Here is a 57,671-nt window from a genome sequence, read left to right as displayed (position 1 = left end):
TATCAGCAACATAAATATTCCCATTAGGATCTACTGCTATTCCTTCAGGTAAACTAAATTTATTTTTCCATCCATAAGATAAATCTGTGCCATCTGAACCTAGCTTTTTAACCCTATTGGAAAATGTATTCGTAATATACATATTTCCTGCCTTATCAAGTGCAATGTCAGCAGGATAACCCATTTGCCCAAACTGAGCTATATATGTTCCATCTGCAGTAAATTTTTGTATACGATTGTTTACAGAGTCCGCTACATAGACATTCCCCGTATCATCTATCGCGATGCCTCGAGGATATTTAAATTGTCCATTACCAGTGCCCTCGCTCCCCCACTGTTTTATCAATCTGCCACCTGAGTTCAATTTGTAAATGATATGTTCTATTCTACTTGATACATAGATATTACCAGAGGCATCATCCACTGCAATTCCTCCTAGTTGTTTGCCTGGATCACCAGTACAAAAACCTATAAGCTTTGTTCCATCCGCTTTAAATTTTCTTACACAAGTACTACCCGAATCTAAAACATAAATATTTCCATACTTATCTACTTCTATTCCCCCAGATATTCGAAGACCAGAAGTTTGTAATGTTAGTGGTTTAAACTTTCCAAGCTCCGAAGCCTCTACAGAAGATAAGGTTATTAGGAAAAAGTGTATAGCTATATATAGAAGTGCGAAAAATCTCAATTTCTTGAAACTCAACCTCATCATCTCCTGAATTTTATTATTTAAAAATATATAATCTAAATTATTCATCGATGCTCGCAAAACCTAAAGAAAAGCTGACAATGAATAGTTATTTATGATTTATCCTCGTCAGCTTTTCAGAGTAACCCTTCTCGTATTAACTCTATAATGTTCCTCAGAAATAAAATCACTATCTATTTTTTTCTTATATTATTTGAAAGTAATATTAATCTATAAAAATCTTACTCTATTCCGATATAACCGAATGAAGCTATTCTATTGCTTCATGTCCTAAAAGATTTATTGCTGCATTGCTCGATATAAAAAAGCTGCTAATTGTGCTCTTGTCACAAAAGCTTCAGGTCGGAACTTACCATTATCACCTAATGCTATCCCTGCCCGTTCTAGTGCCCCGATATACCCCGCACTCCAATGACTGCTATCTACATCCGTAAATGAACTTGTAGTTTGTGGTTGGAGCTGTAATGTATTCGCTAATATTTTCGCCAATTGGGCACGTGTAAGATGGTCGGCTGGATGAAAGGCTCCATCAATCCCGTCTATAATACCCGCCTGCTGTAAGATCGTAATCTCATGATAATACGGATGATGTGATGCTACATCTGAGAAAGCTATTGATGGACGACTCGCCTCAAATGTAAATGCACGTGTCAAGAGGACCGCTACGTGCTGGCGACTTATCGTCTCATTTGGACGGAAAGTACCATCCTTATAACCTGTAATTATCCCTTGCGTTGCCAATGCCTCAATTATTTCCTGTGCCCAATGGTTTTCAATATCTTGGAAAGTCACGATTGGCGGCAATGGCTGTGGTGTTTTAGGTGGCTGTGAATTTATCGCTTCTTCCTCTGGTAAGGCTGTCCATTTTGCATAGAGCGTTAAACTTTCTTTCACCAACATCCGTTTATCCCACGGTTTCGTTAATTCCTTGTCTTGATACCAACCAGCAAAACGGTAACCTTCTCTTGTCGGTATAGGTAAGTCGCTAACTGTTGTATTATAGGCAATCTCTATGTCCTTTAAAGATAACCCTCCATTTGTCTCGAGGGATATTTGAATGGATCTTGATGGATTAGCGGAATTATTGCCTTCCGATGTGGATGGACCCGTAACATTACCTTCATTTGGTGTAGAAGGGTTCGATGCCCACTGTGCATACAATGTGACATCTGCTTTTCCCATTTGGAAGGTTGCATTTTCAGCATAGGATATTCCTTTTCCATCCGCTTGTGTATTCCAGCCTGTAAATGTATAGCCTGTTCTTACTAGATTGCCACTATTTCCTTGAACTGTTACCGTTTTATTTTCTTCATACTGTGTACTATCCTGTGGTACAGTACCACTTGTTGCGCCATTTGCATGATAGGTTACGGTATACGTTGGCGTATTAGGTTTCGTCCATTGTGCATAAAGAATCACATCCGCTGTACCAATTGGGAAAACGTCATTTGCCTGATATGCCGCTCCTTTTCCATCCGCTTGTGTATTCCAACCTGCAAACGTATAGCCTGTTCTTACTAATTGTCCACTATTTCCTTGAACTGTTACCGTTTTATTTTCTTCATACTGTGTACTATCCTGTGGTACAGTACCACTTGTTGCGCCATTTGCATGATAGGTTACGGTATACGTTGGCGTATTAGGTTTCGTCCATTGTGCATAAAGAATTACATCTGCTGTACCTATTTGGAAAGTTTCATTTGCATTATACGCCGTGCCTTGTCCATCTGCTTGTGTATTCCAGCCTGCAAATAGATAGCCCTTTCTTACTAGATTACCGCTATTCCCATGGACTGTTACCGTTTCATTTTCTTCGTATAGCGCACTATCCTGTGGTACAGTACCACTTGTTGCGCCATTTTCATCATAGGTTACGGTATACGTTGGCGTATTAGGTTTCGTCCAGTGTGCATAAAGAATTACATCCGCTGTACCGATTTGGAAAGTTGCATTTGCATTATACGCCGCGCCTTGTCCATCCGCTTGTGTATTCCAACCTGCAAATAGATAGCCATCTCTTACTAGATTGCCGCTATTTCCTTGGACTGTTACCACTTCATTTTCTTCGTATAACGCACTATCCTGTGGTACTTGACCACTCGTTGCGCCATTTGCGTCATAGGTTACCGTATAATGATTCTTTATCCATTGTGCGTATAGAATCACATCCGTTGTACCGATTTGAAAAGTTTCATCCGCAAAATACGGCTCTCCTTGTCCATCCGCTTGTGTATTCCATCCCGCAAATAGATAGCCATCCTTTACTAGATTACCGATATTCCCTTGGACTGTTACTATTTTATTTTCTTCATACTGGGTACTGTCCTGTGGTACAATACCACTTGTTGCGCCGTTTGCATTATAGGTTACTGTATAGTACGGTGTCGTTTCGTATACACCTAAATCAATGGCTGCGCCTTGAATTCGTCTTTTCCCTGCTAAATCTGTGGCAATACTATGTGCATCTGAATTCCCTGCATCAATTGCTGGTCCGCCAACTTTTAAATGCAGATTTCCGCTAGTTGGGGAGACGAATACATCATCAGGCACATAAGTTGCAGGACCGGTAGGATTTGAAGTTGCATCAAACAATTGACCTTTGTATCCTCTTTCTACCGGCACATCGAGCAAACTCTTTGTTGTCTGCCCCTGATAATCAGTCAGTGCTGCTGTATGACCATTTCCAATAATAATACTATTAATAATTTTGCTATTTGCAGCACCTCCGTAAATAGCTGCTGGACTATTTGAATAGATGGTCGCATTTATCAAGCTAAAATCCGCAAAAATATTATAAAGAGCACTACCCTTATTCGCATTATTTGAAATAAATAGGGCATTAATTAATGATGGATTGCCAGACTCATTAAGTAATCCACCACCTAACTCGCTTTTATTTCCATTAAAAATTACATTTGTGATAAGTGGATTACTTTGCAATCGATTGTATATTCCACCACCCCTACTTATTGCTATATTCCCATGAAATTCGACGTTATTTAATTCCGGAGCACTTCTGTTAGCATTAAACATAGCTCCTCCACTATCCGATTCATTGTTCCTAAATATTACATCTGTGAATTTTGGGCTACTCTCTCTATCATTAACTATTCCCCCTCCAAAATACGCTGCTTTATTTTGCTCAAACATGACATTGGTTAAGATTGACTTATTACCAGGTCCATTATTGTATATCCCACCTCCTTGTTGCGATGCTATATTTTGACTAAATGTCACATCTGTTAAGGTTGAGGCACTATTACCGTAATTTGCTATACCTCCTCCGTGAGCCGCTTCATTGTTCGTAAATTTTGCGTGCTCTATTATAATGTCACATGAATTATTTTGAATGCCCCCACCACTACGTGTTGCTTTATTTTTATTAAAAATCACATTTGATAGCTTCGGAGCACTCTCATTCCAATTGAATATACCTCCTCCTGAGGTCGCTTCATTGTCAGTAAACTCAACATTCATTAAGGTTGGTGAACTTTGCAAATTGTACATCCCACCACCAAAATAGTTTGCCTTATTGCCATAAAAAATAACATTCCTCAAAGTTGGGTTATTTCCTGAATTGTACATACCTCCCCCATGCATATGAGAAGTGAGATAACCATCCGCATGTCCTGCTGTGATTGTGACGCCATCAAGGATTGCAGTTGCATTTAATTTTAAATCATAATTATTTGGATGATAAAAAACATGATATGCCGCTTCTCCACTTGGAAGTGCACCACTTAATATCGTTTTATTGTGCGTGAAATCTCGATTCTCGACTGTCTCCTCGTCACTATCTCCTTTAAAGCCACCGTAAATAGCTACACCGTTTTTCATTTTGAAATGGGCAGTACGAGCGTCCCTCACATCATCTAGTCGTGTCGGTATATATGTTCCTTGTGCTATCCAAATTTGGTCGCCAGTCTTTGCCTTTGATAATGCGCTCTGTAAATCTAGAAAAGCATTCTCCCAACTTGTACCATCTTTTTTACCACCAGCAGCATTTGTATTCACATAAATAATGTTGCTCGCCGCTAATAACGAGCTTTGCTGGACTGTCTGATTATTCATTGCTGCAAGCACAGGTATACTGCCTATTAAGGAATATGCGATTAATAAAAATAGAGAAAAAATAGGTATCACCTGTCTCCATATCTTTCTCATACCATCCCTCTTTTCGTTTAACCTTGTTAGAAATTGTTACTATAGCCCGCATATATTACTCAAAAGTAATATAATGATACATCGTGATGATTTCAGTACTGCAACCGCACACCTTCTGTCCGTGGACTCTACTAACCTCCTTTCTATTTATTTTATCTTCTCTCTGACTATATATAAAATACTGGAATTATATTAACGGAGGGAATTGCTTAAAAAGCCTTGAGCATACATCCCGATACGACATAGCTATAGCCAATTTCATTTCCAATTTTATATTACTGAAAAGTAATATTCAACTATAAAAAGAAAAATATAAATTTTCCTTTTTAACTCCATTTGAGAACACTATTTTTCTCTATTTAGCATTCCTTCTATCAGTAAATCGACAATATCCGTTGCTATTTCTTGTGGTTGTTTTTTCTGTGGTAGTAATTGAATGAATGTTAATCGTTCAATTATGCCTATTAAGCACTCTGCCACTGTTTGCGTATCTAAATCTTTCCGAAAGTAACCTGCATCTACTTCAAAATCCAGATTGTCTTTTATTTGCTTGACCATTTGCGCTTTTATTTCATCTGCCTTTGTTGATAAATAAAACCCAATACGTGTTAAATTAGGGTTTTTAGAAAAAAACACCAGTAATTCTTTTACGTTATATATAATACGCTCTTTTACTGTTGCTTGCTCCAATGCAGGCTGTAAGCGGCTTTTTTTGGCAAAATCAATCATGCGTAAGCGAAATAAATTTTCTAATTCTTCGAAAATAGCATCCTTATTTTTAAAATACAAATAAAAAGTGGGTTGACTTAATGAAGCAGCTTTAACAATCGAACTCACTTTTGTATCATGATATCCATGTTGTGCAAATTCATTTGCTGCGATTTCAAGAAGTAGTGCCCGACTTTCTTCACCACTAGCACCTTTAGGTCTTCCTCTTTCTCCCATTCAAAACACTCCTACATAAAAATTACTACTAGTCCCACATCTACATTTCATTATAATGTATATGTAGTTACAATTTCTAAACGAACAATCAAAAATTTACTGATACTATACATGAAAGTGACCACTTAGGCAAATACTTTTCCATTCATTCAATTACTTTATTTTGCGACCTTTTATCGCACATCAACATTGTGACACACTATTGGCAAAAGTATAACAAATACACCTCGTAAAAATTAGACATGAAATCTATCTTTTACGAGGTTGTCTTTTGTTTGGCTCACCATCTTTTTTTACTATTGAAATTTTAAAATCTGCTCATTACTATTTGCCAGACTTAATCCGCCGTGGTAACAAACTACAGATTCTATGTCTAGATTTATATATTTCTTTAATGATTGGCGAGCAGCCTCTATATTTAAAGTAGTTGGAAGATGAACTCCCTGCAGTACACCGTTTACACTATACATCGAATCCCCTGCAACAAGTGTTTTACTTTGCCTCAAATATAGACTAATGTGACCTGGGGTATGTCCTGGCGTATGGATTACGAGAATTCCCCCACAATATGGCAGCTCTTGACCGTCATGTAACGTCTCATCTACTCTTCCCTTCGGTGGATTCGCTATATGCCCATCTTTCAGAAGTGGAAAATCCCCTTGAATATAAGGTTTATCTAGCTCATGCGCGTATACTTTCATATTACTTCCATCGTTTTGTAATATGTCAGGTAGGTTCCCTATATGATCTATATCCTGATGTGTCAAAATCACAACTTGTATATTGTCAAAAGCCACGCCTATCTTATCTATTGCTACGCGCAAATCTTCCATTTGTCCAGGAAATCCAGTGTCTATTAAAACGGCCATGTCTTGATCCCATAAAAGCGTGGGATAGATCATGGTGCCATTAAATTCAAGCTCCAAAACCTCCACTCCTTTAGAAACTTGCATAACTTTGCCTCCTTGACAATTCGATTTTTTAATAAGATTTTCTTACATTAGAAAATCTTTTGCTTAATAACATGCTGCAAAGTCCCTTTCTGCCAGAGTAACTTCTTCAATGTTTCGTAATTGACTAGAACCGTTCCAACAATAATCGTCAAAGTACCTATGCCAGTTAACCAAGATAGATATTCTTGATAAAAAATAACACCTAATACTACAGCGATTAAGGGAGAAATATACAGCCATGTAGAAGGAAAAATTGGATTTGTCCGTGAAACAAGCCAATAATAAATGCTATGCCCAATCATTGAACCTACAATAATTAAATAAAGAAGGGAGCCCATTGAAGCGAGATTTAACAGATTGTTAAACTGAATGTTCTCGGTAAAAAACGATAAAATAATTAATAGCATCCCGCCGTACATCATTTGCACTGCATTTAAGGCAATTGGTGATGTCGTTTCAAATTTTTGGATAACATGTTTCGTATAAATTGTTCCTATTGCATAAAATAGCTCACCTACTATGATGGCGAGACAACCAACCATCCAGAAGGTACTTATTTCAATTGAAAAACTAGGTATAATCAACAGTGTGACACCAATAACTCCGACAACACAACCGATCAATGATTGACGATTTCCTTGTTGTTTCAATACCAATGTTTGAATAATGATAATCATCATCGGACCCGTAGCAGATAGAACAGCTGCAATTCCTGATGTCACATACTGTTCTGCCCAGTATAATGCGGCAAACGTTCCAAAAGTCAAACATACCCCTGTAAAAAACATCTCTTTCCGCCATAATAACCGGATTGTCGTTTTTTCTCTCCAAACCATAAAACTAAATAGCAGCAAACCAGCAATGAAAAAACGAAGCCCAGCTGATAAAAATGGAGGTACCCCTGCATCAACACCAATTTTAATCGCTAAAAAAGTCGTACCAAAAATCAAACACATAAAAATATAATTAATCATCACCATATCAATCTCCTCCTTTTTTCTATCATAAAAGAAGGAACGTAGAACAGATTGAAAAAGATAGAACAGATTAACATCGTTCGTGGTACAATCTTTTTGAATAGGAGGAATCGAAGTGGACAAAACGATTGAACATAAAGATTATCTTTTTAAGAAAGTATATGATTATGTACTACACCGTATAGAACGCAACGAATGGAAAGAACATGAAAAGATTCCCTCCGTCCGCCAATTAGCTTCTGAAATGAATGTTCATCGATTAACGGTCTTAAAGGCTTATCAATTATTAAAAAAGCATGACAAAGTTTATGTAAAAGATAAAGCAGGCTATTTTGTCCAATCAATCGAAACAAAACATTTTGAAAATCTAAATCAAAGCAATCCGATTGTTTCTGCATACTTACAAAAAAATCATTTATCTGAAATCCATCAGCCAGCTGTTTCCTATCAATTTTCGCAGGCGTTAATTGATCCCAATCTTTTACCTAATCATTATTTTTCAGATTACGTAAAGAAAGTGTTTGATCTTTATCCAAAAGTACTTGCAACTTACTCAACTGTGCAAGGTGATTTAGAACTACGTGAAACACTCACACAGTATTTTATCAACCAGTATAAAACACATATTAGTGCAGATGAGTTGCTCATTACTTCTGGCTCACAGCAAGCGATTCACCTTATAGCCCAAACTTTTATTAAGCCTAGAGACGTCGTTTTATTTGAACGTCCAAGCTATAGTGCTGCGATTGATATTTTTAAAGCACAGGGAGCCCAGATTGTTACGGTGGATATTCATCCAAAAGGGTACGATTTACAACAACTTGAATTATATATTAAGCAATATAAACCGCGATTATTTTATCTCAATCCGACATTTCATAATCCGACTGGCTATACTGTTCCTATTGAGCAGCGCAAAAAATTAGTAGAATTAGCTGAACAATATCGACTGTTATTAATTGAAGATGATGCTTATCACGACATATATTTTGATGAACCCCCTCCACCACCCATTTATACCTATGATAGTGCTGGGACAGTCATTTATATCCGAAGTTTTTGCAAATATATTTCACCTGGTTTAAGAATTGCGACTGTTATTTGTCAATCATCATTAATGAACGCATTGCTAACAACTAAATCGTTAGCGGATAATGGCTCACCACTTCTCAATCAAAAAATTTTTCTCCATTACTTTTCATCTCTAAGATTGCAACAACACTTGGAGAAAATTCGAATTGCTCTTCAAATTCGAAAGGAAATCATGGAGGAAGAGCTAGCCATAACAGATTGGCGATGGACCAGTCCAAAAGGCGGTTTGAATTTATGGGTACAGCTTCCAAATAATTTTCCAACTGAATTATTATTAAGCAAAAGTTTCGAACAAAATATTTCCTTTGTGCCAGGACAAGTTTGTGATCCATTAAAACAATTATCTTCTTGGATTCGTTTAAGCTATTCTTACGCAAATGAAAAACAATTAAAAGAAGGGCTAAAAAGGTTTGTAGCAGTGGCACAATCACTTTCTAAGTGAGCTGCCATACAACAAAAGTGTTAGATTGACTGCAATCAATCTAACACTTTTTTGTTATGTCGTTGATGTCACCAAAGGCTCCGTTACCGACAACTAGTTTTTCATTCTATTTTTTGCAAAAGCAAAATACACGAACATTATTTCTCTGTTTCTTAAAACTTATTCGCATTGGCCCAGCCTCGATACGATAGACAAAGAAAGTTCAAGTTATTTCTCGTATGTCATTTGTCTTTTTCTTCTCATATACCATACAGATTATTTTTCTACTATTACTTGTATGACACGGCGAGTACTTGTTTGAATCGACGTATCATATTGTTCTACTTCCCCCGTAAAGTAATGTTTTAATTTATAACGACGAGCCCATCTTAAGATATTCTCCGCATTATATAAATGAGACATATCTTTTGGTCCCCCCGTATTGTATAAAAGCTGTGCGTATTCATATACCTCAAACATAAATACACCGTTTAGTTTTAAAGAGTTCATAATTTTATCAAGTACTACTAATTGGAAGCTATGAGGAAAATGCCCAAAAACCATTATTGCGCCATCATAGTTTTCTTTAGGCAGTTTGTACTCTATTAATTCTACCCTTTTTGTGTCGATCGTTACGCCATTCATATTTGCCAGTAATTGAACTTTAGCTAGTCCTTGTGAAGTAGAATTATAAACCGTTACCTTATATCCGAGTTTTGCTAAAAATACTGCATTCGCTCCCTCATTTTCTTCATACGCAGCAATTTTGCCATGCTTTGGGAAATAATGTACAGAAGACTTAATAAATCGATTCGCTTCCGTTCCATACACATATAGTGGTGGACTCTCTTGTTCACGCCCCATGCTCATACCCTTCCTCCCATTTATACGTAAAACGATTCCAGTATTTTAAACTGATGTTTTTATTACCATCATTATAAAAAACAATTGAGAAATTCTAATGAATTTTAGTAACAAAAAAGTAAATTTCATTTACAGTCGATATTTTACTCTCAACAATTAGCTTCTATTGCGTGAAATCAAGAGAAATCGGACAAACCATTTCTACGTTATACATACTATTTTGACAAACTAATGAAGTTTAGTTGCTTTGGATTTCACATATTACTCATCTGCGTTTCAAATCTATTTAGTATGATATGCGTTGAATGTCATTAAAAACAGAAAGGAAGAGGAACTATGAATTTTCCATCGGTCGATTATACTTGGTTTGGGAACGGCAGTGTCATTGCTCTTATTGCCATTATTCATGTAATTATTAGCCATGGCGTGGCAATTGGAACCTCTGTTTTAGTTGTATCTACTGAGTATAGAGCCATGAAAAGAAAGAACGAAGCTTTAGATCAAGTAGCAAAAACAATGTTGAAATGGGTATTAATCATTACTACAACTATGGGAGCTATGACTGGAGTAGGGATTTGGTTTTCAACAACCGTCATACAACCGGACTCAATTTCTTCTTTACTACGCATTTTCTTTTGGGCATGGGTTGTGGAATGGGGCGCATTTATTTCTGAAGTGATTATTCTTATTGTCTATTACTATACATGGGATAAATGGAAAGAGGGCGAACGTAAACGAAAGCATATTATGTTGGGTGTCGCACTTAGTATTGCTTCATGGGTAACGATGGTAATCATTACAGGTGTCTTAGCCGCAAAATTAACGCCGGGACGTTGGATTGACACATTTTCATTTTGGAATGCATTTCTCAACCCAACTTACTTCCCTTCACTCGGATTCCGTATGTTTTTAGCAATTATGCTAGCTATCTCGTTAGTATCATTTTTCATTCGTTGGCGCATTAAAGATAAAGCGTTACGAACAGAAGTTTTTCGAGTGTTTGCATTCTGGGGTGCTATCGCCTTACCACTAACTTTTATTACGGGATTATGGTATTTATGGGCCATCCCAACTGAAGCCTATAACATGATTGTTTGGTCGACAGGCATGTCTGAGGTCATTTTCAAAAGTCTCAATATTTTAGGTTTTAGTATCCTTCTTATTTTCTTAGTATGGCTCGTTAAAAGTCCAAAAAACGTTCCGTGGATGCTATCAATTGCTGTCATGTTTTCTTCGATCGGTTTTATTGGGGAATTTGAAGTTGTAAGAGAGAGCGTTAGAAAACCATACATTATTTATAATTATATGTACGCAAACGGAATGTTAGCAAAAGATGAAGAAACACTGAAAAAAGAAGGTTATCTAGCAAATGCAACATGGGCAAAAGAAAAAGAAGTTACTGACAACAATATGGTGGAAGCTGGTCGAGACGTTTTCGTTGGTCAATGTATTACTTGTCATACGATTGATGGATGGCGAGATACACGAGCTTTAGCTACTAGAATGAAAGGTTGGGATAAGGAAGCCATTATGTCCTTTATTCCTAATATGCATTATGCACAAGTAGCGATGCCGCCATTTATGGGGACAGAAGAAGAGATTGAAGCATTAGCCACTTATATTGTAACAGAATTGGAAAATGATAAAGAGGTGACCCAAAAATGAACCATCTAGTTTTTGCATTAATTTCTTCTGATAACCCTTTACCGATTCCTGCACCCATTGGTTTACTAGAAATTTTGATTGTCTTAACATTTATTCTTCATATTATTTTTGTGAATTTTACTATTTCATTGACTGCAGGTGCTGTTGGGCTAGAAATTACGGGGATAATGAAAAAAAATAGTTTATTTGATAAAATGGCACAAATTTGTTCCTTCCATGCTTCAATACATAAAAGTATTGCAGTTGTTTTAGGTGTTGGTCCATTATTAATTGTAAGTGTCTTATATACACAATATTTTTATTCTTCCACAATTTTAATAGGGAAGGCTTGGATGAGTTTATTAATCCTACTCATTGCTGCATTCCTTTTGTTATACATTTATAAGTTCACTTGGGTTAAATTCCAAACAAACAAATTATTGCATTTGAGTATTGGCCTATTAGCCATGTTAATTTTGTTTTTTGTCCCTCTTATTTTTATTGTCAATGTCACTTCCATGTTATATCCGGATCGTTGGGGAGAAGCAAATGGTTTTTTTGAAAGCTTATTTTACTATCCTCAAATTTGGCAACGTTACCTACATTTTATGTTAGCGAGTTTAGCAACAGGTGGCTTTTATATGTTTGTCTATTTTGCTTATTTGAAACGAAAGCAGAAGAAACTAGAGCAACATGAACAAGCATTAAAACTTTTTGGTGCCAAAGTAGGCTTTTGGGTTACAATTACACAGTTAGTAACTGGTTTTTTATTATTATTTTCTTTCAATACGAATATTCGTATGCTTTATTTAGGCGAAGATTTATTGTTAACTTCTTTACTTATTATTTCTATTGTCTTAACAGTCATCCTTTGTATGCTACTCTATGCAGCAGGCTATAAGGATTCTGCTAATTCTTTTCTCGCCTCTATTTTGGTCTTCATATTAGTTATTGGTATTATGGGCTGGATGCGTCATGAATTGAGAGAAGCCTATTTATCACCTTATCTCGATGAACATCCACGAACAGAGGAGCGATTAGAGTCTACGTTGAAATAGAAATATAGACCACAAGGAACACCGTGGGGCTGGGACATAACTAAAAAAATTTAAAGAACAGAGGAAAGGTGTTCATAAATTTTTGCTATATGGAGAATTTAGCTATTCTTGCTTTTGCAATAAAAAAAAATTAGAAGTGTTCACTAGTTGTTGGTAGCGAAGACGGTGACTCCAGCTCAGAACAGCACATAATGTTAGACGCTGGCATTCCGCGCGCAAGCAGAGGGTTGCGGCTTACTGTGCTGTGCGGAAAGCACCGTCGTAGCGGACAACAACGGCATAGCAAAAAAGTGTTAGATTGATTAGGTTCAATCTAATACTTTTTCTCTTATGTCCCAGCCACATTCTATATATAGTGATTACGTTTTAAACACTCGTAACTTACTATTCTTCTTGCAGCAGAAACTCTTCCTCATCTGGTTCCCACGCTTGACCAAATGAATGATCTTTAAATAGTGCTGCAAGTCCTGTAATCTGTTTCTGTTAGGTAAATTTAAAAGGGGAATTGTAATAAAATAAAACAGTAGCCAATGATGTTCCTCCTGGCAACCGTTTAAACTTTAATACACTATTTTCTATTTAAATATACAACAACGAATAAAACAATTAGTGCTAAGAAGTTTGTAACCGGCACCCATTCATTCTGATTCTTCCAAATTACTAAATATCCAAAATATATATTTAATGCAAATATAGGAATGAAAAATAATATAATAAGATAATGTTTTTTCATTATAACACCCCGCCTCATTTCCTTATTATTGAGACGTAATATTATAAATTGTTGCCCAAGTCATATCTACGATAACACCGCTACCTTTATTATTAGCATTTAAACGCTTTGAAAGTAGCCAGAAGTAACCAGACGTCAGTCCAGAAATAGCACCAACAGCAAGCAAAGGAGGGAACCAAACCCCAAGAGCAGTAAGACTCGTTGTCGTTATCGCGCCACCTGCTGCAATTGTACCTGCATCAGAACTCACTTTAGCCGTATCACAACTATTTAACTTTGTTTTATAACCCCACCAGAAATATTCAGGCGAGGTAGTTACACCTCTACACCTTGTAAATCGTATAAATGTATTGTTTTGATTTTCATTATTATTTGATAGTCTCTGGATAGTTAAATCTGATGCTACACTAATCGCATTTAATTTAACCTGCTGATTTAAAAAAATAAAATACTCTTGTTGGCCTTTTATTAATATAGAATCAATTCCAGCTTCACTTGCACCGTTTTCATTAAGGACGAAAAAACCATCTTCGACATGGACAAAAGGCTTTAACGATAGAATATCTTCAAAAGTATAATCTTTAAAGTCCTCTATGCTATCCTTTTCTATTACAGAAGGTCCATAACTTTGAGCCGTTGCTGGATTTACAGTAGGAAGCAAAAAAATTGTTAGTAATGCTAAAATAAATATTTTACGCAATTTCAATTCCTCCATTCATGTAAATAACTATTTTGTAATTATTATAAAATGGAGTACAACATGGGAAAAGTTAAATTAATTGAAAATTCAGCGAAATAAATTTATTCCATAATTAAAAAATATTTACATTAAAAGCATTGTGTATTTTGTAAGAACCTTAACTCGAGTGTTGCTAACTTAACTAACTTGTTACCTTATTATTTTACAACATATAACCAGTCCATAGTTATCTAGATAATAAAACTTGATTCTCTCGTGCTTTTTTAAACGAACTTTTAAATCAAAAATTTTACTATTTATCTCCCCTCTTTTCTCTTCATTTTATAAAGAATAATTTTTTACTAGAATTTTCTTTTTAGATATTTTTATTATTCGGATAACGGTAATAACTGCTTAGAATACTAAATATAAAGTTATAAGAATGACTAGGAAATGATTATGAAAGAGTGACCCCAAACAGTTACATTTGAGGTCACTCTTTTTAGCAGTTATGTCAAAATTTAATCATCATAGTCACTTTGAAGCTTTAGAATAGTACCTGTTATTGCATCTATCTCAATATCGTATTCTATACGACCATTTTGTATTTCGATCTCATAAATAGCAATTCCATCATCATAGTCCAACTCAATCTTTGTAACATTACCTGAAACCTTCTCCTTTGCTATTGCAATTGCCTTGTCTTGAGATATGAATTGAGCTGATGAAGGTTTTGAAGGTATAGTATAGTTTAGATCTGACATTGTATCACTCGTTGTATTGAGTGTATAAACATTTAAAGCAACAGATGAAATATTAGTAATATTAGCGTAATTTAATCTATAAAAAAACGTTACCAATTGCTTTCTAGTCAGCACATTTTCTGAACCAAAATATTTTTGAATATTGATATTTTGATATTCATTATTTTGCCCTGTCGTTATTTTATTTTGTAATAAGTATTGGATAGATTCATTCAAATTATTACTTCCATTGGCTAAATAAGCAATTGCTTGTGCAACAACACCTCTATTCACAGCCATATCTTTCAACTTAGTATCGTTATATCCGTTTAATGGAACCCCATACTTAGCTAAAATATTATAATTTATTTCCATTTCTGAAACGTTACCATTGCTCTTATTATCTAGCTTAAAATAATTCACCAGTATTTTTGCGAACTGTCTTTCTGTCACAATATTATTCGGTCTAAAAGTCCCGTCTTTATAACCATTTATTAAACCAATTTTTCTAGCCCAATAAATAGGCAAATTATTAGGATCGTTGACATCTACATCTATAAAGTAATTATTAACCTCACGTTCTGTAACCCGTATCTGACCTGTATTAGCATCAACATCCATTTCAACTTTTTCTGTATTCGTTAGAACAGTGATTTCGAAATGGGATTCATCATTATCAAAACTCGCTTCAATTACCTGCCCCCCAAATTTCTTAATAGCAATTTCTTTTGCTGTTTCTAGTGTAATGTTTGTCGTAGAAGCAGAAGCCTTCTCTTTTACAATGCCAATTAGACAAAACAAAGTAAAAAATACAACAAGTACTGTTTGAATATTTTTCAAAATAAAGTCCTCCAAATTTAATTTTTCATTGTAACTATGAATTAAAATTTCCAACTTACTGTTGTCATTTTTGGAACTTGATATTAGGTACAAACCATAAAAATTGCGTCAGTTGGCTTAATCATTATGGTAATCTAGAAATATTTTAATATCCCTATCTATTTCAATTTATCTATTAGTCTTGATTTTGCATCAATCTCCATCTCATATTGCAATTAAGTTTTGATTGATATAAAGTAACAACCCCTTTAAGAGATACCCCCTGCACCTATCCACCGGGTCCAAAACTTGGATAATAAGAATAAATAAACCTATTATACTAAGTATAATTCAGAACAGAAGTGAATTGAAGAATTAAATCATTACAATTTTTTAACAGGTATTCCTGAAAATTTTACACACAACTACAAAATAACTTGACTAATTACGCCCTTGATTTGTCATGTCGACTAACTCTTATTATCGTTCATATTTACTTCCAATAGACCAAACTGATTGGTTAATTTCTTCAAAAAAACTTTTTGTGACACCTAATAAAGTCCTCTGATCCTAAAAGCATAAAATACTGTAAAAAGAACCTATTCTATAGTAACAATTATTTACTTCCAGCACTTGCTTGCACTGTATTTTTCAATTACTACCTGCCAACCGTAGTTACCTTTATTGATAGTTTTAAGATGTTTTAATTTACATAATTTTACTTTTCCCGGATATTATTAGAGTTAATAAACATTCTGATTCTCAAAAATAGCCTGCCCAAAAGCAGTGATTATATTAAATCCTTCATATCATCAATTTACAAAACAACTCAATGAAACCATATTTTAATAATTGATAACGTTTACTAAAGTAATAGATAATAAAGTGGATAAAATCTATTACAAAGGAAGAAAGTAATGCAGAATCCATTAAAAAAATATTTGATAATACCAGCTATGCTCACTACTTTATTAGCTACTCCGTTTAGCGCTAATGCCTCAGAGAATGATATACATATGTCCTACTTATATAGCGGAAATACAAGCTCTTTCATAAAAAATATAGATATGACCCAAGGTGCGTTAAATACAGCAACACCTAACTTTTTTAATTTAAATGCTGATGGTAGTTTGCGTGCTACGATTGATAAAAGTTTAGTCGATGCAATGCATAATAGAGGATTAAAAGTTGTGCCATTCATTTCTAATCATTGGGACCGTAAATTGGCACAAATCGCAATGACAAATCGAGAAATATTGTCTACTCAAATCGTCAATTCTGTTGTGAAAAATAATTTAGATGGCGTCGATATTGATATAGAAAATTTAAACTATACAAATAAAGAAGAGTTTACAGATTTCATCCGATTATTACGTGAAAAAATGCCTAATAATAAAACATTATCCATAGCAGTTGCTGCAAATCCATATGGGTGGACAACAGGTTGGCATGGTTCTTATGATTACACGAAACTAAGTGAGTATAGCGATTATTTAATGCTGATGGGGTATGATGAAAGCTATAATGGTGGTTCAGTTGGTCCTGTCGCAAGTTTATCATTTGTTGAAAATTCGATTAAATATTTATTAGATAAAGGAATTCATCCAAATAAAATAGTATTAGGGCTTCCTTTTTATGGACGAATTTGGAAAGATGCTGTGGAAATTGGAGGAGACGGCATTGCTAATAATGCCATCCAATCTATTGTGAATAGCCATAATGGAAAATTTTATTTTGATAATACTTCAAAATCAGCATTTGCCAAATTTACAGTAAAAAGCAGTGACTCCCCTACTTATATCGGTGGCAAAAAGCTAGTACCAGGAAATTACACGATATGGTACGAAAATGATTTATCTTTAAAATATAAGTTAAGACTTGTAGAGAAATATCAGTTAAGAGGAACAGGTAGCTGGGAGTTAACTCAAGCGGATAATGGTATTTGGAAATTTTATTCTTCTTGGGCGAATGGGAAACATAACTTTATAGATACGGAAAATCATTGGGCAGAACAGGATATTATGGCCCTTTATCGAAAAGGCTGGATTAGCGGCAAAAACGAATACACTTATGATCCAAATGGTAATTTAACAAGAGCTCAGGCTACTGCTATCCTTATTAATGCCATCGGTTTAGACACAACAAACGAAACTGTACCTAATTATTTCAAGGATGTGCCAGCAAATCATTGGGCAAAACGTGCTATTGAAATTGCCTATAAGTATCATATTGTGAATGGAACAAATGAAAACATTTTCGATCCAAATGCCAATATCACAAGAGCACAATTAGCAGGTATATTATCGAGAGTATTAAATTATCCATTACCTACGGATGAGTCCAGTTTTTATGATGTTCCAAAAGATTTCTGGGCATATGCGGATATTTTAAAATTAAGTAGTAAAGGGATTATTAAGGGAAGAGAAGATGGAGGATTTTATCCATTTAATCATGTCACGAGAGGTCAAATGGCAGCGATGGTAAACCGCGCAAGTGCAGACTTAGAAAAGTATGCAGTAAAAAAATAAATTCTTTCACAATAGTTAATAATAACTCAACTAGTTTAAATAAAATAGCTAATCAACAAAAATGAGGCAGTTATAAAACGAATTGTACATCGATGGTTTCTTACATCATAACTTGTTTATAATGTCGCACATATAATAAAAATGTACATTACTAAATTCAATTTTAATAGTGTACATTTTTTATTTTGCTTAATATTTCTACTAAGGTTTACCAAAAGGTGTAACATTTACAATCAGCAAAGTTACCAATATATTGTTTATTTATTTATATAATAATTGGTATACACTTTTCACAACGCCCACAGCAGATTGGAACATGAATTACAAAAAGGAGTGCCCCAAAGCTTACCTACTCTCCAGGACCTCATCTACTTATGATACGGTTCACCGTAGTATCACACATTACTCTCTCACAAATGCCACTGGGTTCAACTAATTTAGTTCATTTTTATGTAACAATGATTAATCAAAACATTTGTTTTAAAGCAAGACATTCTATTACAATCCAATGACTAATGGCATTATTATAAATTTGATGGAAATAATTTTTAAAATTTTCTATTTTAACCACAATTATCATTAAATGAACCTGCTGTGTATTTTTATCACATCGACTCCCTCCTTTTATTCCCGAAACTAATCACCATCTAAAATTCCTCTCATATTCTATAATTAGACCTATTTTGAGGGGGAAACTATATGGGGATTGAACTTACTTCTCTCCATTGGATTTATGTTGTTTTTATTGTTTTAATTATTGGCTTTATGGTAAAACGTCGGGATACTACCCTCATTTGTATTCTTGGCATTTTCCTACTTGCGATTATCGCTACGGGTGATCTCACCTCGTCTATAAGTGGGGTTTTTAACAGCTTTATTTACGCGATTACGGAGCTGTTATCGACCATTTTGATTATCTCCATTATTGTTGCAATGAGTCGTGTGTTAATAACTTCTGGTATTAATGAGGTCATGGTTGCACCATTTACAAAAATTATTAAAACACCGACACTCGCCTATTGGACGATTGGTATTTTAATGATGATTATTTCTTGGTTTTTCTGGCCCTCTCCTGCTGTAGCATTATTAGGAGCAGTGCTACTACCTGTAGCGATTCGAGCGGGTTTACCAGCGTTGGGCGTTGCCATGGCAATGAACTTATTTGGTCACGGAATTGCTTTATCTAGTGAAAAAGCACATTATTCTAAATGGTTAAATTCTAATAATAACGCCATATTATAGAATAACGGGAGGTTTATTTGTGTATAGACCAGTAAAAAAATGTGACATACTTCAGTCTAATAAGCCTAAAGCCTTGTATTTAAGAAAGTCTAAAAAGAAAAAAGGGAAAACTGAAGAAGAGACTTTAGAATCAAATATGCAACGATTATTAGAATTTTGTAAAAAAAACAAAATTGATGATTATGTAATTTATAATGATTTCGTTGCTAAATCGACTAAACTAGACCGTATAGAATATAGAAAAATGTTAAATGCTTGCTTACAAGGAGTACACGATACGATTGTGGTTTTAGAAGAATCTCGACTATATAGAACTGTATATGAACAGACAAATGTATATGAGGACTTAAAAGGCACTGACATAGTCATTTTTTCTGATAGAGAAGGCATTATAAACCCTAATGATAGAACTCAATTCTTGGCTAATATTGTGCGTGGTGCAGTTAACGAACACGAATTACATAACTATGCCCACCGTATGAATCAAACGAAACTTCAAACAGCTAAAAATGGCTCCTATGTAAATAAGATTCCATTCGGTTATATAAAAGAAAGAAATAATTTAATACCACACCCAATTGAAAGTAAAGCGTTTAGATTAATTGTCAATAAGATTATTGAGGGTTATACAATTAAAGAAGTGATAATCGAATTAAATTTAAGAGGATATTCTACAAAGCAAGGAAAAAAATTCAAAGCTGCTTCTACAATTACTCGACTCTTTGATAATAAAGTATATTTAGGAGAATCACATTATAATAGTAAAATGTTTGGTGAAAACGTTATTATACGAGATACACACGAACCTTTGATGACTATAGAAGAATATCAAAAAATTAAAAAGAAAATAGCTTCTCGTTCAAGAAATACACAAGGAATGCGTTACACTAAAATAAATACACCTTTAGACAGGTTAATGTATTGTGGTATTTGTGGCCATCGTTTACCAATCCATAAATCATATATAAATAAAGAAGGTGTCATATCTTATCAAATAAGTAATTGTAAAAATTCATATGGAGAGAACTTTGAGTATAAATGTCCTCATAAATCTGTGAGTTTAAATTTTTTATTACCCCATTTCTATAAAGCAATTAATAATTATAAAGAGATTATTGGAGAAGAAATTTTAAATACCTCAATTGATAATAGAAATGATACAAAGCTTTCTATTTTGCAAGAAAAAATACTATTTAATAAGAAGATAAAAGAAAAAGAAGAAGAAATCAAAAATACTGATATGTATTTGATTAAAGGTATACTAAAGGAAACTAAATATGTGAATATAATGCCACAATTAGAAAATGAATTGCAGGAATTAAAAAGTTTACTTGTAGATATTAATAAAAAACTAAAAACAGTGAGTGAGAAAAGTAGTGTTGATTTAAAGAAAAAAGCTTTAGATTTTTTACAAACAGTAGAAAATATTGAAACGGAAGAACAAAACAGACTATTTAGACTGCTATTTGAAAAAGTTGTTTTAATCAATACTGATGATAAATTTTCAATTGAAATAATAGAAAAAGACACCTCCCTTTAAGAGATCGTGTCTTATTTTTTGGATGCATATTTAATTAATGCTTGTGCTACTGCTTTATAATTTGGCTTCTTTGATTTATTGATAGTTATTTTAGGAACTCTTGTTTCTTTGTTGTTTTTCATTTTCATCACTCCTTTTAAATACAACAGAGTTAAATAAGATCCAATTTTTTAGATATCAAATTTCATACAATGTATTTTATGTATCTAAACTTTGTCCTATTACCAAAATCGGCGATACTGTTTGTAAAACAAATCGAAACGCACTATTATATGTAAAAGACCTCGCTTCCTCAAAATATTAGAATTTATATATAAATTTAAAAATCCCAAACCATTTAAGATTACAGCCTCTTAAATGATGTGGGATTTTAATAAATGCTAAAGACTAAAAAACATGATGTTGCATACCTCTATTAATACGATTCGTCATAAAAAGAAGCTTAACGACTTTTTATTTGTTCAGTTGCTTTGAAGTTCCAATCTTCCCCACGATATGAATACGGGTAACTTCCTAGATTATCTTCGATTTTACCCGTATCGATATTGTAGATAAAAGTGCCAATATTGGCATATACCCCATCCGAATAATGCCACTTATTTCTGGTAGGCTCGCCTGATGGGGCCGTAGTATTGCCAAATCTATACATGTAATCGTAAAACCCAACGTAATTCGCTTCTATCAACAGAGCATTTTGAATAGTTTTGTTGAAACCTCTAAATGTGCCTTTGTATACATTACCAATTGTTGAAGTACCGTTTCTGTTTAACATTGTACTTTCATTTCTTGAGTAATATCCGTTATAAGGCTTTGAAGCAAATTGATATTCCCAGCTAAGATTGATTGCTTGTCCGTTTACATAAACATCATAGGTGCCTGCTGTAATAGATGGAGGTGCGGGAGGTGCTTTGACTACAGTAACATTGTATGGTGATTGCGGAGTATATTTACCATCATAGGATTCTACTCTTATGTAGTAACTCTTATTCGATTCCAATTCTAACCATCTGGATTCGTTACCGCTACTTAAAAAACTACCCATACTGCCCAAATTTTCGTTATAAATGTAAAAAGCATATTGAGCGTCGGACGGTACATTATTTAAACTAACATAATGTTTGCCTGCACTTGATGGCTTAAATAAGTACCAATCAGAGTCAAACATAAAGTCAATATTTGCATTTATGTCCATTTTACCAGTGAAAAGTGATAAGTTGTCATTTGGGCTGTCGTTTTTCTCATACTGGTCATAAGTATTATTCACATTTGTTAAAAAAGTATAATTATTACTATTCGTTGTGCCATTTGGCTCTATACGGAAGAAATAATAACCCGCTTCCGCCATATAACCGATTGATTCGGACAATTGCCCTTCATTTATAGAATAATCTACCAATGAAAGTACCCCTGTAGATTGATTTAGACTATAAACATATACATCAGAATCTTGGTTTGTAGCCTGTGATAAGTAAAAATTAATCTTAGAAGTAGTTGGCGCATAAACATAGTACCAATTTGGTACTCCGTCCCCGATAATGTTATCGTTTAAAGGTTGGTCATAGTATGTTTCATCTAAGAATATAGCTTTATCAGGAGAATTGTTGCCAACAGCACGACTCATGCCTGTAGTATCGTTGTTTTTAATCTCGGTTTCACCACTAAAAGTAGTTATCCCCTTAACAGCGTTAATGTTTTCTAAAAAAGACTTTGACAGAACATAATCATTTGGATCTGTATGGCGACTCATTGTTAATTTTGTAACAGGAGCAACTTTAGTTGCTTCTATTGATAATTCGTTGTCTAATGCCATTACATCTTCCTCTTGAAAATTACTATCAACAACATTACTTAAATCAATACCAGTACTATCTATGTCATTTTCTAAAGTTTGATTGGTGTCGTTCGAAAGAGTAACTTCTTTGTCGCCTGCATGCTCGCTTCCTTCTGCATTAGATAATAGAGTATCATTTGAAGCATATGATACTGAACCAACGCTAAACAGCATGGTAACAGTTAGGCAAGAGATTAAAGATCGTCTCATTTTCATTGATATTCCTTCTTTCTGATATAATTTTTACTCCAAATACAAAAACAAATATGCGCTATAATATTTCCTAAAAGTATCCTACAATTATTAGTTCACCTACCTTTCTGTTATCATGAAATACTAGTACCATATAATTTATATTTATCCAAAATTGGCATGATACCTTTTATAATTACTATTATAATACCAAATTATACATATTTTGTATATAAAATAAAAGTTTGGTATTTTATCGCACCCTTATTTTTTTATTACTAAAGAAGGATAGATTTCTTTAAACCTAAGTTGAACACATACCCTTTAAGATGGGCTTTGTTACAGAAGAGTTTTAATTTTATATGACATTCTTTAATATGTATTAATCGTTGATGTTGATTGTAGACTAGATGTTTGCTATTAATGTTCTAAGTGACAAAGTCCCTTACTTATAAAGCTTGGAAAGAAACGTTTTCTAGTGATATTGTGATTCAAGGCGCTCCAAAATTGACTGCAGATGCAGCAGGTATTCCAGTAGGGGATGTTGTTTCAGCCAGTATTCCGCTTGTTATGACGATGGGTCTTGTGACGACGATAGCTGCTTTTATCTTATTAAAACGTGATATGAAGCGAGGCACTCTTCAGTTAACAACTTCATCTGTAACGAATGATGGTATAGAACAAGTGACAGATGAACATTTGCTTACCCGTGGACAAAAACGATTTTTTGCGATGCTTATTCCATTCACCTTTTTGCTCGATGTTATTGCGATGTCGGTATTAAAACTGCAAGGCGGTGACGCTACTGCTCTAATTGGTGGGACAGCTGTCTTTATATTGTTTGTGCTCTGTCTTGTTGCACATAAAAAACAAGGATTTGAGAAATCAACAGATTATTTAATTCAAGGATTCCAATTTGGATTTAAAGTATTTGGACCCGTTATCCCCATAGCAGCTTTCTTCTATCTTGGTGACTCCGGATTCACCAAAATTATCGGTGACTACCTCCCTTCCGCTTCTCATGGCATTGTCAATGATCTTGGTGTCGGCTTAGCCGCCGTTGTACCATTAACGAAAGAAATTGCGGTCGTGACCCTTGCGATCGTAGGTGCCATTACAGGTTTAGACGGCTCGGGATTCTCTGGCATTTCGCTAGCTGGGTCAATAGGTAGCTTATTTGGCAATGCGATTGGAGGAGGTACAGCAACCCTAACCGCACTCGGACAGATCACTGGAATTTGGGTTGGTGGCGGTACACTGCCACCAATGGAAGACATATAAAAAATGGGCTTCTAATACAAGGTATCAATTTAAAGCAAAACGGAAAGAATTCGAAAAAAATAAAAAAACGGCTTGAAATGATCAAGCCGAAAATAAAAAGAGAGAGTTAAATTATTCGTAAATTTATTATGCTAATTTGTATATTTATTATAGTAATTTGTCTTTTAAAGCATCCGTTAAAGTTTGGGAAAAGTTTATACCTTGTTTCATACCTAAATCATTTAAATAGCTAGGAATAGTTAACGTTTTTTTAACTGGTGTTAAATCTAAAGCTTTCTTATGTGCTTCTATATCAATATCTACAAGTGTTACAATATCATTTTCTTTTGGTGTAAAAGAAACAGTATTCGGTTTATTTATTGGTTCATCAGCAAAAGCTATAGCATTACCTATATAATCCCTTGCATACTCAATAGCTTCAGCAATAGTTTCCCCTTGGGTAATCCCGTCAATATCAGGAATTGTCACTAAGTGAAAACCGTCTGCTGATAGGGGTGAAATAACCACAGGATAAACTACAACATTTTTCATTTTCTACCTTCTTTCGTTTCTATTTTATTGGGCTTGAAAGCCAACCCTTTTACAGGTTGTGCTTTCTAATGAGCCCTTTTGCTAAACCTTCATCAACTTCTCTATGTCTAGGGATTTGTTCTTTCTTGCCTGTTGGTGACACCCATATATCATGTTTACCACCATGGGTCAAAAATTCCCACCCTTTAGCCGAGAAGCGTTTCTCTAACTCTCTCTTTTTCATTTTTTAACCCCTTTCCGCTATACGTGTATTATACGTATCAAAAAGGAAGGAGTCAATGAATTTATACGTATTGTTTACGTATAACTAAAATTTTATGCAGGCGATTATTTTTTATGTTCATCGCCATTTCACTATATGTAGCCGTTGTTATTGCTACGATTATGCTCATTTTTTTTGGATTTTGAAGGACGAGCAGAAACGCAACACCATGTTCATTAATCGCTTTGCATAGTTCAAATATTTTTGTGTTTATATTAATTACACAATTTAATGAACAATACCCTTTTATTATTCAAACAATCTGTTTCATGCTATTTAAAAATATGTATCCATTAAAGTATTCTCTATTGAAAACCAAACAAATTTTTTTGTTACAATTTTGTATTTTATATTTTCAGTTTTATGTTTTTTATTTAAAATATAGAATAATCAGAATATTAGAGGAGGCTTTATACAAATGAGGAAATTATTTTTTATGCTGACTTGTTTGGTTCTCTTATTCTTTTTCACGGCAAATATTGGCTTACCTGCATCCACTGTTTCTGCAGCTGAACAGAAAAACGATTTTGCCATTACCATTTTAAATGAAAGTACCATGCGTTTAGATTTGTTAAATGAAGACGCAAAAATTGAAAATGATGAAGCTGGGAATATAATGGTTACAAAAGGTGATTATACAGAAATACTGCCAACTCAAGCGATAGATAGTCATGGTAATGAGGTGCATTTAATTTATAAATCAGTTGCTAATGGACTGATTATAGAATTACATAACGATGAACAATCGGTTCATACGACTAGATTGGCTCGTTCTAAATGGAAATGTACACTAGGTGTTCTTGGCGGGTATTATCTTGGTGCATTAAGTGGCTTAGGGGTAGGAGCTGGTGTCGGATCCGTTCTTCCTGTTATCGGAAATGCGGTAGGTGCTGCTGGAGGAGCTATTATAGGTGCAGCAGGCGGAGCAATGTCAGGTGCAGCGTCCTCTTGTTTTGATTAGTATATAGGAGGAAATTGTATGCTGGATTTAGATAAAGTTTTTTGTTTACCCATGATATTGGCCTATTATGTCTGCTTGATTTTGTGGATTTTATTGCTTTTAGCATTAGAATCAAGTTTACTTTGGGCTTTATTAAATCCGTTAAATTTTTGTTTAATTTTTAACATAGTGTTTGGTATTACTTATCAAATTAAAACGAAAAAAAAAAGAATAAGCTAACAATAAAGCCCAGGCTCAACAATCGAGTACCTGGGCTTTAAAACGATACAAATATGCATTTTCTACTATGTCAGCACGTTAATAAATCGGTTTTAAAATTCCAATAGGAAGCCACGTACATTGTTCATCTTTTGCTTCCAAGTCTTCTTTTACACATAGGTAAGCATTAATGGAATCACTTACTGAATAAACTATGCTTCCTTTTGGCATCGCTTTTTCCGTTTTGGAACCTTCTAATGGATAGGTTTTCGCTTCTGAGTCTTCCGTTACTTCATAACGAACACCGGCTTTTTTAAATTTTGTATCAAGAACTTTCATATCTGAACCAGGATAATGCTTTTCGCACTTTAAACCATTTCCAGTGTCCTCACAATATCGTAACATTTGATCACCATTCATATCTGATATGGAAGTATCACGCCATTCCGTAAAGATTTTACCATATTCGCCACTGTTACGATTGATATTGATATACGTTACATTTGCATAGAAAGATGCGCGAATTTTCATCGGTATTTCTTTAAAAACTACTAGATTGGTTGCTTGTACTCGATATGGCCCCATTTGATAAAAGGTTTTGCCATCATATTTTTCAATTTCATACGTTCTAAAATAATTATTGCGTTTCACCACTAACGAATCAAATGTACCGTCTTCATTTTTCTTATAAATCTTAATGTCTTTGGTAAACGTCATTTTCCCCGTTTGATCTTTATATACTTCTGCGCCATCATATCTAATAGCCTCTGATTTTGTTGGATTCACAATCGCAAATACCATCGCTGCTAATAACACAAAAAATAATTTTTTCATTATGCTCCTCCTACTCTGCTTTATATTACTTACTTTATCTACTAATATCGTAATATTTTATCAATAGAAATATAGGTTGTCAAAAATCTAACAAAAATAGTATTTTTTATCATCATAATTTCAATTGTGTTACTCCAACTTTTAGAATAAATTTTCACCTCCACATCTACAGTAATTAATATTTCTCTTATACTAATTATTGTTTAAAAGAGAATTTATTATATAGAAACTATTATTATTTTAATTGGATATTTCCATGATTTTAAAACTTTAATAATATTCTGTAGCCAATTTAAACTCTTTATCTGCAATTAAATTTGCAATAGTACTAGCTATAGCTATATAACCATAACTAGAAGTTATACCGTTAGAGATACATTTATTTTGAGCTGTTGTAAATTCTACTGTTGGTCTCATTAAATGCCATCCACAAACTACAGCTCTAGTACCGATTTGAGGTTTTTCAGAAATATCGATTTGATTGTAGTGACCCCTTCATAATCATCGTACTTACTTAATACATTTTCAAAAACCCCTCTATATATACCCTAAGAAATAACCTTTTTCGTTAGTAACTACACCTTTCTCATAAATTAACTCTAAGGAATCTTCCATTAATGCAATTTCTTCTTCTAAGTTCTAGCTTTCATCGTATTCTCTTGCATTAGTATTTTCAGTAAATACCCCTAGAATAGAAAACATAGCGATTGCTACTAATAATTTTAAATAATTCATCTTTGGTTTTAATTGTTATATTATCTATATAAGGGAATATAACATCATTTTATTTTTTGTTTTTCAAAGGATAATTAAATAAGAAAAATAACGCAGAAATAATTATTGCAATAAAAATTATTAACAAATTTAAATTTGTTTGTAGCTTCATAATAAGTAATAATGATACAAAGAAAAAAACAGACGCCCAAAGCACTCTATTTTTTATTATATTTTTTTTACTACTCAACTAAAATCACCTCATTTTAATATAATATTTACTTAATTAATTATTCACCAATATATGTATATTAACAACTTGAATTAGTTCTTAATACTATATTCTTATAAATAAATGTTATTATTACTTCTAAGCTGATTCTCATTTGGTTTACTAAAAAAGCCACACTTTGTTAAATGTGACTTCTTTTTTTCTTATATTCGATAATATCGACATTGCTTCTTCTTCCCCCCACATCGGATTCTTCTCCTTTACAAACAATACCGGTTGATTTCATCTTAAATCCCTCCTAAGTTGTGACTATCCAATCATGCTAAAATGCTTTAACCCTTTCCCATAATTCTAGTGACTGCGCTATTTCGCGCAATCGTCCTTATAAACCGTAATACCACCAACAGTTAGATCCTTTAATGTTACCTTCCTTCCATATTCCCGTGAAAGAATACTTTCAATGATCGGTAACAATTTGCGAACCTTTTCTTCCGTCATCTTTACGCTCCTCATATCCAACACTCCTTTTTTATCAGAATATGTCGAATGGGCTTGTCACTTTCGTTAAGACAAATTGTAATTTAGATTAATAGGTATGCGTTCCTTTCATTTTCTTTATCAATTCAGCTTGTTTCTCATCATCTGACATTGCTCGCCATTTTAAGTTGGTTGTGTTCATAGAAATATCCTTTTGATTCTTACTAGAAGCCTCTAACAGCTTCAGCATTAGTTATGAATTTTAAATACATAGAATTTTATGAATATGTTTAATGTGTTCCTGAGCCCTTGGACCATCTTTACGCCCTCGATCTACCGACCATTTTCGCAAGCTCTTTTTGACCCATTTTATATTTAAATAATTCTGATCTAATTTGTGCCAATTCTTCAACATCGCTGTACCTCCTTTAAAACGTATTGCACTGCATCAATGAAATGGCTGCATTGATTTTTGGTACCCTAAATGAATTTAAGGTCCCCATTTATGGACCTTTCTGTTAAAATGATTGTAGAAAGGAAGGTGACTGAAAATTAAAACAACAGAAAAAGAGCAAATGTCTGTTGGTTTAACACAGTTTATCGATTTCACCGTTAGGCAAACCATGCTGGCAAAGATGAACAAAATTAATGAAATTAAAAATCAAGGCGAGTATCATCCAGTAAAAGATCATTGGAAGCAGTTGCGAGAGCGTATTAAATGGTGCTATAGCAAAATCAATCTCTTGATCATTTAGATACCTTACTAACTGAAGTTCACGAACGAAAAATCAATTCCTATACCGAAGCAATAAAGGCATTTAAAAAATTTACACGGAACAAGAAAATTGAATGGTTTGATCCACCTAAATCCCTGTGGACATCTACTAATGGCTTAGTAGTCCGTTCATCTCCCGAAATCGGTTTAGTGATAGACGGCGTACCCCATTTAATAAAATTATTTTTTAAAGGAAATACAGAAAAAATTAATGAACGCAACATTCAACCAATCCTAACGTTAATGTTAGAAGCACAATCGAAAGACCCTTATCCACCAAACATTGTATTTGCTGTATTAAACGTGAAAACAGCTAAATTACATGTAGCCACGCAAGTAAACCCTAAAATTCTTCAAGCACTTCAACTCGAAGCACAAACATTTGAAAATATCTGGATAAACTAATTAATTTAAACCTTCAATCATTCTTCTGTTATGTACATTGACTCAAATCCCACTTTCATTATGACAACCTTCCATTAAAATAAACCATTCTTGTTTCTGTATCATGCTACTTATTGTCCCACATCGTTTTAGAATAATTGTGACATTAACCGAAGTATAGTCTTAAACATAGGATGCTCGTAATAAATTATGTTATATAAAGGCTCTTTCGTTGCAGGCATTTTAGTATCTGTGTAAAAGTCAGTTATAAAATTGTTATTCGTTCTTAGAAATAATAACGCTAAGAGTGGGAGTGACATACTTATGAAATGCGTTATCTACGTTCGCGTTAGCACCGACGAACAGGCGAAGCATGGGTTTTCGATTGCTGCACAAATTGAAAAATTAGAGGCTTATTGTGTTTCACAAGGTTGGGACATTGTTGAGGCGCCTTACGTCGATGATGGCTATTCTGCTAAAGATTTAAATCGCCCCCATTTTCAAGCAATGTTGCAGCGCATTCAGCAAGGGGGCATTGATGTTTTACTTGTCTATAAGCTGGATCGTTTAACTCGCTCTGTGCCTGATTTACATACGATATTGGCTGAATTAGACCAATATGAATGTAAATTTAAATCGGCTACGGAAGTGTACGACACGACTAATGCAATGGGACGTTTGTTTATTACGTTGGTAGCGGCGATTGCGCAATGGGAGCGGGAAAATACCGCTGAACGGGTGCGTTTAGGCATGGAAAAGAAAGTGAAGTTGGGCTACTGGAAAGGTGGCACCCCTCCCTATGGCTATCAAGTAGTAAATGGTGCATTAATGATGGATGAAGAAGAGGCTCAAATTGTTAGGGATATATTTACATTAGCAAAAACATTGGGGTTTTACACAATTGCCAAGCAATTAACCAGTAAAGGCGTCCCTACTCGAAAAGGCGGGCAATGGCATGTCGATAGTGTGCGGGATATTGCCAATAATCCGACATACGCAGGTTATTTAATGTTTAGCTTAAATCCAAAAGACATAAAAAAACCACCGCGTGAACGGGTGTTATTTGAAGGTAATCATAAGCGTATTATCGATCGCGATGAGTTTTGGGCACTACAAGATTTGTTAGATAAGCGTAGAACATTAGGTGGAAAGCGCGAAACGAGTAATTACTACTTTTCTTCACTTTTAAAGTGTGCACGTTGTGGGCATTCGATGGCTGGTCATAAAGCAGGCAAGAAAAAAACATATCGATGTTCTGGTAAGAAAGCTGGTAAAGCTTGTACTAGTCATATGATTTTAGAAAGTAATTTAGTGCAAGCCATTTTTGCACAATGGGATGACTTGGTCGGTGGCCATTTTACAAGTAATGAAGGTGATGCTAGCTTTCCAGCGGCACAATTGACTGCATTACAACAGGAATTAGCTGTTGTGCAAAAGCTTTTACACAAGAAAAAAACGATGTTTGAACATGATATTATTGGTATTGATGAGTTAATTCGAGACAGCGAAAAATTGCGTAACAAAGAAAAAGAAATTCAAGCAAGTTTAAAAAAGATACAGCTGCTGGACGATCGACATCATGAGGAAATTCGGGCCATTATTCGCAATATTGATACCCTATGGATCAATGCCGATGATTACGAACGCAAACAATTAATGACCACCATCTTCGAACAAATAGTCGTGGATACAAAGGATGATTATAGGAGCAGTAAACAAGCTAGAGAAATAACCATTGTTACAGCTAAATAATATGTCTTTTATTGGTGGCGGTACACTTATTCCATGGGCACTCATTCCAGCAGCTGCGATTTGCAATGTAAGTCCATTTGAGCTTGCAAGGCGCAATTTATTACCTGTAGCGATAGGTCTTATTGTAACGACCATTGTCGCAATGTTTTTACTATAAATCTTATAGAAAAGGCCATCTACTATTATCGATTGTCGATTACTAGCAGATGGCTGAATTATTTTTTATGGTTACGATTATTCTGATTGTGGAAGATAATCTTGATTGTTTATTGTTAGTTTAGAAGCGAAGAATAGAATTTCTTTATTTAAAGCAAAATAAGGTTCTAGAATGTTGTAAAACGCTTCCCATTTTTCGTCAGCCTTTTCATTATCAAGTTTCATGGCTTCTTCATACAATTTTTTTAATTGCTCTTTATCTTCTTTACTAACTTCGAAGTCATAATCAGACATGTATTCTTCAAATGTTAACGGCTCGATGAATTGACTAAGAAGATCATGGAATTGATTCCATGCCGTTTCAGACAACTCAATATTCTCATCATTTTCAGCTTTTTGTGCATCTTCATATAACGTTTTTAACTTCGCCATCGTTTCAGCAGGAATGTCTAATTCCATTCCTTCCATGTATTCTTCAAACGTTTGTGGTGGGTATAATTCATCAAGATATGGTTGAAGGATTGTATACAACTCTTCATATTTTAAATTAGCTTTTTCTTCATCACCACTTTTTTCAAGCTTTACCCACTCTTCATAAATAGCTTGAAGCTGTTTTTTATCATTTTCTTTAATAGCTATATTTCCCTCACTAAACCCAAAGCCTTCTAAATATTGTTCAAAAGTCTCTGGTTCCCAATTTGCTAATATATAAGGTTTTGTAATTTTATACATTTCGTCATAAATTTTTTCCATTTCTTCATATTTCTTTTCAAGCTCTTCTTCTGTTACTTCTTTTTCAACCTCAACTGACGCTTCTTTTTCTAACTTTTTAATTTCGTTAAACAACTTTTCCAATTTTCCTAAATCTTCCTTAGTTACCTCTTTAGGAAGGTCTTTTTTATACACTTCAAATGTATAAAAGTCTGAATAATCGTCTACTACTTTACCTTCTATAGAAATTTCTTGTCCTACTACTAAGTTCATTTTCTCAATTTGTTCAGTAGAAAATTTACTAAAACTAATAAAGTAATTTTTACCATCTATTCCTTTCAAGTTCATGCCATCGCCGAAGACTTCTTTAATAGTGCCGGATATTTTTTGTTCTAATTGAACATTAATATTACTATCCTTTGTTTCTAATGTTGTAGCTCCCGCTTGAAGTGGTGTTAGGATAGCCATCCCTAGTGTAAATGCTGATGCAATCATCCAAGTTTTTTTAAATGGTTTTTTCATACTTTATTTCCCCTTAATTATATAGATTGGTGTTACTAATACTTATACGCTTTTTCTACAGAAAATGTTTCATTAATTAGCAAAAAAAGTTTATTAAATTAGATACTTCAAAATTAACTATAATTCAGTACATTTTATTACAATATACTTTCACGGTTATTATTAGTATTTTAATATAGCGAAACTTTACCAATGTATTATTTAATTATAGCTTTTTATGCTGATGCAATAGGATTTGAATTAATATGAGTGTGAAAACGCACTAGCTAAAGAATCAACCTCGATTAAAATTTTTGCGTAGATACCCTTACTCGATTATTTGCTATGCGTCTCCATACAGTTTATTTAGTAAAGGGAGATTATTATGTTTTGAACAACCTAAATTATTTTTTACTGACCTTCAAAATCTTGTTTCATTATAATTTGCATTGTTAAAAGTGCACTAATAAAAGCAGTGGTTAACAGTATTATTCCATCAGCATGAATGAAATTAAAACCATAAACGATGCTCCCACAAATGACACAACTTACCGTATTTATACCGAATAAAACGCCCCATACCACTTCTTTGAAGCGTTTATATGCTCTACTGCCTGCTAAAAACTTGATGTAAAAGAAACAAATTAAGCCTATACCCAACACTACTATCATTGCGTTAATGAAAGATGCTGTAAAGTTAATAGGTTCCTCCCAAGCCATATCTACAGCAATAACATTTGTCAAATTCACCAAATTGAAAACAACAATGCAGAGTAGAACATACAAGAACAAAATCCATTCGGCTACGTACACAATTGGCACAACCAATTTTTTCACTACAGACGAACTAACCACAAATTATCCCTCCTTAGATTTGTTAATTTTAACATTAGACGGAAAAAGTATACAAAAGTTCTAGTAGTACTAAACCACTAAGTTACAAATATTTCGATAACCTAGCTTCCTTTATATTTGTAAGAATTGAAGGAGTTCTGATTTGTCGGGGCTCCTATTTTGCATTAATTTTTATGATAAGTTTGTTATGTCAAATATGAGTTACATTTCATTTGCCCCAGCTTAATAATGCTTAAAAAAAATTCCGTTAGCATTTTACTGTACATTTGGATAAAAATATAATATATTTTTTGATAATGTTCTCAAAATGATAACATTTGTTTAGTCTTTCTACATATCATTTCTTCAATATAGGAGGCTCGTAGATGCGTAATAAAGCAGAGGTTTTAATGCATCCTGTGAGAATGAAAATTTTACAAGCGCTGATGCATAATACAGACGAAGGCTTAAGTACCTTAGAGATGATTTCTGTTATTAAAGATGTACCGCAAGCTACTTTATATCGCCACATTCAAATATTAATGGATGAAAGCATCATTAAAATTGTGAAGGAGCGAAAAGTACGTTCTGTAACGGAAAAATTTTATGCATTAAATGAAGATGCTGCAAAAATAAGTAAGGAGGATTGGTCAATACTAACGAAAAAGCAAAAACTCAACTATATTTCGTACTATCAATTAGCTCTACTATCTCAGTATCAAAATTATTTAAACTTATGTGAAGAAGATGAACATATCGTAGATTCTGCAACTTTTTCATTACTGGACTTATCCTTAACGAAAGAACAGTTTAACCACTTTCAAAATGATTTGAACGATTTATTAACGAGATACTATAATATGTCCGATTCAAGCCATACAACGGAAACAAAAACAATCGCAGTAAATATTATTCCAAAATCGTAAGTAACAACACAGGATTTAATTTGTAAGGAAATGGAGAAGATTTATGAAAAAAAGCAAGTCACTTGAAAATATACGAAAATTTATCATGATTATTACAGGGGCAATCATCGCAGCGTATGGACTTGAAGCTGTATTAATACCAAACAATGTGATTGATGGTGGCGTTACAGGTCTTAGTATTATGGGTGCCCATTTATTTGAAATTCCATTAGGCGTGCTACTCTTTGTATTAAATATTCCGTTTATCTATATTGGCTACAAACAAGTAGGAAAAACATTTGCATTAATGAGCTGTGCTGGGATTGCTGCGTTATCGATTTCCACAGTTCTATTACATGACGTTAAAACGATTTTAGGACCGAATGATCCTTTATTAATTGTTTTATCTGGTGGTATGTTACTTGGAATTGGGATAGGAATTGTTTTACGTAATGGTGGTGCTTTAGATGGCTCTGAAGTATTAGCCGTACTACTATCACGTAAAATACCGTTTTCAGTCGGAGATATTATATTATTTATCAATGCCTTTATTTTCTTAGGGGCAAGCTTTATTTTCGGATTAGAGAGTGCTTTATATTCCGCTTTAACGTACTATATTGCGAAAAATGTTATTGATATTATTCAAGTTGGTTTAGAAAAATCTAAAGACGTCCGTGTTGTCAGTGCAAAATCTGAGGAAATTGGGGATGCCATTCAAGCTCGTTTAGGGCGTGGCGTTACTTATACACAAGGGCGTGGCGGGTTTTCAAACGAACCAACTGAAATATTAAACTGTGTTATTAACCGTATGGAAGAAAATAAGTTGGTATCCATTATTAAAGACATAGATAGCAGTGCGTTTGTCGTCATTTCTGATGTTTCAGAAGTGCGCGGTGGCAATTTCAAAAAACGCGATATTCACTAATACAAAAAGTAAGCAAGTGCATCTCTTGCTTACTTTTTATTTGTTGTTTTCCCTGTAATCCAGATCCTGGGTGCAACTACAGAAAAGAATGACATCTGGCGTTGGTCTAAAGGCTCTTTCAAGACAATTTCAACTAAAAAAGCTATAATAATAATAATTCTTATACTTGTGACTTTACATTTTGAAGGAGAACTTAATGGACTTATTTATAGCAAGTGATCGCCAATTGCCAATTCGTTATTATGTAAATGAAGCTATTTGGATTCGCCGTGGCTGTTTTTCGCCACCCCAATTAACTTTGCCTTTTTTTGTGGAGGTAGAAATTAAAAATAACGACAATTTGCCAATTATTACACAGTATATCCGAGAATTTCAATGTCAATATAAGTATACAGAGATGCAAATTCTAATAAAGGACAACGTTATATTTACTGAAATGCAAGATATGCTCACTAAACAGCTATTGAGTAATCATCTGATTTCTATCCACCCACTCTTATTAAAGTAGGCATTTTCTTACTGCTTTCATATTATAAAGATTACATAAATAATGGACATAAGCTTCAATCTAAATTTTGTAAGCTCATGGTCATTAAAGAAAAGATGAAAAAGGCTTGATAACCAGTAAATGGATATTTTTGTTTTGATCAACACGATTTTCTTTATGGCTGACTTCAATTGACTCTTCTATATTCGCTCTAGCATTACGTGTTTAGCTAAAACCTTGGTTTACCACCATTCTTGATTCAGTTTGTTGGAAGCACGCCATTAATGTAAAAAGGTTTTCTCACTCCTCCATTTAACAAACTACCATCTCGCTAGAAAGCTTAAAAACATCAAATAATCCTACTTTAAATAGGCATACATTTGCACTTAAAAGAATAGAAACCTAGTAGAGAGTTTAGTTCAAGAAAAATAAAGTGAGGTGTAGAAGTAATGCTAGAAATAAGTGATGCAAAAGAGTTGGTACTCGGAGTTGTGCAGCATGATCCATTGTTTGTCGTACTACAACATACACCATTAGTAGAAACACTTTATGGTGATGCCTATTTAACACATATCCATGAAAAAGAATATTATAGCATTTCAGAAGTTGCAGGTTGGTTTGAAATAACAGATGCTATGCTGCGTTATTATATCAAACCTTTCGATCAGTATATTTTTGATAGCGCCTCTTATCATCAAACCACTAATATTCGCTTAGACCTCCCTGCTATTTTACGACTTCGCATGATTCTACTTTTGAAGGATGAATACCGTGTTAAAGGTCTAAAACTACTGCTAGGTATTGATGACAGTCATCAGCAGATTAAACATCAAATTACTGCCACTACTCTTGATTTTACGGATAATTTAGCCCACAAAGTCGATGTATTAGGTAGTGTCCTTCAGCAAATGATACAAACTGGTTTATTTCATATGGAACCAGATGAAAAGCAAGGGACATTAAACATTACGATTAATCAAGATTTTTTAGCGCAAAATCTACAAGAGCTCTCTTCCGAATCAAGCCGCCAAATAGAGGAAATTCAAAATGAAACAGCCGAATTGAAACATCTAAATGAAAATCTCCAAAAGCAAATGGTAGAGTTACAAGAAGGTAGTGTCAAAGATATCGTCAAAAAAATCCGTGAGCGTCATATTGAAAACGAAATCGTGTCCACTTTACGCACAGAGGCACTACAGCAATACTCTATGGAGAATAAGTCAGGGTTTTTCGCAAAAATTTTTAAATCCTCGCAAATTGAAATGGAAAAAGAACAATTTGTTGTTGGCTATATTTCACAACATTTAGAAGAACGCTTGGAAACAGCACTAAATAAATATTACAGTACCTGATTTTTTTTACGTGCCTGTCACTCAAACAATTCTGAAAATTTCGAGTGACTGGCACTAATCACTAATAAAAAGGTGTGTACGAATGAATACGTTAATGGAAGTTCAAAACATTTCTAAACAATATAAAACAAAGAAAGTTTTAGATAACATTTCATTTTCCATTTATGGAGAGGAAATTGTCGCACTTGTAGGGAAGAATGGTTGTGGTAAAAGTACGCTACTAAAAATTATTGGAGGTATCGTCGATTCAGATAGTGGCGCAGTTACTAGTCATGTACAATCTTTAAAAATTGGGTACGTCCCCGAAATTACTCCTCCACATGTACTCTTTACGCCCGAAGAGTATCTTTTTCATATGGGTAAAATAAGTGGTGTACCTCGTAAGCCATTACAACAAAAAATAAATCAATTACTTGAGCTATTCAATATGCAAGAGGTTCGGTCGACACGAATTACTCATTTTTCAAAAGGCATGAAGCAAAAGATTATGATTATGCAGGCAATGCTTGAAGAAACACATCTTCTAATTTTGGATGAACCTTTATCTGGACTTGATCCTCGTGCCCAAAATGAATTAGAAAACACCCTTTTGTCTTTAAAAGAGAATGGATATAGTATTATATTAACCTGTCACGAAACCAAATTATTAGAAAACCTAGTGGATCGGATTTTATTAATGGAAGGCGGCCAAGTGGTACAACTGGAATCATTTACAGACGCTTCTAACCAAAACAATCTAATAGTGTTTGAGTTACCCAGCGACCAATCACTTGATACAGTACTTTCCTTTATCCAAATCAAACAAATGCGCACATTAAATAATGGCAATCAAGAGCTAACTGTAACGGTAAACAGTGGAGATACAGACAAAACCCTTTTGGCCTTACTTCAACACGAAGCTACCATTAAACAGCTTATGCCTCTAAATTCAAAGAAGGAACAATTTCATAGTCATTTCTAGGAGGCTTATTAAATACATGATAAGTTTATTACACTATCAATTTAGTAATTATATAAGAACTTATAAATACATTCCCCCTTTTTTTCATTTTCATTTTATGTACGGTAGTCAACTATGCATTTGTACCAAATCCAATATTGGACAGTTACTCATTTACTTCGACTCTTCTATTTTTACTAATGGGATGGTTTACAGTAACAATATTTCATGCGGAGGACGAGGGACAAAAAGTCATTACTATACTACATGCTAAAGGGCAAAATGTGTATTTTGTTACGCTTTATTTGATTTGTTTTGTAATTGGCTTTTGTCTAAGCTGTGTGTCAGTGTTGTACCCTATAATAATTGGTGCATTTGGTGAACGACCAAGTTTATGGCATATCATATTGGGTTTCCTAGCTCATTTTAGCCTTTCTATGCTTGCTATTGCACTCTCTGCCATCTTCACAAGGGAACTAGTCAAGAATAAACAAAATTCTTGGTGGGGTGTACTTAGTATCTTAATTATTTCTTTAGCTATCGCCTCTTTAAAAAGCGTTATTTTACAAGTAAAGGGTCTATTATGGCTCTTACCTCCAGTACATCTTTCTTTAGAAATGATGAGTTCAGATGATAGCATCAACGTAATACCAGCCATTTTTTATTGGCAATATATTTGGATTTTTATTTATAGTATTTTAGTAATATGGTTATACTTTTTTATGTTGAATCGAAAAAGGAAAATGTAAGAAGTGCCTGGCACCCAAACAATTGTGAAAATTTCGAGTGCCCGGCACCTAAAGTTTTAATCAAGTAATTCTTTTAACTGGTTAATTTCAGTAATTGTTAGCTCTGTTAATTCTGCGATTGTTTCAATATTGGTTTCTCTCTTCAATAACTTTAACGCAATTTCCTTCTGCACCTTTTTTTCTCCGTGTTTAATGCCTTGTTCTATACCCTGTTCTATACCTTGTTCTATGCCTTGTTCTATTCCTTTCAATAGCCCTTCTTGCTCAGCTATATATTTTGTATCTTCTAGCTTCGCCGCCTCATCAAGGATATATTTCAAACGAGATTGATATGCATAATAATCTTCAGGGGACTGACTTAAATCTTGCCAAACATTCATAGCATTGAATAACTCCTCATCTTTCATGGCAAGCTCCTCCAATTCTAAATAAATTTCTTCATAGACTTTCTGTTTACGTCCATCAACCATTCCCAGTAGCATTAACCATCTATCCAAGACATTTTTAAAAGAATCCAATTGTTTTGCATACCATTGCTGTATAAATCGATTAATATCGATAAAATGTATTTCAAGTACGTCATCCATTTTCAAATTATCTTGATTATCATAAAGTTGAAAAATAGAATGATAATTTTTTGTGTGTTCAAATAACGTAAAATTACAAATATTTATAGTAATTGTCGGTCGTAATTTATGATACCCCATCCCTTTACGCAGTTGCGAAGTATAAATTCTTGACCAATAGTACAGTGTTCGTTTCATCATATCGTATTGATTGGTTAATTGAATTTCAACATTAACAAATAACTCATCTTGTGTTTTCACTAAAATATCCAAGCGAGATTGCTTATCATCTACATGTTCACTACCAAATTCTTGACTTATAAAAGTAACTTCTTTAATAGCATTTCTCCCTGTACGATTTAATAAAGCATTCAGGAATACTATAGTAATAGCCTTATTTTTATCCGTACCAAATAATTGTTTAAAAGCATAATCTACTTTTAAATCTATAAATTTTTCAAGTGGGATTTTACGAAAAGTATTTACACTCATGCGCATCACTCCAATTGATTTACCACAATTATAACATTTTTTTGATTTAGAAAAAAACGAAAAAGGTGCCTGACACTTGAACAATTCTGGTGACAGGCACTCAAACAATTCAGAATATTTCGGGTGTCAGGCACCCTTAACTGGCACCCTTAACTAATGATTAGATTGGATGTTTAAATTGGCTATCTTCTCTTGTTGTTTTAACACGATCCACTTACCGCATAACATTACAATTAGCCCTAGCAATACAATGCTGCCTGCAAAAATGAGTGCTGCCTTGTAGCTGCTAAAAATGACCACAAGTTGTCCAGCTATAATTGGCCCGATAATTTGTCCAAACGCATAGAACGTTGTCAACAATGACACGACTGGACCACTTTGTGTTGGAAATAGCTGTCTAGCATAGGCAGTTGTTAGCGTAACAATACCGACGAATGTTAAACCAAATAAAAATGAAGACAGTAGCACACTCCATACTGTTTGTGAAAATACCGGCAACAAAATCCCTAGCACTTGTAGTATGTAAGCCACAAATAAAATTTTTATTGCAGAAAACTTCTCTAATAGTACTGTCCACACTGGAGCAGATGGAATAGCCGCTACACCAACAATGACCCAACTATAAGAGGAATATGCTTGGAGCGATGGAATGTTGTGAATAATATCCACTAAAAATGTACCTGTTATAATATACCCAAGCCCCTCAAACCCATATGCCGCAATTAGCCAAGGCATAAAACCCCGCGACATTTTTGCATCTGCCGTTTTCGATACTTTCACGCTATCGTGTACTTGTAAATTTCTCCATAATAGAAATGTAATCACTAAAAATAGTGCGGATAAAATGCCTAAGCCAATCCAAGTACCTTGCCAAGCAAAACGTGCTTCAATAAAAGGTACGAATAAACCTGAAATGGCAATACCAAGCCCTATACCACTAAATAAGTAGCCTGACCACTTTGTGAGCGTTTGTTTGGCCAAATAATCCATAATAATACTAGAAGTTAAAACAAAAATAAGTCCCCCTGTAATCCCTGCAATTAATCGTAGAACAAGCCAAACACTATAGAACTCAATTAGCCCCATAAGCACAACAGAAATGACATTTAATACCACACTCAACAGTAAAAAATGTTTCCGCTGTCGGTAAATAAATCCCGCCCATAATGCCCCAATAAAATAACCAATATAATTACTAGATGCTAAAAAGCCTGCAACCTCAAATGAAAAGCCAACATCCTCCCGCATAAACGGCAAAATGGGCGTAAAAGCAAAACGGCTAATCCCCATCGCTACAACTAGTAATAGTACTCCCCCAAATAAAATACCAATGTGTTGACGATTCATCGCATCCTCTCCCCCTTTGTTAATAAAAGGATACTGAATGCTCCTTAATAAAGCAATTAAATTTATAAATTTTACCAATATTCAAAATAATAAAGGGAGGTGGTTTTACACTTTTCTTTTTACAAAAAAGACCCAAGCATTCACACTTGAGTCGTCGATTAGGCGATTTATTTAATAATTAGCTTTTAAACTAATAACAAGTAATACTATAAGCAAAAAAACACCAACACATACTCCCATAACTAGGCTTACTTTCCTACCAAGCATGTCCTTTCAATCCCCTCCTTTTGGGCATTTCCAAAAAATCTTATATAGCACCTATTTATTCCGAATTTCTCGCAATAAACTATGATAATAATTCTCATTTACAGTTTATATAAAGATTATTAATTTGCAAAGCCTCATTTTCCCACTACTTTCTACATCAGGCGAAAAGTAAAATATTCGTTTTTTTTATAGACTTTACAGTTTTATTATCCTATAATATTCCCTGCTGATATCAAAATACGAACATTGAGGTGTAAACTATGTTTAAATATACGCAAATTTTCAAAGGAACTGCTTTTTCAAGTAAGTCTTCCAAAGAAGTACAAATTTTACAAGACTACCTGTTTTGCATTAACGCAGACGGAATAATCGATAAAACGATTGCGCCAGAGCATCCTGACTATCAAACAGTACTACATACATATAAAGGGAAAGAAAATTTCTACCAATTAACTGATGGCCAGTATTTCTTCCCAGGCTTTGTCGATTTGCATGTCCATGCACCACAATGGGCTCAAGCCGGTACTGCTCTAGACATCCCCCTATATGACTGGCTCAACACCTATACCTTCCCTATCGAATCGAAGTTCTCGGACTTAGCATTTGCGAAAGAGGTCTATGAAGATTTAGTAAGTACCCTTCTTGCCAATGGCACAACAACATCGTTGTACTTTGCAACAGTTCATAAGGAAGCAAGCCTATTATTAGCTGAAATCTGTGCTACAAAAGGACAACGTGGTCTTGTTGGGAAAGTTGTCATGGATGACCCTGAACAAAACCCTACATTTTATCGAGATGCAAATACGGCAACAGCATTAGCGGATACAGAAGAGTTTATTTTAGCTGTTAAAGAATTAGCAAAATCTACCAAGCAAGGCGTGTATCCTGTTGTAACACCTCGCTTTATTCCAAGTTGTACAGATAGTGCTTTAAAAGGTTTAGGTGAATTGGCAGCTAAGTATGATACACATATTCAATCTCATTGTAGTGAAAGTGACTGGGAGCATAGGTATGTGCAAGACCGCTTCAACAAAAATGATGCCTACGCTTTACATGATTTTGGTCTATTAGGTGATAAGTCTGTTATGGCACATTGTAATTTCTTAAACGATGAAGATGCCACACTATTTGCTGAAACTGGTACTGCTATCGGCCATTGTCCAATTTCAAATGCTTATTTTGCTAACAGCGTTATTCCCATTGCCCGCTTCCATGCAAAAGGTGTAGATATTGGTTTAGGCTCAGACATTTCAGGTGGTTTCTCACCTAGTCTTTTTGATAATGCAAGACAGGCGGTAATGTCATCTAGAATGTTGGAAGATGGTGTGAATACAGCACTTCCTGCAGACAAACGTGGCGTGCCAAATTCGCGCATTACTATCAACGAAGCATTCTATTTAGCAACAGCTGGCGGTGGTGAAAGTTTAAGTCTTCCAATTGGTCGCTTACAAGAAAACTATACGTGGGATGTTCAAGTAATCGATACAAAAGTAGCATCTGCTAAACTACCAATCTTTGATAACAAAGAAGAACTGATTGATATCTTCCAAAAAATCATGTATCTAGTACGTCCTGAAAATATTCGAGAAGTATGGGTGCAAGGCATTAAAGTGCACGAAAGAACAGAATAATCTAACGCAAACAGTGGTCTCCCCTTCTCTGTAGCAACAGATGAAGGTCACTAAGTCGTTTTATTTATAAACTTAACATTTGAGGTGGGCATCTTAGTGGAAACGCAAAAAAACAATTTAGCAAACAGTAATACCGCACATTTAACCGTTTTACCCGATGACAAAGTACCATTCGGTCAATCCGCTCTTCTAGGTTTACAACATGTAATGGCCATGGACGTCTATGTCGTACCTTTCCTAATCGCGATGTTAATAGGCATGCAATCAGGACAAGCAAGTGCTTTAATACAATCAACATTTATCGCAGCAGGGATTGCGACGATTGTCCAAAGCCATTTCTGCATGAAGCTTCCAATCGCACAAGGACCCTCGTATGTACCATTAGGAGCGATAGTTGGTATCTATGCCGCAAGTGGCAGTGGCGAACTTGGTTGGAGCGCTGTACTGGGTGCAAGCCTGATTGGGGCCATTTTTGTCATCATTTTAGGTTATACAGGTATTTTCAACAAAATCGTTAAAACATTTATTCCCCCAATTGTAGGCGGTACAATTATTTTCGTCGTTGGCTTATCCCTTATGCCCGTTGGTTTAAGTAGTAATATTTTTGAAGGCGCTGGTGCTACGATTAGCCAAAACATATACTTGGCGCTTATTTCAGCTACCGTATTAATTGGCTGCGTAATGCTAGGCTCTATATTCCGTCAAAAAGGTCGAGTATTTCGTATTGCCTCCGTTATTATCGCGTTGCTTATCGGTTGTGTCGCTGCAAATATTATGGGTATTTTAGATTTATCGGCTGTTGGAAAAGCAAATTGGTTTAGCTTACCGCAATTGCCTTTTGTAGATTACGGCTTTACATTTAACTTTTCAGCTATTTTAACAATGGTGATTATCTATATTGTCTTAATGGCTGAAACGACGGGTACATGGTTTGCTGTAAGTAATGTAATTGATAAACCATTGACAGATAGACAAATTAATCGTGGGGTAATTGGTGAGGGTATTGGCTGTTTCATCGCCTCATTACTCGGTTCTACGCCGGTAACTGGCTATTCAACAAATGCAGGGGTTATTTCCATCACAGGTATTGCAAGCCGTCGTATCTTTATTGTTGCAGGTTTTTGGTTTATTTTGTTCGGTTTTTCCGGTAAATTGGCTGCCTTAATCTCTGCCATTCCTTCAGCAGTGATCGGTGGCGTCTTTGTCATCGTCTGTGGCATTATCGCCATTAGCGGGTTACAGGTAATGAAAAATGAACATATTGGCGAAAAAGAAATGTACGTCATTGCTGTTCCTGTTATCTTAACATTAGCGTTAACACTATTACCAAAAGATTTCTTATATGCTTTACCTACAACGGTACAATATTTATTCGGCTCTCCAATAGCAACAGCTGCGCTCGTTGCCATTATGTTAAATAAAGTATTACCAAATGTTAAATAGGTAAGGTTTGGAGACTGTAGATACACTCAAAGAGAGTGTATCTACAGTCTTTTAAGTGAATCCTATAATATAAAGGCAAAAAAGTACAAACTTTATAGGAAGGATAAAGATATTGGCAAAACAACAAAAGTCATTACAAATAGTTACAAATAAAAAAAGCCATAACACCTCAAGCACTTGAGGTATTTTGGCTTTTTATGTTGTCTCTTTTGTCATTTTCTCAAATTCACATAAATCAATCCATTTTTGAATAGACGCTATGACTTCCTGAAATGCTAAGCCATTTGGTGTTAATGCATATTCTACCTTTTTTATCGATGAATCAATGTATTTCTTTTCAATTAATCCTGCATTAACAAGCTCATTTAAACGTTCTGTTAGTAAACGATCAGAAATGCCGGGTATTGTGGCATGAATTTCATGATACCTTTTTGGACCAGGCAACAAAGTATAAATAATCATTCCCATCCAACGTTTCCCTATAAACTCTATTGCCTGATGATAACTACTACATATATGTGAACAGTTTGATTGTGTCATCTCATAACCTCCTGTCTGTAATTCCTTATTCTATTGTAGCACACAAAATATTTTTTATTTGACGAATAAACTTACTAATGGTAAGATTCTAATCATCAACTTACCATTAGTAAGTTTTAAGGAGGACATTATGTCAGCAACTAAAACACAAACCAATCTATATACAATTATGGAAGAGCGTAAATCCGTTCGCGTCTATGATCCAGCTTTTAAAATTCCACAAGTAGAGCTTGAAGCAATTATTCAAGAGGCTACTAGCGCTCCGTCATCTAGTAACTTGCAACCATGGAGATTCCTAGTCATTCAAGACGAAGCTGTAAAAACAGAACTACGTGCTATTGCCAATAACCAAGAACAAGTTGAAACATCTTCAGCTATTATTGCAGTGTTAGGCAATGCCGAAATGTATCAGCAAGTTGAACAAATTTACACGCAAAATGTAGCAGAAGGGCATATGGGTGAAGCACAGAAAGATTTAATGATTACGAATACTCTACGTACTTACCCAGCTGCACCACTTGAAGTCAGAAAAAATATTGCAACATTTGATGCAGGTCTTATCTCAATGCAACTAATGCTGATTGCGAAAGAAAAAGGTTATGATACGGTGACAATGGGCGGATTTGATAAAGAGAAATTTGCACAACGTTTTGAATTACCGGAGAATATTTTCCCTGTTGTTCTTATTGCCATCGGGAAAGCAGCAGCACCTGCTTATGGTTCATCGCGTTTACCATTAAAAGACATTGCTCGTTTTATTTAATTCAGTAATAATCTGTTGGCTAACAGGTAAGAGAAAAAGTGTTAGATTGACTGCATCAATCTAACACTTTTTTGCTCGTTGTATCATTTGTTTATGTATTCTAAGCAAGAGTTGTCCCTTAAAACACTCTTCTTTTTAGTGATGTCCTAGCCTTTTCGTGTTTTCCTATAATCCCTATTTAAGTTGTTGCAAAATTCTCATTTCTTTTTTGCTATACTAGAGAAAGAAAGTAGGGATGACTATGATTTATGATGTAATTATTGTGGGTGCTGGTTCAATGGGAATGGCGGCTGGTTATTATTTAGCGAAGGCAGGAAAAAACGTCCTTATGCTCGATGCTTTTGATCCACCACATGAAGAGGGCAGCCATCATGGCGAAACAAGAATTATTCGTTTTGCTTACGGTGAAGGAGCGAGTTATGTCCCTTTCGTGCTACGCGCTGGACAACTATGGAAAGAGCTTGAAGCGGAAACAAGTGAATCTTTATTTTTACAAACAGGTGTGATGAATGTTGGTCAATCAGATCATACCTTTCTTCAAAATGTTAGAACAAGCGCGAAACTATACGATTTACCTTTAGAACAGTATACAGCCGCCGAAGCGATGGAAAAATGGCCTGGATTAGCATTGCCTGAGGATTTAGTAGTGTGCTATGAACCAACTGCAGGTGTATTGCATGTAGAAGCCTGTATCGCTGCCTATAAAAAGTTAGCATTAGCACAAGGTGCCATTTTACATACAAATGAAAAGGTCCACGCTATTAAGACCGAAGACATTGTACAAATACATACAAAAAATGGGCTATATGAGGCAAGAAACCTCATTGTCACAGCAGGTGCTTGGGCATCGGAATTGCTCCAAACCATGAACCTTTCATATCCTATTACACCAACACGCAAAACATTTGCTTGGTTTGAAGCAGACGAACAGCTTTATCGTGACACTACTTTCCCCGCCTACTGTTTCGAATTTGCTGATTCTGCCTATTATGGTTTTCCAAGCATTCATGGGGCAGGCTTGAAACTAGGTCGCCATGATGGTGGTGAGCCTATCGACCCTAATGAGCCAATGCGTCCATTCGATAATCAGGATGCTGCTGATTTACAACATTTTCTCAATCGCTTTATGCCACAACATGGTGCACTTGCATTCGGCAAAACATGTAAATATTCTGTGACACCTGATGAACACTTTATCATTGATTTTTTACCTAATCATCGCAATATTGTCATTGCTGCAGGATTTTCTGGTCATGGCTTCAAATTTAGTAGCGCAGTTGGCGAAGTATTAACAGAACTTATATTAAATGGTACAAGCAAGCAAGATTTATCACTTTTTCAGCTTAATCGCTTTGCCTAAATCATAACAACCAAGAGAAATATTACGTTCTCTTGGTTGCTTTATTGTTGTATAACATTACATCCAATAGGCTAACGAACGTTTTTTCATGGACGTACGATATTGTTTTGTGGAAATTGGTAACACTTGATTTGTTTTGTAATCCATAATAACGCCATAGCGACGTACAACGTCCATTTGATTGATTTCACCTGTATTGTACATACGCTCCACTTCATAGGGGTCTGTTTCAAGCCATTGTTGACGATTTTTTCGAATATACGCTCGCTCTTTCACGGTAGCTGCCATATCAATTTCAAATGCATCAATATCACGATCAATTTCACGGATAACAACGCCATAATCAAGTTTCGCACGTTCAAGCGAAACATATTCATCGATGACATCCTCTAAAACTGCGTTGACATCACGCTCAAGAGGGTCCCCTAATCCTCCCCCGCCAGCAGATGGACGTGTAAAGGAGTCTCCCTTTTTCAATGCGACATTAGAAAAAATGGTACCCAAAAATTCCTCACCAGCTTGATTTGGGTTTAAAATCGCGCCTTGTGCAATGGATGGTAAGCCGCCCATAATGCCCCACGTAATAGAACGAGAACGGTCACAACAATATGACATCACGGTGTTGTTTATATCTGTTAATAACCCACCTTTTTCAACACCACAACCACCGCGATATTTCCCTGGACCTGCTGAATCTGTAATAATCTCATGTTTTGTCGTTAGTACAGGAGACAAGCGCTCTTGCCCTTCACACGGTTGGACACTTAAGCCGACCCCAAATACAGGTGATGTCGTATTTGCGCCATCGCGATCCACACGCCCACCATGTCCTCCTGCCATCCAGTCATACCACATAAAATACCCATTATTATTTTGTCGTTGATCGTAGCCACCAATTAACAAATACTCTAGGTTAAATGAACAAGCAATTGCACGTTCAGGCATGATGTTTGACCATAACTCAAAACATGCATTCATTATCTTTTCAAAAGAACCTGAGCAATAGCCAGATACCGCAATAGGACTCGGCGCATTGACAACAGTATTTTCGGGCAAATGTATTTTGACAACTCGATAGAAACCTGAATTTAATGGAATTTCCGGAAAGAATGTTTTCGTTCCTGCATAAATACCAGAAAGTGCCGAACCGAATCCAGCATTTAAAAAGCAACTTATAGCAGGGTGTGACCCACTTAAATCATAGAAAATTTCATCTTCACGAATTGTCATTTTCACATGCACTGGTATTAAGCCATCCCCTAGCTCTGGGTCCATATCAATATAATCGACTGTTTCCCATTGTCCTTTTGGTAAGGCTTTAATCTTTGCACTCGTCAAACGTTCTACATAATTTTGTACCTCTTCAAATGCTAGTAAAACCGTATCGATACCATATTTGTTAATCATCTCATTCAATTGTTTTTCGCCAATTTTAGCCGCTTCTACTTGTGAACGTAAATCGCCAATTCGTTCCTCGGGAATACGCATATTCATCACGATAATATTCACAACATCTGCTAAATACTGACCTTTACTATAAATGCGTACAGGGGGTATTCGTAAACCCTCTCCATAATGTTCCTTTGCTGTAATATCAAAAGAACCTGGATTAGAACCACCTACATCTGCCCAATGACCGTTTGTTTGCATCAGGGCAATCAGCTTATCGCCATGGAAAACAGGTAGTATAACCCGAACATCGCTAAAATGCGTGCCCCCCCGATATGGATCATTTACTAAAAATACGTCACCAGGGTGAATATCATTTGCAAAATCCTCTAAAACCGCTTTCGCTGTTAGATGTAAAGTACCGACATGTACCGAAATATCTTGTGTTCCCTGCATAACTGTATTTCCTTGTGCGTCACATAATGCACAACTAAAATCCCGATTATAAATAACAAAAGAATAGCAAGTACGCAGCATTTGTTCAGCCATTTGATCGACTAAATTTACAAAGCCATTTTTCAACACTTCAAATGTTACTGGATCCAGATTTTTAATTTGATTATTTAGGAACAATCCTGTAGTACTCATAGACTTTCCCCCTTATCATGTATTAGTTCACTGTAATAATGATATTTTTATAAGCATCTACTTCAGCCGTAAATCCTGGTGGAATGACCGTCGTCGTATCTAATTGATCCACAATTGCAGGACCTTGTAATTGTGCATGCACTGGAATTTTATCGCGATAATAAACGTTTGTTTCAACATATGCCCCATCAAAATAGACAGGTCGTGTCTCTTTATAAGCATCTTGTAAGGAGCCAGTTGATTCAAATTGTGGGAAATTAGGTTTTGGCACTGTACCTATTGCAGTCACACGTAAACCGTAAATCTCAACAATCTGGTCCTTATCTGAAAATGCAAATTCTCGCTCATGTTCTTGGTGGAATGCTGCTAATACTTCCTCCAAGGAAGTGACGTAATCTGGTACCACAACCGCTAAGGAGCGCCATTGTCCCTTATAGCGAAGATCCATATAATTCATCAAAGTCGATGTTTCTTCAGAAATCCCTTCTTCTTCTAATAATGCTTTCGCCTCTTTCCGTAGTGCCTGATATTGAATATCGAGCTCTTCGACTGATACTTCATTTGCTTTTTTTACAAACGTTTTTGAAATATCGTGGCGTACATCTACAAGTAAGCACCCCATTGCTGCTGCTACGCCCGGATGTGTAGGGATAATGACTTTCGGGATATTTAAATCTTTTGCTAAATGTGCGGCATGAAGTGGCCCTGCACCTCCAAAGGCTACAAGAGCAAAATCACGTGGGTCATAGCCCCTTCGTACAGAAATTAAACGAACGGCATCACTCATATTGGCATTGGCAACTTCAATAATGGCACTCGCAGCTTCTTCAATTGTCTGATTGAAAGCTTGCGCAATTTTTGTTACAGCCTGCTGTGCCTTTCCTTTATCTAATTGCATCATCCCATCTAATAATGTCACACCAAGACGTCCTAAAACGACATTAGCGTCTGAGTTAGTTGGCTCTGTACCACCATGACCATAGCAGGCTGGACCTGGTATAGCACCAGCACTTTGCGGCCCATTTCGTAATGATCCACCTTCATCTTGCCAAGCTAAACTACCACCGCCAGCACCTATCGTTAATATTTCAATACTTGGAAATCCTATTGGATAACCATATTCAATAGACCAATCCTTTGTAATTCGAATTTGTCCTTTGTACATCAGTGAAATATCTGTACTCGTTCCTCCCATATCCAAGCCTATCGCATTTTCAAAACCGCATAACTTTGCTATATGTTTGCTCGCAATTGCTCCCGCAGCAATTCCTGAGCTCGCTAATCTAGCGGCATAGCGAGGCACTGTACTAGACGTCATGACACCTCCGCCAGAATGTAAAACTAAAATTTCCTCCTCATAGCCTCTTTTTTGCATTTCATTACTTAATTTACTAATATAATTGCTCATGATTGGTCCTAGAACAGCATTAATAATCGTTGTACTCATCCGTTCATGCTCGAATATTTCAGGTAGTACTTCACTTGAAGTACATATATAAACATCTGGCAGTTCCTCAAGTAAAATCTTTTTCACTTTTGCTTCGTTTTCTCCATTCACATAAGAATTGATAAAACATATAGCAATGGATTCTGTCCCGCGACGTTTCAATTTCTTTGCTAATACCCGAATTTCTTCCTCATCGATAGCTTGCAATACTGTTCCTTCATAATCTATTCGCTCAGTGACTTCAAAACGATCGCGGCGTTGAATATAGGGCTTTGCCGTATCTTTGTACGTATCCCAAATATCCTCCTTTGTGCCGCGACGAATTTCTGTGACATCGCGAAATCCTTTTGTCGTAATTAGAGCGGTTTTCGGTAGCTTTCGCTCAATTAATGCATTCGTACCAACCGTCGTGCCATGAGAAAAAATTTTAATATCCTGCCCTTTCAACTCTGCCTTCTCAACGCCATTTAAAATTCCCTGTTCAGGGTTTGATGGGGTGGATGAAGTTTTTGTTACAAATATTTCTCCTGTATCTTCATTAAAAACAAACACATCTGTAAACGTTCCACCAACATCTATTGCTAAGCGAGTTTGTGCCATAGAGATACCTTCTTTCGTTTAATAGTGTGAAAATATGCATAACAATCTACTAACCTATAAGAAAAAACAGTCTCCCATATGTAACGGGCTTTAAAGCCCATTACATTCCCTGTGTGCGGATTGTCACCGTTTTAAATGTTGTGAAAAATTCTTTTGCTGCTTGCCCTTGTTCACGTGCGCCAGTACTTGAATTTTTCATGCCGCCAAATGGCGCTTGTGGTTCAGCACCACCTGTCTCGTCGTTCACTTGAACAAGCCCCACTTCGCTACGCTGAATAAAATCAAAAGCTTTTTGAATGTTGTTCGTATAAATAGAAGCACTTAACCCAAATTCAGAGTCGTTGGATAATCGAATTGCTTCTTCATAATCCTTTACCTTAATCACAGCTAGGACTGGTCCAAAAATTTCATCACGCGCAATGCCCATAGCATGTGTTACATTTGTAAAAATCGTCGGGTCAATATAATAACCTTCTGATTTACCTTGCGTCGGTCCACCACCATAGACAAGTTTGGCACCTTCTAATTTTGCTTTTTCAATGGCAGCTAAAATACTCTCATATTGACCTTTTGAGGAAACTGGACCCATTGACGTGCCGACTTTGATTTCCCTCGCTTGTTCAATTAAACATGCTAACACCTCATCATAAACTGCTTCCTCAATATAAACTCGACTAGTTGCTGTACAACGTTGTCCGGTTTGCTTCATTGCTCCTTCAATTGTTAACTTTGCAGCGAGATGAATGTCCGCATCAGCTAATATAATGGCAGCGTTTTTACCGCCTAGTTCAAGCTGAATTTTTTTCTTAGTTGATCCTGCGCTATCTAAAATACTTTGCCCAACACCATTTGAACCGGTAAATGTTATTGCTTTCACTTCTGGTGCTTCAAGCAAAACTTGCCCAACTTTCGAACCGCGTCCTTGTACGACGTTTAACACATTCTTTGGTATACCTGCTTGTTCAAAGAGCTCGCCGATAAGTTTTCCCGTTAAAGCGCTTTCAATAGAAGGTTTCCAAACAACCGTATTGCCGTATACTAATGCGGGCGCAATTTTCCACAAAGGAATAGCTACTGGGAAATTCCATGGTGTAATAGCTGCAACTACACCAAGAGGGACACGCATTGTGTACAACATTTTGCCTTCACTGGCAGACGGCAATACTTCACCTGTCGCCCGCATTCCTTCTTGTGCAAAATAGCGCAAAATAGAAGCGCCACGTTTCACCTCCCCAATCATTTCATTTTTGGTTTTACCCATTTCGTTGGAAGCTGTTTCAGCTACTTTATCAATATTTTGTTCGAGCAAGTCTGCAGTGACACGCAATAGTTCCCCACGCACTACTGACGATGTATTTTTCCAATCTTCAAATGCTTCATTTGCCGCTGTAACGACTTCCTTTGTCTCATCCACTGTCAAAAGCTCTACTTGACCAATACATTGCGATGGTTTTGCAGGATTAAATTGCTCTCGAATTTCCCTAATGATAGTTGTCATAAAACCCCTCCTTGATTAAGTAACTGATTCTTCATATTAGCTCGCATTAAAGCCATACATATTAATCTTTTGCAATAATCGTTTTACGCACAAATTCAAAAGTCTCATCTAGAATACGTAACATTTCGTTTAATTCTGCTTTCGATAAAATAAGTGGTGGTGCAAAAACAACTGTATCTTGCTCGTACGTGACTGTTCGTAAAATTAAGCCTCGTTTCATCGTTTCTTGAACAAATATTGGGCTAATGGCAGTCTCGAAAAGCTCACCAGTTTCACGATTTTTAACTAGCTCAATAGCACCAAGCAAACCAATTGTTCGAACATTTCCGATAAAGCTATATTTTTCTTGAAGCGCTTTAAAACCTGTCAACATCGCTTCTCCCATAGATGCTGCGTTTTCTATCAACATTTCCCGCTCTAGAATGTCAATGTTTTTTAAGCCTACTTGGCAAGCCAATGCATGACCACTATACGTATAACCGTGCATTAAAGTCCCTTTGGAAAGCTGGCAATATGTTTCATGAATTTTTTCGGAAATTACCACACCTCCAAGCTGTGCGTAGCCACTCGATACCCCTTTAGCAAATGACATCATATCTGGTACAACGCCATAATGCTCCATGCCAAACCATTTACCCGTACGACCGAAACCGGTAATTACTTCATCCGCTATAAATAAAATGCCGTACTCATCGCAAAGTTTACGTACTTCTTTAAAATAATCTTCTGGCGGAATATTGACTCCTCCCGCTCCTTGAATCGGCTCGGAAATAAACGCTGCTACTGTTTCTGGACCTAGTGCTTCAATCATTTCTCGAAGATCGCGAACAGATTGATTGTAAACATAATGGAAATCAGGTGCAGGAGAGTTGGTAAAGTTACGAAATGCCTGTATACCCGTCGCATTTGTCGCTCCCATCGCCACCCCATGATAGGATTGTGTACGTGAAATAATTTTTTGACGCGCTGGCTGACCCTTTAATAACCAGTAATGGCGAGCTAGTTTAATCGCCGTATCATTTGATTCTGATCCTCCAGAAGTAAAAAATACTGTATTTAAATCTCCTGGTGTTAAAGAGGCTATTTTCGTTGCTAAACGAATAGCTGGTTCATTACTAAATGAAGCAAAACAAGAGCTAAATGCTAATGTAGCCATTTGTTCTTTTGCAACTTCTGCAATTTCCTCACGACCGTGTCCAACGTTTACGTTCCATAAAGAAGACATGCCATCAATATAACTTTTCCCCTCTAAATCTTTTAAATAGATGCCTTTCCCCTCTGTAAAAATAGCAGCAGGCCCTTGTGTTTGCTGTTGCTCAATCGACGTCGTTGGATGTAGAAAATGCTTTTGATCTAAAGTTTTCAATTCTTCTTTTAGTTGAATTGTCATCAATACCAGCCTCTTTTCATTAAAAGTTTTATACACTTTATTACAAGCAATTTTCATGCCAACTCCATAAAAAAAGAGACATTATTAAAAAAATGCCTCTCTAATTTATTGAATTCGTCCATCATTATTCACTATTGAGCACCTCGAACAACTTGGTAGTTTTCAGAATGTCGATATTTTTTCGCTGCAATAAACATCTTGTTAGAAACACATACGCCTATTCAAATATCACTAGCATTTCATGCTTTTTTGCACTAATTATGCAAATATACAAGCAGTGATGCATAACTGCATCATTATTCTTGATAGGAGATATGCCGTGTCAATTGGAATTTTTGTATTTTCCTTACTAACGTAGATTGATCGCAACCGAGCGCTTTGGCTGCTTGTCTTATACTCGGATGTTCAGATAATGCTTGCTTAATCAATTGCTTTTCAAACATTGCCACTTGCTCTTTTAATGTACCTACTAAAAGTGGAACTGCAAGCTGTTGTTTTACATTTGGCTGTTGCACTGTATTGTCGACTTGTCGAATAACTAGTGGATTGCTATCAAGCTCTTGTTGAACTGTACTTGCCGTAATTTCAGGTTGGGTAGCCAATAAGCAAAGGCGTTCCACCATATTTTTTAATTGCCTGACATTTCCCGGCCATGCATACGCTTCTAACACTTTCATAGCTGTTGACTCAATTGTTCGATGAATGCCATATTTATCACCTATCAACGCTAAAAAATGATTAACTAATGGAATAATATCTTGCCGACGCTGTCTTAATGGTGGAATTTCAATAGGGATAATGTTTAAGCGATAATATAAATCCTCCCGAAAGCTACCTTGCCTAACCATATCCGCTAAGTTTCGATTCGTTGCTGCGATAATTCGTACATCGATTGCAATTGGTCTGCCACTTCCTATGCGCTGTACCTCCGATTCTTGTAGCACTCGCAATAATTTAGCTTGGAGCTGCAAAGGCATTTCTCCAATTTCATCTAAAAACACCGTGCCTCCTGATGCAATTTCAAAGAGTCCGGCTTTTCCACCTTTACTAGCTCCCGTAAATGCCCCTGATTCATAGCCAAAAAGTTCAGATTCAAGTAATGTTTCTGGAATTGCACTACAATTGATTGTTAAGATTTGCTTATGACTTCGTCTGCTATAGGCATGAATAAGTTTTGTAATCTCCTCTTTGCCGACTCCCGATTCACCACCAATTAGCACGGTAGAATCTACTTCCGCTACACGCATCACCCTTTTGACTACTTGCATCATGGCGGAAGATACGGCAATTAAACTACTTTTTCTCGATTCTTGATTATGTAAGGCTTGTAGTTTGTATTTAAAATTTTCATTTTGATCTTCTAATTTTTGTACTTCTTGTTCAAGCAATTTGAGTTGTGTCATATCCCGTGTGATGGCAACAACATATTGTAATTTGCCATCTTCGTCAAAAATAGGCTGACCTGTTACTAAAAAACATCTACCGTTAATGAAAGTTTGCAATATCGTTACCTTTTCTTGCGATTCAATTACTTTCATCGAAATAGAATCACTCATTAACCCTTCAGCAATGACATCTTTTGCATATCTCCCCCGTAAATCGATGCCAACAATTTCAATATCAATATCATTTTGAAATAAAATTTTGCCGTGACGATCACAAATTGTCACCCCATCAGAAATTGAGTTCAACAACTTATGTGACAGGGGGTTCATAAAATCGATATCGTTAAACTGCTTCAATGATCTAGCTGTAAACAGCGTACCTTGAGATGTTTCTACTACATGGACGAAATATTCTTGCACCTCAAATGTTTCTTGTCCTTTACAGTATTTCTCACTTATTTGTTCAAGAAGCTCTTGTTGGATATCACTTTTGACAATCACTTCACCATTTTTCACAATAAAAAAATGTTCTTCCTTATGAAGTTCTGTTACTGACATCTGAACCGCTTCCTTTCCAAATCCATTTTATTATTTTTAGAAGTAATGCAAAAAATCCGCTCCCTATCCACGGAATCTCTAGCAAACAACTACTTGCGTAGTTGTTTGCTAGGCTTGCATTCCCGTAAGCGTGTCGCGAATTTAATCTCATCGTATAGTTCCCTCACACTCGTCTTAGCCTCGTAGTAATATTCTACTCTGAAGCTAACTTATCCTCTAATTGCTCTGCTGGTTTAGTTGAAAGTTTTCGCATGATGACAAATAGCACAATTGACACAATCAATACTAATGTACTTAAGTAAAACTGCGTACGCAACGATTCAATTAACACTTGGCATAAATAGACAATCGTTAAAACACCAATCGTAACATACGATAAGTATGGAAATAACCACATCCTAATCGATAATGGCTCGCCCGAAACTTGATCATAATACCGTCGAAATCGTATTTGTGAAATAGCGATAAAAATATAAACAGCAATCATTAATCCTCCAACACAATTACCTAAAAAATAAAAAATTACTTCTGGGGAAATAAAATAGAGCATGGCACAAATATATGCAACTAAGGTACTTCCAATAATAGCTGGTACTGGTGCACCACGGCGATTTCGTATTTGTGAGAAGATTTTTGGTGCATCTCCTTGACGTGACATTTCAAGTAACATGCGTGAACTTGTATAAAGTGCTGAATTAAGCACCGAAATTAATGAAATAAATATAACGATTTGAATAATTTGAGCTGCAATTGGAAGTCCAGCCATCGTTAAAATATTGGCATAGGGTGCTGCTAAAAACGTTGAATCATTCCACGGGATAATCATGACCATAATAGCTACTGAGCCGACAAAAAATAATCCGAGACGGAATACGACATTGCGAATAGCACGAACAATATTTTTTGCTGGATTTTCAGACTCTGCCGCAGCAATCGCTGCAACTTCAGCACCGCAAATAGAAAATATAACAAAGACAATTGCGGTAAATATTGGAACAACCCCATTTGGTGCAAAGCCACCAAATGCTGTTAAAATCCCTAATCCTTTAGGCTCATAATTAGGCCATATACCGAAAATCATTGCTGTTCCAACTACTAAAAAGATAATGATTGCCGTAACTTTAATAAATGATAGCCAATATTCAAATTCACCGAAAGATTTCACCGAATAAATATTAATAATGGTCATTAACAATGTAATGCCTACACTTCCAACCCAAATCGGTATAAATGGAAACCAGTTATGCAG

General features: G+C 35.4%; 44 protein-coding genes and 2 pseudogenes (2 of these 46 cut by a window edge). 21 read left to right on the top strand and 25 right to left on the bottom strand.

The window, feature by feature from the left end:
- The 5 genes from I5435_RS07075 to I5435_RS07055 all read right to left on the bottom strand — a co-directional run.
- Positions 1-706 carry the start of a cadherin-like beta sandwich domain-containing protein gene (locus I5435_RS07075; RefSeq protein ID WP_337983497.1) on the bottom strand. 2,456 nt of this gene lie to the left of the window's left edge, so the window shows 706 of its 3,162 coding nt (coding positions 1-706); the start codon lies at positions 704-706; the stop codon falls past the left edge of the window.
- Between the two features lie 285 nt (positions 707-991).
- A complete protein-coding gene (locus tag I5435_RS07070; RefSeq protein WP_337983496.1) occupies positions 992-4,876 on the bottom strand; it encodes an InlB B-repeat-containing protein in 3,885 nt (1,294 codons plus the stop codon).
- Between the two features lie 345 nt (positions 4,877-5,221).
- The gene (locus I5435_RS07065; RefSeq protein WP_024362414.1) at positions 5,222-5,821 is read right to left on the bottom strand and encodes a TetR/AcrR family transcriptional regulator; all 600 of its coding nucleotides are present in this window, start codon (positions 5,819-5,821) and stop codon (positions 5,222-5,224) included.
- Positions 5,822-6,117: 296 nt separating this feature from the next.
- The gene (locus tag I5435_RS07060; RefSeq protein WP_024362415.1) at positions 6,118-6,774 is read right to left on the bottom strand and encodes an MBL fold metallo-hydrolase; all 657 of its coding nucleotides are present in this window, start codon (positions 6,772-6,774) and stop codon (positions 6,118-6,120) included.
- Positions 6,775-6,821: 47 nt separating this feature from the next.
- Positions 6,822-7,754, bottom strand: coding sequence for a DMT family transporter (locus I5435_RS07055; RefSeq protein ID WP_024362416.1), 933 nt, complete (start codon positions 7,752-7,754; stop codon positions 6,822-6,824).
- A 112-nt stretch (positions 7,755-7,866) separates the two neighbouring features.
- On the opposite strand from I5435_RS07055, the gene I5435_RS07050 reads away from it, so the two are divergent.
- Positions 7,867-9,285, top strand: a complete 1,419-nt coding sequence (locus I5435_RS07050) for an aminotransferase-like domain-containing protein (protein ID WP_025218987.1) — start codon at positions 7,867-7,869, stop codon at positions 9,283-9,285.
- Positions 9,286-9,540: 255 nt separating this feature from the next.
- Here the strand turns inward: I5435_RS07050 and I5435_RS07045 are convergent, their stop codons facing one another.
- On the bottom strand, positions 9,541-10,134 hold the full coding sequence (locus I5435_RS07045) for a class I SAM-dependent methyltransferase (protein ID WP_025218986.1): 594 nt from the start codon (positions 10,132-10,134) through the stop codon (positions 9,541-9,543).
- 330 nt (positions 10,135-10,464) lie between these two features.
- Here I5435_RS07045 and I5435_RS07040 point away from each other — a divergent pair, with 330 nt between their 5' ends.
- Together I5435_RS07040 and I5435_RS07035 are read left to right on the top strand one after the other, a co-directional pair.
- Entirely contained in the window at positions 10,465-11,793 is a 1,329-nt protein-coding gene (locus tag I5435_RS07040; RefSeq protein WP_025218985.1) for a c-type cytochrome, read from the top strand.
- Positions 11,790-12,830 (top strand): cytochrome ubiquinol oxidase subunit I, encoded by a 1,041-nt coding sequence (locus tag I5435_RS07035; protein WP_024362420.1) that lies wholly within the window; start codon positions 11,790-11,792, stop codon positions 12,828-12,830. The genes I5435_RS07040 and I5435_RS07035 overlap by 4 nt, the downstream gene beginning before the upstream one ends.
- Before the next feature lie 758 nt (positions 12,831-13,588).
- Here the strand turns inward: I5435_RS07035 and I5435_RS07030 are convergent.
- Positions 13,589-14,263: a hypothetical protein gene (locus I5435_RS07030; RefSeq protein WP_337983495.1), complete on the bottom strand. Its 675-nt coding sequence runs from the start codon at positions 14,261-14,263 to the stop codon at positions 13,589-13,591.
- Positions 14,264-14,763: 500 nt separating this feature from the next.
- The gene (locus I5435_RS07025; protein ID WP_337983494.1) at positions 14,764-15,825 is read right to left on the bottom strand and encodes a PepSY domain-containing protein; all 1,062 of its coding nucleotides are present in this window, start codon (positions 15,823-15,825) and stop codon (positions 14,764-14,766) included.
- 896 nt (positions 15,826-16,721) lie between these two features.
- On the opposite strand from I5435_RS07025, the gene I5435_RS07020 reads away from it, so the two are divergent.
- From I5435_RS07020 to I5435_RS07010, 3 genes and pseudogenes are all read left to right on the top strand, one after another.
- Complete coding sequence (locus I5435_RS07020) at positions 16,722-18,332, top strand: glycosyl hydrolase family 18 protein (protein ID WP_337983493.1); 1,611 nt, start codon at positions 16,722-16,724, stop codon at positions 18,330-18,332.
- A 699-nt stretch (positions 18,333-19,031) separates the two neighbouring features.
- Positions 19,032-19,523 (top strand): annotated as a pseudogene (locus I5435_RS07015) (hypothetical protein); the annotation flags it as partial.
- A gap of 70 nt (positions 19,524-19,593) precedes the next feature.
- A complete protein-coding gene (locus tag I5435_RS07010) occupies positions 19,594-21,114 on the top strand; it encodes a recombinase family protein (RefSeq protein ID WP_337983492.1) in 1,521 nt (506 codons plus the stop codon).
- Between the two features lie 442 nt (positions 21,115-21,556).
- On the opposite strand, the gene I5435_RS07005 is transcribed toward I5435_RS07010, so the two are convergent.
- Positions 21,557-23,161, bottom strand: coding sequence for a hypothetical protein (locus I5435_RS07005; RefSeq protein WP_337983491.1), 1,605 nt, complete (start codon positions 23,159-23,161; stop codon positions 21,557-21,559).
- Positions 23,162-23,611: 450 nt separating this feature from the next.
- On the opposite strand from I5435_RS07005, the pseudogene I5435_RS07000 reads away from it, so the two are divergent.
- Positions 23,612-24,418: pseudogene (locus tag I5435_RS07000) on the top strand (hypothetical protein); the annotation flags it as partial.
- A gap of 147 nt (positions 24,419-24,565) precedes the next feature.
- Here I5435_RS07000 and I5435_RS06995 read toward each other — a convergent pair.
- Positions 24,566-24,949 (bottom strand): type II toxin-antitoxin system HicB family antitoxin, encoded by a 384-nt coding sequence (locus I5435_RS06995; RefSeq protein ID WP_108029660.1) that lies wholly within the window; start codon positions 24,947-24,949, stop codon positions 24,566-24,568.
- Positions 24,950-24,998: 49 nt separating this feature from the next.
- The gene (locus tag I5435_RS06990) at positions 24,999-25,172 is read right to left on the bottom strand and encodes a type II toxin-antitoxin system HicA family toxin (protein WP_141705581.1); all 174 of its coding nucleotides are present in this window, start codon (positions 25,170-25,172) and stop codon (positions 24,999-25,001) included.
- Positions 25,173-25,629: 457 nt separating this feature from the next.
- On the opposite strand from I5435_RS06990, the gene I5435_RS06985 reads away from it, so the two are divergent.
- Both I5435_RS06985 and I5435_RS06980 read left to right on the top strand, forming a co-directional pair.
- A complete protein-coding gene (locus I5435_RS06985) occupies positions 25,630-26,172 on the top strand; it encodes a hypothetical protein (RefSeq protein ID WP_337983490.1) in 543 nt (180 codons plus the stop codon).
- Positions 26,173-26,190: 18 nt separating this feature from the next.
- The gene (locus tag I5435_RS06980; protein WP_108029657.1) at positions 26,191-26,391 is read left to right on the top strand and encodes a hypothetical protein; all 201 of its coding nucleotides are present in this window, start codon (positions 26,191-26,193) and stop codon (positions 26,389-26,391) included.
- Between the two features lie 78 nt (positions 26,392-26,469).
- Here I5435_RS06980 and I5435_RS06975 read toward each other — a convergent pair whose 3' ends face one another.
- The 3 genes from I5435_RS06975 to I5435_RS06965 all read right to left on the bottom strand — a co-directional run bounded on the left by I5435_RS06975 (position 26,470) and on the right by I5435_RS06965 (position 28,663).
- A complete protein-coding gene (locus tag I5435_RS06975; RefSeq protein WP_337983489.1) occupies positions 26,470-27,204 on the bottom strand; it encodes a hypothetical protein in 735 nt (244 codons plus the stop codon).
- Between the two features lie 270 nt (positions 27,205-27,474).
- Positions 27,475-27,621 (bottom strand): hypothetical protein, encoded by a 147-nt coding sequence (locus I5435_RS06970; protein WP_158497870.1) that lies wholly within the window; start codon positions 27,619-27,621, stop codon positions 27,475-27,477.
- Positions 27,622-28,513: 892 nt separating this feature from the next.
- Positions 28,514-28,663 (bottom strand): hypothetical protein, encoded by a 150-nt coding sequence (locus I5435_RS06965; RefSeq protein ID WP_158497868.1) that lies wholly within the window; start codon positions 28,661-28,663, stop codon positions 28,514-28,516.
- An 889-nt stretch (positions 28,664-29,552) separates the two neighbouring features.
- Between I5435_RS06965 and I5435_RS06960 the strand changes: the two genes are divergently transcribed.
- From I5435_RS06960 to I5435_RS06950, 3 genes are all read left to right on the top strand, one after another.
- Positions 29,553-29,807: a hypothetical protein gene (locus tag I5435_RS06960; RefSeq protein ID WP_337983488.1), complete on the top strand. Its 255-nt coding sequence runs from the start codon at positions 29,553-29,555 to the stop codon at positions 29,805-29,807.
- A gap of 303 nt (positions 29,808-30,110) precedes the next feature.
- The gene (locus I5435_RS06955) at positions 30,111-31,538 is read left to right on the top strand and encodes a recombinase family protein (RefSeq protein WP_337983487.1); all 1,428 of its coding nucleotides are present in this window, start codon (positions 30,111-30,113) and stop codon (positions 31,536-31,538) included.
- A complete protein-coding gene (locus tag I5435_RS06950; protein WP_158497867.1) occupies positions 31,522-31,695 on the top strand; it encodes a hypothetical protein in 174 nt (57 codons plus the stop codon). The genes I5435_RS06955 and I5435_RS06950 overlap by 17 nt, the downstream gene beginning before the upstream one ends.
- Before the next feature lie 77 nt (positions 31,696-31,772).
- On the opposite strand, the gene I5435_RS06945 is transcribed toward I5435_RS06950, so the two are convergent.
- Complete coding sequence (locus tag I5435_RS06945; protein ID WP_337983486.1) at positions 31,773-32,927, bottom strand: hypothetical protein; 1,155 nt, start codon at positions 32,925-32,927, stop codon at positions 31,773-31,775.
- A gap of 390 nt (positions 32,928-33,317) precedes the next feature.
- Positions 33,318-33,761: a hypothetical protein gene (locus I5435_RS06940; protein ID WP_337983485.1), complete on the bottom strand. Its 444-nt coding sequence runs from the start codon at positions 33,759-33,761 to the stop codon at positions 33,318-33,320.
- A 365-nt stretch (positions 33,762-34,126) separates the two neighbouring features.
- On the opposite strand from I5435_RS06940, the gene I5435_RS06935 reads away from it, so the two are divergent.
- The 5 genes from I5435_RS06935 (at position 34,127) to I5435_RS06915 (ending at position 38,370) form a co-directional block, all read left to right on the top strand.
- Entirely contained in the window at positions 34,127-34,666 is a 540-nt protein-coding gene (locus tag I5435_RS06935) for a helix-turn-helix domain-containing protein (protein WP_024364792.1), read from the top strand.
- A gap of 43 nt (positions 34,667-34,709) precedes the next feature.
- Complete coding sequence (locus I5435_RS06930; protein ID WP_024364791.1) at positions 34,710-35,570, top strand: YitT family protein; 861 nt, start codon at positions 34,710-34,712, stop codon at positions 35,568-35,570.
- Positions 35,571-35,766: 196 nt separating this feature from the next.
- Positions 35,767-36,078, top strand: coding sequence for a hypothetical protein (locus I5435_RS06925; RefSeq protein ID WP_024364790.1), 312 nt, complete (start codon positions 35,767-35,769; stop codon positions 36,076-36,078).
- A 428-nt stretch (positions 36,079-36,506) separates the two neighbouring features.
- Complete coding sequence (locus I5435_RS06920) at positions 36,507-37,409, top strand: hypothetical protein (protein WP_025218968.1); 903 nt, start codon at positions 36,507-36,509, stop codon at positions 37,407-37,409.
- Positions 37,410-37,491: 82 nt separating this feature from the next.
- Positions 37,492-38,370 carry an ABC transporter ATP-binding protein gene (locus tag I5435_RS06915; protein ID WP_024364788.1) on the top strand — a complete coding sequence of 293 codons (879 nt, stop codon included), beginning with the start codon at positions 37,492-37,494 and terminating at the stop codon, positions 38,368-38,370.
- Positions 38,371-39,154: 784 nt separating this feature from the next.
- Here the strand turns inward: I5435_RS06915 and I5435_RS06910 are convergent.
- Entirely contained in the window at positions 39,155-40,156 is a 1,002-nt protein-coding gene (locus tag I5435_RS06910) for an Rpn family recombination-promoting nuclease/putative transposase (RefSeq protein ID WP_337983484.1), read from the bottom strand.
- 153 nt (positions 40,157-40,309) lie between these two features.
- Positions 40,310-41,503 carry a YbfB/YjiJ family MFS transporter gene (locus I5435_RS06905; RefSeq protein WP_337983483.1) on the bottom strand — a complete coding sequence of 398 codons (1,194 nt, stop codon included), beginning with the start codon at positions 41,501-41,503 and terminating at the stop codon, positions 40,310-40,312.
- Positions 41,504-42,030: 527 nt separating this feature from the next.
- On the opposite strand from I5435_RS06905, the gene guaD reads away from it, so the two are divergent.
- The gene (guaD, locus tag I5435_RS06900; protein ID WP_337983482.1) at positions 42,031-43,401 is read left to right on the top strand and encodes a guanine deaminase; all 1,371 of its coding nucleotides are present in this window, start codon (positions 42,031-42,033) and stop codon (positions 43,399-43,401) included.
- Between the two features lie 96 nt (positions 43,402-43,497).
- Complete coding sequence (locus I5435_RS06895) at positions 43,498-44,844, top strand: uracil-xanthine permease family protein (protein WP_025218963.1); 1,347 nt, start codon at positions 43,498-43,500, stop codon at positions 44,842-44,844.
- A gap of 195 nt (positions 44,845-45,039) precedes the next feature.
- On the opposite strand, the gene I5435_RS06890 is transcribed toward I5435_RS06895, so the two are convergent.
- Complete coding sequence (locus tag I5435_RS06890; RefSeq protein ID WP_024361405.1) at positions 45,040-45,384, bottom strand: winged helix-turn-helix transcriptional regulator; 345 nt, start codon at positions 45,382-45,384, stop codon at positions 45,040-45,042.
- A gap of 130 nt (positions 45,385-45,514) precedes the next feature.
- Between I5435_RS06890 and I5435_RS06885 the strand changes: the two genes are divergently transcribed.
- Together I5435_RS06885 and solA are read left to right on the top strand one after the other, a co-directional pair.
- On the top strand, positions 45,515-46,147 hold the full coding sequence (locus I5435_RS06885) for a nitroreductase family protein (RefSeq protein WP_025218962.1): 633 nt from the start codon (positions 45,515-45,517) through the stop codon (positions 46,145-46,147).
- A gap of 241 nt (positions 46,148-46,388) precedes the next feature.
- Positions 46,389-47,507 carry an N-methyl-L-tryptophan oxidase gene (gene solA / locus I5435_RS06880; RefSeq protein WP_025218961.1) on the top strand — a complete coding sequence of 373 codons (1,119 nt, stop codon included), beginning with the start codon at positions 46,389-46,391 and terminating at the stop codon, positions 47,505-47,507.
- Positions 47,508-47,564: 57 nt separating this feature from the next.
- On the opposite strand, the gene I5435_RS06875 is transcribed toward solA, so the two are convergent.
- From I5435_RS06875 to I5435_RS06850, 6 genes are all read right to left on the bottom strand, one after another.
- Entirely contained in the window at positions 47,565-49,544 is a 1,980-nt protein-coding gene (locus I5435_RS06875) for a hydantoinase B/oxoprolinase family protein (RefSeq protein WP_025218960.1), read from the bottom strand.
- 22 nt (positions 49,545-49,566) lie between these two features.
- Positions 49,567-51,591, bottom strand: a complete 2,025-nt coding sequence (locus I5435_RS06870; RefSeq protein ID WP_025218959.1) for a hydantoinase/oxoprolinase family protein — start codon at positions 51,589-51,591, stop codon at positions 49,567-49,569.
- A gap of 100 nt (positions 51,592-51,691) precedes the next feature.
- Entirely contained in the window at positions 51,692-53,089 is a 1,398-nt protein-coding gene (locus tag I5435_RS06865; RefSeq protein WP_024361410.1) for an aldehyde dehydrogenase family protein, read from the bottom strand.
- Positions 53,090-53,150: 61 nt separating this feature from the next.
- Entirely contained in the window at positions 53,151-54,479 is a 1,329-nt protein-coding gene (locus I5435_RS06860; protein ID WP_108029642.1) for an aminotransferase family protein, read from the bottom strand.
- A 296-nt stretch (positions 54,480-54,775) separates the two neighbouring features.
- Positions 54,776-56,422: a sigma-54 interaction domain-containing protein gene (locus tag I5435_RS06855; RefSeq protein WP_025218957.1), complete on the bottom strand. Its 1,647-nt coding sequence runs from the start codon at positions 56,420-56,422 to the stop codon at positions 54,776-54,778.
- 193 nt (positions 56,423-56,615) lie between these two features.
- On the bottom strand, positions 56,616-57,671 hold the 3' portion of the coding sequence (locus I5435_RS06850) for an amino acid permease (protein ID WP_024361413.1). It continues 360 nt past the right edge of the window; only the last 1,056 of its 1,416 coding nucleotides appear in the window; its start codon lies beyond the right edge, outside the window; its stop codon occupies positions 56,616-56,618.

The sequence above is a fragment of the Lysinibacillus sp. C5.1 genome, assembly GCF_016350185.1.
Taxonomy (GTDB): Bacteria; Bacillota; Bacilli; order Bacillales_A; family Planococcaceae; genus Lysinibacillus; species Lysinibacillus sphaericus.
The sequence above is the reverse complement of the archived record's forward strand: the minus strand, read 5'-3'. Positions and strand labels throughout refer to the sequence as shown.

Bases quoted from the DNA above. Each gene is read 5' to 3' on its own strand.
- I5435_RS07065 (WP_024362414.1), bottom strand. From the start codon at position 5,821: ATGGGAGAAAGAGGAAGACCTAAAGGTGCTAGTGGTGAAGAAAGTCGG.
- I5435_RS06935 (WP_024364792.1), top strand. From the start codon at position 34,127: ATGCGTAATAAAGCAGAGGTTTTAATGCATCCTGTGAGAATGAAAATT.
- I5435_RS06990 (WP_141705581.1), bottom strand. From the start codon at position 25,172: ATGAAAAAGAGAGAGTTAGAGAAACGCTTCTCGGCTAAAGGGTGGGAA.
- I5435_RS07040 (WP_025218985.1), top strand. From the start codon at position 10,465: ATGAATTTTCCATCGGTCGATTATACTTGGTTTGGGAACGGCAGTGTC.
- I5435_RS06980 (WP_108029657.1), top strand. From the start codon at position 26,191: ATGCTGGATTTAGATAAAGTTTTTTGTTTACCCATGATATTGGCCTAT.
- I5435_RS06970 (WP_158497870.1), bottom strand. From the start codon at position 27,621: ATGAGACCAACAGTAGAATTTACAACAGCTCAAAATAAATGTATCTCT.
- I5435_RS06890 (WP_024361405.1), bottom strand. From the start codon at position 45,384: ATGACACAATCAAACTGTTCACATATATGTAGTAGTTATCATCAGGCA.
- guaD (WP_337983482.1), top strand. From the start codon at position 42,031: ATGTTTAAATATACGCAAATTTTCAAAGGAACTGCTTTTTCAAGTAAG.
- I5435_RS06995 (WP_108029660.1), bottom strand. From the start codon at position 24,949: ATGAAAAATGTTGTAGTTTATCCTGTGGTTATTTCACCCCTATCAGCA.
- I5435_RS07035 (WP_024362420.1), top strand. From the start codon at position 11,790: ATGAACCATCTAGTTTTTGCATTAATTTCTTCTGATAACCCTTTACCG.
- I5435_RS06925 (WP_024364790.1), top strand. From the start codon at position 35,767: ATGGACTTATTTATAGCAAGTGATCGCCAATTGCCAATTCGTTATTAT.
- I5435_RS06965 (WP_158497868.1), bottom strand. From the start codon at position 28,663: ATGAGGAGCGTAAAGATGACGGAAGAAAAGGTTCGCAAATTGTTACCG.
- I5435_RS07020 (WP_337983493.1), top strand. From the start codon at position 16,722: ATGCAGAATCCATTAAAAAAATATTTGATAATACCAGCTATGCTCACT.
- I5435_RS06915 (WP_024364788.1), top strand. From the start codon at position 37,492: ATGAATACGTTAATGGAAGTTCAAAACATTTCTAAACAATATAAAACA.
- I5435_RS06910 (WP_337983484.1), bottom strand. From the start codon at position 40,156: ATGAGTGTAAATACTTTTCGTAAAATCCCACTTGAAAAATTTATAGAT.
- I5435_RS06865 (WP_024361410.1), bottom strand. From the start codon at position 53,089: ATGACAACTATCATTAGGGAAATTCGAGAGCAATTTAATCCTGCAAAA.
- I5435_RS06870 (WP_025218959.1), bottom strand. From the start codon at position 51,591: ATGGCACAAACTCGCTTAGCAATAGATGTTGGTGGAACGTTTACAGAT.
- I5435_RS06855 (WP_025218957.1), bottom strand. From the start codon at position 56,422: ATGTCAGTAACAGAACTTCATAAGGAAGAACATTTTTTTATTGTGAAA.
- I5435_RS06930 (WP_024364791.1), top strand. From the start codon at position 34,710: ATGAAAAAAAGCAAGTCACTTGAAAATATACGAAAATTTATCATGATT.
- I5435_RS06905 (WP_337983483.1), bottom strand. From the start codon at position 41,503: ATGAATCGTCAACACATTGGTATTTTATTTGGGGGAGTACTATTACTA.
- I5435_RS06955 (WP_337983487.1), top strand. From the start codon at position 30,111: ATGAAATGCGTTATCTACGTTCGCGTTAGCACCGACGAACAGGCGAAG.
- I5435_RS06860 (WP_108029642.1), bottom strand. From the start codon at position 54,479: ATGACAATTCAACTAAAAGAAGAATTGAAAACTTTAGATCAAAAGCAT.
- I5435_RS07045 (WP_025218986.1), bottom strand. From the start codon at position 10,134: ATGAGCATGGGGCGTGAACAAGAGAGTCCACCACTATATGTGTATGGA.
- I5435_RS06920 (WP_025218968.1), top strand. From the start codon at position 36,507: ATGCTAGAAATAAGTGATGCAAAAGAGTTGGTACTCGGAGTTGTGCAG.
- I5435_RS06985 (WP_337983490.1), top strand. From the start codon at position 25,630: ATGAGGAAATTATTTTTTATGCTGACTTGTTTGGTTCTCTTATTCTTT.
- I5435_RS06945 (WP_337983486.1), bottom strand. From the start codon at position 32,927: ATGAAAAAACCATTTAAAAAAACTTGGATGATTGCATCAGCATTTACA.
- I5435_RS06975 (WP_337983489.1), bottom strand. From the start codon at position 27,204: ATGAAAAAATTATTTTTTGTGTTATTAGCAGCGATGGTATTTGCGATT.
- I5435_RS07055 (WP_024362416.1), bottom strand. From the start codon at position 7,754: ATGGTGATGATTAATTATATTTTTATGTGTTTGATTTTTGGTACGACT.
- I5435_RS06885 (WP_025218962.1), top strand. From the start codon at position 45,515: ATGTCAGCAACTAAAACACAAACCAATCTATATACAATTATGGAAGAG.
- I5435_RS07005 (WP_337983491.1), bottom strand. From the start codon at position 23,161: ATGAAAATGAGACGATCTTTAATCTCTTGCCTAACTGTTACCATGCTG.
- I5435_RS07070 (WP_337983496.1), bottom strand. From the start codon at position 4,876: ATGAGAAAGATATGGAGACAGGTGATACCTATTTTTTCTCTATTTTTA.
- I5435_RS07060 (WP_024362415.1), bottom strand. From the start codon at position 6,774: ATGCAAGTTTCTAAAGGAGTGGAGGTTTTGGAGCTTGAATTTAATGGC.
- solA (WP_025218961.1), top strand. From the start codon at position 46,389: ATGATTTATGATGTAATTATTGTGGGTGCTGGTTCAATGGGAATGGCG.
- I5435_RS06875 (WP_025218960.1), bottom strand. From the start codon at position 49,544: ATGAGTACTACAGGATTGTTCCTAAATAATCAAATTAAAAATCTGGAT.